Here is a 57,425-nt window from a genome sequence, read left to right on the forward strand (position 1 = left end):
TGCTGGCGCGCGAGAACTTCGGCTGCGGTTCCAGCCGCGAGCACGCGCCGTGGGCGCTGGACGACCAGGGCTTCCGCGTGGTGATCGCGCCCAGTTTCGCCGACATCTTCTTCAACAACTGCTACAAAAACGGCCTGCTGCCCATCGTGCTGGCGGCGGACTCGGTGGATCAGCTGTTCCGAGAATGCGCGGCCGCCGAAGGCTATCGGTTGACGGTGGATCTGGCGGCGCAAACGGTGACGACGCCGGCCGGGCAGGTGTTTGGCTTCGATATCACAGAGCATCGCAAGCACTGCCTGCTGGGCGGCCTGGACGAGATTGGCCTTACCCTGCAGCACGCGGATGAAATCAAGGCTTTCGAAGCCAAGCGCCGCAGCGAACAGCCGTGGCTGTTCGCCTGAGCAAAGGAGGCTGAGTGAACACGCCACAGCAGGGCGGCCACGGGCATAAACAGCATGTGGAGCAGCAGTTCGGCGGCCAGGCCGCCGCCTATTTGAGCAGCCAAGTGCATGCGGAGGGCGCGGAGTTCGCCGAGCTGCGCCAGGCCGTGGCGGAGCATGGCGCGGCGAGGGTATTGGACCTGGGCTGCGGCGCCGGCCATGTGGGTTTTCAGGTGGCGGAGGCGGCGCGGGAGGTCGTGGCTTACGATCTGTCGGCCGCCATGTTGGAAGTGGTGACGGCGGAAGCGGCCCGGCGCGGTCTGGACAATCTGAGCACGCGCCAGGGTTCGGCGGAGCGTCTGCCTTTCGCCGACGGCGACTTCGACTTGGTGTTCAGCCGTTATTCCGCCCATCACTGGGGCGATGTGGGCCTGGCGCTGCGCGAGGCGCGGAGGGTATTGAAGCCGGGCGGCCGATTAGCGCTGATAGATGTGATGTCGCCGGGCCTGCCCTTGCTGGATACGCACTTGCAGGCGGTGGAAGTGTTGCGGGACTCTAGCCATGTCCGTAATTATAGCGGCGGAGAATGGTTGACGATGCTGGCTGAGGCCGGCTTCGTGGTGGACAGCCTGCGCCGTCAGCGGCTGCGACTGGCCTTCGACGCCTGGACCGCGCGCATGCGCACGCCGCCGGAGATGGCCGCGGCCGTTCGCCTGCTGCAACAGCGCATGGGCAGCGAGGTGCGCGATTACTTCGCCATCGAGGCGGACGGCAGTTTCAGTTCCGACGTGATGGTGTTGTGGGCCAGAACATGAACGCCGTCCGCAGCGATGGCCGGCGCGGCGCGATGGCCTGGTTGCATCGCCACCCCTGCTGGGCCTTTGCGCTGCTGGGTTTGAGCTTTCTGGTGTTCGGCGCGGGCACGGTCAATCTGGCCCTGTTGTTGCAATTGAATTTCAAGCTGTGGCTGGACGCCGGTTGGCAGGCGGCGATGGACGGCGCGCTGCGCCAGTTGCTGGAACTGCTGGTGTCCGGCTATGCCGCGATGGCGGCTTATATCATATTCAAATGTTGCGAGCGGGCGCTGGTGGAGCGGCTGACCCGGCGCGGTCCTCAAGACTGAAAAGGAAAACAGTATGAAAATCGCCATTCTGCCGGGTGACGGCATCGGTCCGGAAATCATCGCTCAGGCTCAGCGCGTGCTGGAAGTCTTGCGCAAGGACGGCCTGCCGATCGAAACCGAGCAGGCCCCGCTGGGCGGCGCCGGCTACGACGCTTTTGGCCAGCCTTATCCCGAGTTCACCCAGAAGCTGTGTCGCGAATCCGACGCGGTGCTGCTGGGCGCGGTGGGCGGCCCGGCCTACGACAAGCTGGAGCGTCCGTTGCGGCCGGAGCGCGGCTTGCTGGCCATCCGCAAGGATTTGAACCTGTTCGCCAATCTGCGGCCGGCCATCCTGTACCCGGAGCTGGCCAACGCTTCCACGCTGAAGCCGGAAGTGGTGTCCGGTCTGGACATCATGATTGTGCGGGAACTGACCGGCGACATTTACTTCGGGCAGCCGCGCGGCATCGCCGTCAACGAACTGGGCGAGCGCGAGGCCTACAACACCATGCGCTACAGCGAGGGCGAAGTGCGCCGCATCGCCCACGTCGCCTTCGGCATCGCGATGAAGCGCAACAAGCGCTTGTGCTCGGTGGACAAGGCCAATGTGCTGGAAACCACCGAGTTCTGGAAAGAGGTGATGATAGACGTGGCCAAGGAGTATCCGCAGGTGGAGTTGTCCCACATGTATGTGGACAACGCGGCGATGCAGCTGGTGCGCAACCCCAAGCAGTTCGATGTGATGGTGACCGGCAATATCTTTGGCGACATCCTGTCGGACGAGGCCTCGATGCTGACGGGTTCCATCGGCATGCTGCCGTCGGCCTCGCTGGATGAAAACAATAAGGGTCTGTACGAGCCCTCGCATGGCTCCGCGCCGGATATCGCCGGCCAGAACCTTGCCAACCCGCTGGCCACCATCCTGTCCGCGGCGATGATGCTGCGCTACACCTTTGGTCTGGAAGACGCGGCGCAGCGGGTGGAGAACGCGGTGAAGGCCGTGTTGGCGCGCGGCCTGCGCACCGCGGACATTTACGAGGCCGGTTGCGAAAAAGTCAGCTGCTCGGCGATGGGAGATGCGGTGGTGTCGGCGCTCTGAGACCGGACGGTACGCCCGGTTTTCGCGGGGCGAACCGTCTGTTCTGATTTGAATACAATAAAAATGAAATACCCCATTGCTTGGTGCTTTATCGCGCTGCACAATGGGGTGACAACATTACAGCCGCCCGCCGCATAGGCGGGCGCGACGATTTGACAGACAGATACCAGGAGAAACCCCAGTGAGAGTAGGTTTTGTAGGTTGGCGCGGCATGGTGGGTTCCGTGCTGATGCAGCGCATGCGCGAAGAGAACGATTTTGCGGTGATTGCCGAGCCGGTGTTCTTCACCACCTCCAATGTGGGCGGCAAGGCCCCCGACATCGGCCGCGACACCCCGGCGCTGAAAGACGCGAAGGACATCGCCGAACTCAAATCCATGGATGTGATCGTCACCTGCCAGGGCGGCGATTACACCAATGAAGTCTATCCGCAGCTGCGCGCCGCCGGCTGGAACGGCTATTGGGTGGATGCGGCTTCCGCGCTGCGCATGGAAGACAACGCCATCATCATCCTGGATCCGGTCAATAAAGCGGTGATAGAGCAGGGCCTGGCGCGCGGCGTCAAGGACTACGTCGGCGGCAACTGTACCGTGTCGCTGATGCTGATGGCCTTGGGCGGCTTGTTCCAGAACGATTTGGTGGAGTGGGCCACTTCCATGACCTACCAGGCCGCCTCCGGCGCCGGCGCGCAGAATATGCGCGAACTGCTGTCCGGCATGGGGGCGATCAACGCCCAGGTGTCCGGCCTGCTGGCGGACCCGGCTTCCGCCATTCTCGATATTGACCGCAAAGTGTCGGACTTCCTGCGCGCGGACGATTTTCCCTGCCAGAATTTTGGCGTGCCGCTGGCCGGCAGCCTGATTCCGTGGATAGACAAGGATCTGGGCAACGGCCAGTCCAAGGAAGAATGGAAAGGCGGCGTGGAAACCAACAAGATACTGGGCCGCTCCGCCAATCCAGTGCCGGTGGACGGTTTGTGCGTGCGCGTGGGCGCGATGCGCTGCCACAGCCAGGCATTGACCATCAAGCTCAAGCGCGATGTGCCCTTGGACGAGATCGAAGCCATGCTGGCCGCGGCGAATCCGTGGGCCAAGGTGGTTCCCAACACCCGCGAGGCCTCGATGGCCGAGCTGACCCCGGCGGCGGTGACCGGCACGCTGGCCACGCCGGTGGGCCGCCTGCGCAAGATGGCGATGGGCGGCGAATACCTGTCCGCGTTCACCGTGGGCGATCAACTGCTGTGGGGCGCGGCGGAGCCGCTGCGCCGCATGTTGCGTATCCTGATCGAGCGTTGACAGGGTAGAATGGCGGCAGCCTGGGGGCCGCGTTGGCGGGCTCCTACTGCCGGGCCGCTCTTACGAGTCTGTTCATCGCCTGCTGCGCGTCGGCGATACGGCGTTAAAAACAAGCTCAAAATGCTCATGTACCACATGACCATTCCGCTTTTTCGCTTGTTTTCGCCTTGTCTCGCTCTTGCTCGCGAGACTTTGAACAAACTTTTAGAAGCGCGGCCGAGTTGAAAAGGGCACCTAGGTGCCCTTTTTTGCGTGCGGTATTCTGTTTGCAATGATTGATTGAGAAAGTAAAGCGATGTCGAACTCTATTCAGCTCGCCGTAGTCGGCGCCACCGGCCTGGTGGGCCAGGCGGTACTGGAACTGCTGGCCCAGCGCCAGTTGCCCGTGGGCCGGGTTTTTGCCGTGGACACGGCGGACAAGGAAGGCGAAACCGCCGCCTATGGCAACCTGGAACTGGATGTGCATCCGATCGACGGTTTTGCCTTCGAAAACGTGGCGCTGGCCATCTTCGCCGCCGGCAGCGAACTGGCGCGCGAGTACGCGCCGCTAGCGCGCGCGGCTGGCGCGGCGGTGGTGGATTTCAGCTCCGCCTTCCGCGAGGACGACAGTGTGCCGCTGGTGATTCCCGCCATCAACGGCGCCTTGCTGGCGGACGCCGGCGAAGCCGCGCTCGCCTCCGTGCCCAATTGCACGGTGACGCCGCTGGCGCTGGCGCTGGCGGCGCTGCGCCCGCTGGGCTTGCAGCGCGTGTCGGTGGCCACTTATCAATCGGTGTCCGGCAGCGGCCAGGCGGCAATGGAAGAGCTGGCGGATCAAACCACGGCGCTGTTCTCCCAGCGCGAGACGGAAAGCCGGGTTTACGACAAACGCATCGCTTTTAACGTGCTGCCGCAGATCGGCGCGCTGGACGCGGACGGCACCTCCGAAGAAGAGCGCTCGGTGGAGCGCGAACTGACGCGGCTGTTGGCGTTGCCGCAATTGCAAGTGGAAGCCACCTGCGTGCGGGTGCCGGTGTTCTTCGGCCACGCGTGGGCGGTGAATGCGGCATTCGAACATGAATTTGACATGGAGCAAGCGCGTAAGCGTCTGCTTGCGGCAGGCTTGCAAGTGGTGGCCGCTGACAAGTTGGGCGGCTATGTGACGCCAATGGAAGCTACCGGCAATGAAGCGGTGTGGGTCAGCCGTTTGCGCGGCAAGGGCCGGACGCTGAGCTTCTGGCTGGCCGCCGACAATGTGAAGGCGGGGGCGGCGCTCAATTGCGTGAATATCGCCGAAACGCTGTTGAAGCAGAATGGTTTGATCTGATTTAAGCGGTTTGGCCGAAGCCGCGCATGGCGCGGGCAGAGGGCGGCATTCGCGAGAGTGCCGCCCTGTTTCATGGCGGAGTCGAAAAACGCGCGCAAACGGCGTCATTATGAAATCTAGCTAAAAACTGCGGCAGGGCCTAAGATTGCAACAGTTACCGTCTGCGCCCGCTGGGCCAGCGCAAATAAAATCAAGATAAACCGTGCCGGAAGGTTGACAGTGACACATCAGGCAAAAATCAGAATCGGCGTTCTGGCGGTGGCTTTGGCCTGCTCCGCCAGCGCCTGGGCAGGGCTGGGGAAAATCAACGTCAGGTCCAATCTGGGCGAGCCGTTCCGCGCCGATATCGAATTGACCGGGGTAAGGGCGGCGGAGTTGGAGAGCGCCAGGATAGGGCTGGCCGGGGCGGATACGTTTCAGGACTTGAACGTTGATTACGCCACCGTGCTCAATATGCTGCGCTTCAGCGTGGCGCCCAGCTCGCGCGGCGCGATGATACGCATCAGTTCTTCCGGACCCATCAACGATCCCTATCTGCGTTTCGTGGTGGAAGCCAAGACTTCATCGGGACGCGCGGTGCGCGAATACACGGTGTTGTTGGATCCCAGCAACTACTCGATGGCTTCTCCGTCCGCCAACATCGTGCAGGACGTGCCCAGTTACGCCGACAGCAATCTGTCCAGCCGCTATCGCGGCAACGCCGCGCCCATCGCGCGGCCGCAGCCAGGCATTCTCAAAGTGAAGTCCGGTTCCACCCTGCGCGGCCTGGCCGGCAAGGTGCGGCCGCGCGGCGCCACGCTGGACCAGACCATGGCCGCTTTGGCACAGGCCAATCCAGACGCCTTCGTCGACGGCGACGTCAGCCGTCTCAAACTGGGCGCGGTGCTGAAAGTGCCCGCCAGCCGCAAGATCAAGTCCCTGAGCGCCGCTCAGGTGGCCAACATTCTAGGCAGTCAGCCAGCGGCTCCGGCTGCCGAAGACAAAGCCAAAGCAGGCTCGGATGTGCTGAAGCTGGTGCCCAGCGAGCCGGGCGGCGGCAAGCTGACCGAACTTGAGCAGCAGGTGGCTGCGCGCGAGCAAGCGCTGAAGAGCGCGGAGGCGCGCATCAGCGCGCTGGAAGAGCAATTGAAGGCCCTGCAGGCGGGCAAGCCCTTGCCGCCCATGACTAATTCCAGCCCCAGTTCCGCTCCGGCCGCGACGGCGGCGGAACCCGTCGCCGCCAGCGCTCCCGCGCACGCCGCCAGCGCGCCGGCTCCGGCTCCTGCGGCCAAGCCCGCTCCGGCGGAACACAAGCCCGCGGCCAAGCCGGCGGCTCCGCCTCCGCCGCCGGAGCCGTCGTTGCTGGATAAGGTGATCGATCATTTGCCGCTAGTGGGCGGCGGCGTGGCCGGCCTGGGCCTCTTGGGCGCGTTGGGCCTGTTGCTGGCGCGTCGGCGCAAGGGCGGCAAGCCCTTGTCGCTGTCCGCCAACAATACCAGCGCCGCCTTGAGCCGCGGCGCGTCTTCCGGCATGGAGCCGCCGTCGGTGGGCGGCGGCCACTCCTTCATGAGCAATTTCACCCAGGCGGCCGGCGCCATCGACGCGGCCGAGGTTGATCCTGTAGCGGAAGCCGAGGTGTATATCGCCTACGGCCGCGATGTGCAGGCAGAGGACATCCTCAAGGACGCGCTGGCCAAAGACCCGTCGCGCCAAGAGGTGAGGCTGAAGCTGATGGAGATCTACGCGGCGCGTCCTGACGTCGCCAGCTTTGAAAAACTGGCGCGGGAAATGCACGCCACCTTCGACGGCCATGGACCGATCTGGGCCAAGGCCGCGGCGATGGGCCGTTCCATAGACCCGACCAACTCGCTCTATCTGTCCGACGGCGAGGGCGAGGACATCGAAGCCGCGCCCGCGCCGGTGTCTAGTCCGGGCGGCATCGATCTGGATAAGGAGCTGTTCGGCGAGCCTGAGGCAACGCCGCCGGCTGCCGCCCCTGAACCCGTCGCCGCGCCGGAAGCAGCGGTTCCAGAGGATGATCCGCTGGCGGCGCTCTTCGCCGAGCCTCAGCCCGAAGAGGCGGAGAAGCCGGAAGAAGCCAATCTGCTCAATTTCGATCTGGACGCGGAGCTGACGGCGCCCGCGGAGCCCAAGCCGGAGGCGACTCCCGCGGCCGCGGCGCCGGCGGAAAACAATTTGTTGGACTTCGACTTCAATCTGGAGGGTATGGCGGCGGAAACGCCGGCCGCCGCCGAAGCGCCAGTTGCGTCAGCGGCCCCAGCGGCCGCGTCCGCGGGTTTCGAATCCCTGTACGAAGACATGCTGGCGGAGACGCCGGCCGCAGAGGCGGAAGCGCCGGCGGCGGCGCAGGCCGAAGGCATGTCGGTGCTGGACGATCCGCTGGCCACCAAGTTGGATCTGGCTAAGGTCTACCTGGACATGGGCGACCGCGACGGCGCCAAAGAAGTGTTGCAGGATTTGATCGCCGAGGCGCAAGGGCCGCTCAAGGCGGAGGCCGAGGCCTTGCTGGCAACGATTAGCGCTTGAGATAGAGGCGACGGCGATGCGCGGCGGGACGGGGCAACTCCTCCCGCCGTTTGACGATCCGGCTCCATCACGTGGTTTGAGGCGAATGGCATGAAAATGTGTGGCTTTTTTGGCCATTGCCTGGATGCAATGAGGCAAGGATGCCCGATTTATCCTCGCTAAGTGGCTGTTGTGTTGTTTCGTTGCAATAATTAAAACGTTATAAGAATCTGTTGGCGACCTGCTGCGCGGCGGCTTCGAAGAATGAGGGTGGGGAAATTCGTTCATGTCTTTCAAGACACGCATGAGTCAAATCGCGTTGCTGCTGGCCGGTCTGGGCCTGGCGGCGGCGGCTACGGCCGGTTTGGGGCCGATCCGGGTGTTGTCCGCCGATGGAGAGCCTTTCCTGGCGGAGATCCCAGTGGTGGACGAGGAACCCTCCGACAATGTGCTGGTGGGCCTGGCCGACCGCAACCGCTATCCGCTGTTGTCCACTTACAGCAGTTCCGCCGGCAATCTGCAGTTTTCCATCGTCCGCAAGCCGGATGGCAGTGTTCAAAAAATCCAAGTGAAGGGCGCCGCCAGTTATCCGGAGCCGCTGTTGCGTTTCGCCGTGGATCTGAGTTGGCCGGCTGGCAGGCTGGTGCGCGAGTTCGAGGTGGATTACCGCCGCGACGGACCGCGCAACAAACCCGCGCCGGCGCGGGAGGAGGGCAAGAAGCCGCTGGCCGGCGTCGATGTCTCGCCGCGCTTGGATTCGCTGGGCCTGAGCGACGCCCGGCTGCGTTCCCGCCTGGGCGAACCCTTGCTGCTGGAACTGACCTTGCAGGGCAGCGCCTTGGAGCAGGCGGAGCCGCCGCGGCTGGCGTTGTTCGCGGTGGCGGCTCAGGGCGAGCCCAGCGCTCAGCAAGTGCGCTTGGTGGCTTCCATCGTGCCCCATATCGAGAAAGTGGCCAAAGGCCGCTTTAATGTGCAACTGCGCACCGAGCAGCCGGTAAGCGAGCCAATGTTGGCCTTCCGGTTGGAAGTGGCCGCAGGCAAGCTCAAGGCGCAGAAAAACTACTCGGTATTGCTGGACCCTCATTCGGCGGCCAAGCCGGTCCCCGCCGTCAAAACGCAGGGCTTGAAAGTGTACCGAGTGCTTAAGGGCGACACGTTGTCCGGCATCGCCAGCCGCGTGCGCGGCGGCGGCGAGGCGGGCGGGGTGGCGCAGCAACTGCTGCGGGACAACCCAGAGGCTTTCATCGCAGGCGATGCCAATCGCTTGCGCGCTGGAGCGGCCCTGGAGTACCCGGCCGAGTGGCAGTTGCGTGGCCAGGGCGTTGCCCGTGGCGCGGAGCCTAAGCGGCCGGCGACGTTGACCGAGGCTCACGCGGTTCAGAAAAGCGCGGAGCCTGAAGGCAAGCTCCAAGAGCGCGCGCCGGAGCGCAAACCTTTGGAGCATAAGCCGGCGGAGTCCAAGCTGCAGGAACACAAAGCCCAGGAGCAGGTTCCCAGAGAGGCTGCGCCGAAGACTAAGCCCGTCATGCCGGCCCCGCCTGTTGCCAAGGAAGCGGCCAAGCCGGCCCCGGCCGCAGAGGCCGCGCGGCCTGCTGCCGCGCCGTCGCAGCAGGAGCGGAACTTGCAGCAGATGCTGCAGCGGCAGGATCAGGCGCTGCAGCAAGCCGAACAGCGCGCCAAGGCGCTGGAGCAGAAAATTCAGGATTACCAGCGCCAGCAGGCGGCGGTAAAGGCAGCTGTGCCGGCCCCGGCGGAAAGAGAGCCCGGCCCCGAGTCCGCGCCTGAACCCAAGCCGAAACCGGAACCCAAGATAGCAGCCGTCAGTTCGATGCCGGTCGCGGCGGCGTCCGCGCCGCAGGCGGCTAGGCCGGAACACGTAGGGAAGACCCAGGCGCCCGAACCCGCCGCGCCGCACGAGCCGCCCGCAGCCAAGCCCGCCGAAAGCCATGCTCCGTCAGCCACCGTGGCGGCCAATAGCTGGACGGATGAACTGGGCGCTCTCTTGTCCGATGAGTCTATGCGCTGGAAGCTGGGCGGCGCGGCGGCGGCTTTGGGTCTAGTCGCCTTGCTGCTGGCGCGACGCAAGCGCAGCGGCGATAAGGCCGAGCCCGCGGCGCCGGCCTTGAGCGGAACGGCGACGGGCGCTTCGATGCTGGGGCCGTTAACGACTTTGATGAGTTCTTTGAAGAAGGGCGATGGGATCGACCTGTCTTCGGTGGATCGGGTTGCCGAGGCAGACGTCTATCTGGCTTACGGTCGCGATGATCAGGCGCTGGAGATTTTGCGTGAAGGCCTGGCTCATGAGCCGATGCGACAAGATTTGCGCTACAAGCTATTGGAGGTGTTGTCCACCCAGCCGGACAAGCAGATGTTCATTGCCGAGGCCACCACGGCGAAGGGCGTGTTCGGTAAGGACAGCACCTTGTGGATGAGGGTGTGTGAGATTGGCCAGACCGTCGAGCCCGGCCATCCCTTGTTCGCGCAAACCACACTCGAGCCAAAGGCGGAAGCGCCGGCGCAGTCGCTTGCGGCCGCAGAGCCCGCCCCTGTTGCCGCACCCGCACCCGCACCCGCACCCGCGACGGCGACGGCCGTAGCGGCATCGCCTGCGCCGGCAGTTGCGGCGAGTCCTGATGAGGAGAAAATGGAACTAGCCAAGCTGTATCTGGAGATGGGCGACAAGGAAACTGCGGACGCTTTGATGAAGGAGGCCGGCCGCTGAGGCGTCCATCGCGCATTGCGAGTCACAGGGGCCGGCGCGCTTATCGCGAGCCGGCCCTTTCGTTTTACGTCGACGGCGTCTTATGCCGTGGTTGGCCGCTTTTCTCGCGTGTTCGCAGCAGACGTCATCGTTTGGTCGTGGCGCAAACCGGGCAGGATAAGGTAGAGTGAGTGCTTTATTGCTGAAACGACGCGGTGCGCCGCGTCGGTGTTTGAAGAAGGTGTGGGCATGAGGATAGCGCTCGGCATCGAGTATGACGGTCGGGCGTTTTCCGGCTGGCAGACTCAGCCGCATGGCAATACGGTTCAGGACAGATTGAATCAGGCGATCGCGCAGATCGCCGGCGTGGCCGACATCGGCACCTTGGCCGCGGGCAGGACCGACGCCGGGGTGCATGCGGCCATGCAAGTGGTGCATTTCGACTGCTTGACGCAGCGGCCGCTGAATGCTTGGGTGCGCGGCGTCAACGCCTTGCTGCCGCCGGAAGTGGCGGTGGTGTGGGCGCGAGAGGTGCCGGAGGCGTTTCATGCTCGTTTTTCGGCGTTTTCCCGCAGTTACAGCTATTTCCTGCTGACTAGTCCGGTGCGGCCTTGTTTGCTGGCTGGCAAGATGGGCTGGTTTCATCAGGCGTTGGACGTTGAGGCGATGCGGGAAGCGGCCGCCCACTTGTTGGGGCGGCATGATTTTTCCAGCTTTCGAGCGTCCGAATGCCAGGCAAAATCGCCGCTCAAGGATTTGCAGCGCTTGGACATCAGCGAGCAAGACGGCCTGATCCGCTTCGATCTGCTGGCGGACGCTTTTCTGCACCATATGGTGCGCAATATCGTCGGGGCGCTGGTCTATGTCGGCAAGGGCGCTTTGCGCGCGGAGGACATGGCGGGGCTGCTGGCGGCGCGCGACCGCACCTTCGCGCCGCCCACCTTCATGCCGGATGGTCTGTATCTGACCGGCGTGGGTTATCCGGAAATATACGATTTGCCGTCGCAGGCGGACGCCGCGCGGCTGGCCTTGTGGAGATGAGAGTGGGCGGCACAACCCGAATCAAAATTTGCGGCATTACTCGGCCGGAAGACGGCGCGGAAGCCGCGCGCTTGGGCGCCGACGCCATCGGTCTGGTGTTCTACGCCAAGAGCCCGCGTCATGTCGGCATCGAGCAGGCGCGCGCTGTAATCGCGGCGCTGCCGCCCTTCGTCAGCGTGGTGGCTCTGTTCGTCAACCCGGAACCGGATTATGTGCGCGCAGTGTTGGCGGAGTGCGCAATCGACATGCTGCAGTTCCACGGGGAGGAAGACGCCGTTTTCTGCCGCTCCTTTCAGCGGCCTTATTTGAAAGCGGTGCGGGTGAAGCCAGGCATGGACCTGGCCGAAATCGCCGCGCAATACCCGGACGCGCGCGCGGTGCTGACAGACTCCTTCGTTGAAGGCGCGCACGGCGGCACCGGGGCCACCTTTGACTGGAGCTTGCTGCCGGAGGCCTTGCCCCTGCCGTTGATCCTGTCCGGGGGGCTGGACGAACACAATGTGGCGGCGGCGGTGGCGCAGGTGCGTCCGGCCGCGGTCGACGTCTCCAGCGGTGTGGAGGCGTCCAAGGGAATCAAAGATGCCGCCAGAATGGCGGCGTTCATATCAGGAGTTAGACATGGATCGTTATGACTTGCCGGACGCCCAGGGCCATTTTGGCCCGCATGGCGGCGTCTATGTCGCCGAAACCTTGATGGCGGCGCTGGACGAGCTGAAAAACGAGTACGCTCGCGTCAAGGCCGACCCGTCGTTCTGGGAAGAATTCCGCCATGAGCTCAAGCATTACGTTGGCCGCCCCAGCCCGGTCTACCACGCCAAGCGCTGGTCCGAGCAATTGGGCGGCGCGCAGATCTATTTGAAGCGCGAAGACCTGAACCACACAGGCGCGCACAAGATCAACAACGCCATCGGCCAGGCCCTGCTGGCGCGTCGCATGGGCAAGAAACGGGTGATCGCGGAAACCGGCGCCGGCCAGCACGGCGTGGCTTCCGCCACCGTGGCGGCGCGTTACGGCATGGAGTGCGTGGTGTATATGGGCGCGGAGGACATCAAGCGTCAATCGCCCAATGTGTTCCGCATGAAGCTGCTGGGCGCCACTGTGGTGCCGGTGGAGTCCGGCTCCAAGACGTTGAAGGACGCGCTTAACGAGGCCATGCGCGATTGGGTGACCAATGTCGACAGCACTTTCTACATCTTGGGCACCGCGGCGGGCCCGCATCCCTATCCGATGCTGGTGCGCGATTTCGTGTCGGTGATCGGCGAGGAGGCCAAAGTGCAGATGCCGGAAGTCATCGGTCGCCAGCCGGATGTGGTGGTGGCGTGCGTGGGCGGCGGCTCCAACGCCATCGGCATGTTCTATCCGTATATCGGCGTTGACGGCGTGCGCATGGTCGGCGTTGAGGCCGGCGGCCTGGGCTTGGCCTCCGGCAAGCACGCGGCGCCGATTTCCGGCGGCGCGCCGCTGGGCGTATTGCACGGCGCCAAGAGCTATCTAATGCAGGACGAGAACGGCCAGGTGGTGGAAACCCATTCGGTGTCCGCCGGCCTGGACTATCCGGGCGTGGGGCCTGAGCACAGCTATCTGAAGGACATCGGCCGCGCCGACTACGTGGCGATCAACGACGACGAGGCCTTGCGCGCCTTCCACGATTGCTGTCGTTTCGAGGGCATCATCCCGGCGCTGGAGTCTAGCCACGCGCTGGCCTGGGCCGCCAAGGAAGCGCCGAAGATGGGCAAGGACCAGGTGATCTTGGTCAATCTGTCCGGCCGCGGCGACAAAGACATCAACACCGTGGCCGGCCTCGCCGGCATCACCCTGTAAGGAGGCGCTATGTCACGTATCGCCCAATGTTTTGAAGCGCTGGCCGGCGGCAAGGCGCTGATTCCCTTCATCACCGCCGGCGATCCGTCGCCGCAGTTGACCGTGCAGCTGATGCACGGCTTGGTGGAGGGCGGCGCCGACATCATCGAGCTGGGGGTGCCGTTTTCCGACCCGATGGCCGACGGCCCGGTGATCCAGCGCGCCTCGGAGCGCGCGCTGGTCCACAAGGTGGGTTTGCGCCAAGTGTTGCAGATGGTAGCGGAATTTCGCCGCGACAACGATCATACCCCGGTGGTGCTGATGGGATATCTGAATCCCGTGTTCGCCATGGGCTACCAGGACTTCGCCGCCGCGGCCAAGGCCGCCGGCGTAGACGGCGTGTTGACCGTGGACAGTCCGCCGGAAGAATCCGCCGATCTGTCTGCGGCACTGACCGCCAACGGCCTGGATCCGGTGTTCCTGATCGCGCCCACCACCCCGCCGCAACGTGTGGCGGAAATCGCCAAACTGGCGCGCGGATACGTCTATTATGTCTCTCTGAAGGGGGTGACCGGCGCCGGGCATCTGGACATTGACGACGTAGCGCGTAAAATTGCTGCCCTTAGAGAATATTTGACCGTACCGATCGGCGTCGGCTTTGGCATTCGCGACGGCGCGACCGCCAAGGCGATCTCCGCCGCCGCTGACGCGGTGGTGGTGGGCAGCCGCTTGGTGCAGGAAATTGAGGCGGCGACACCCGAAACCGCCAAAGAGCGGTTAACCCGTCTGGTGGCCGAACTGAAGGCCGCCATCCGATAGAACATTGCGGGGGCTTAGCCCCCGTTTTACTGTGCCCGCCGTTTGACGGCGGGTCCAAGAATCAAGGAGTCAGCATGAGCTGGTTGAATAAGCTCCTGCCGCCGAAGATCAAGCGCGACAACCGCGCCGATAAACCTTCCGCGGTACCGGAGGGGCTTTGGAGCAAGTGCCCGGAATGCGAGGCCGTGTTGTATTACACCGACCTGGAGAGCAATCTGCAGGTGTGTCCCAAGTGTAATCATCATCACCCGCTGACCGCGCGCGAACGTCTGAACCTGCTGCTGGACGAAGAGGGCCGGCGCGAGCTGGGTGAAGAGGTCAAGCCGGTGGATATCCTGAAGTTCAAGGATAGCAAGAAGTATCCGGACCGCTTGACCGCTGCCAAAAGCGACACTGGCGAGGACGACGCGCTGGTCGTCATGCAGGGCAGCATCGAATCGATGCCGGTGGTGGTGGCCGCGTTTGAATTCAAATTCATCGGCGGCTCCATGGGGTCGGTGGTGGGCGAGCGCTTCGTGCGCGGCGTGCGCGCCGCGGTGGAAGCCAAGGCGCCTTTCGTTTGCGTGGCCGCTTCCGGCGGAGCGCGGATGCAGGAAGGCCTGAATTCGCTGATGCAGATGGCCAAGACCAGCGCCGCCTTGCAGCTGCTGACCGACGCCAAATTGCCGTTCATCTCGGTGTTGACCGACCCGACCATGGGCGGCGTGTCCGCTTCTTTTGCTTTCCTGGGCGACGTGGTGTTGGCCGAGCCCAAGGCGCGCATCGGTTTTGCCGGCGCGCGCGTGATCGAGCAAACCGTGCGCGAAACGCTGCCGGAAGGCTTCCAGCGCGCAGAGTTCCTGCTGAGCAAGGGGGCGGTGGACATGGTGGTGGATCGTCGCGAACTGAAGCGCAAGCTGGCGGAGTTGAGCGCATTGCTGATGAAGGAGCCCGCTCCGGTCTAATCCGCAGCCAAGCCGCATTGAAAAGCCGCCATCATCTGGCGGCTTTTTATTTGGCGCGGCAGCCTTGCACCGCGCGATTGAATTGCGTCAGGAACTGCGGCGACTCGCGGGCGAGGAAGGCTTTGCCGAAGTAGACGCCGAAGGGTAGGCTTTGCGCCAGCTCGCTGCGCAGTTGTTCCTGCACGCCCATTTTGGCGATGAGCGCGTCCACCACGTAGGCATTGCCGAGAATGGCGTCAACACGGCGGCTCAGCAGCATTTTCACCAATTGCTCGCTGTTGGGCGGGGTGGAGGTGAGTTGATAGCCGTGTTCGCGCAGCCAGTCGTCCATATTGGAGCCGCTGAAGGCGGCGGTGCGGCCCTGGCGCTTGAAATCGCTGCTGGTCGGGGTCTGCGGGTTGTTCTTCAGCAGATACCAGCGTCGCTCATAAGGCAGGATGGGGGCGGACAGCACCGCGTAGCTGTCGCGTTCCGCCGACGGCGTGGCGGTGAAAAAGGCATCGGCTTGTTGGTGCTGCACCTGCCATTGCGCGCGGGGCCATGGCAGGAAGGAGATGGAGTAGGGACGTTGTAGCTGCTTGAGCGCGCACTGCACGATTTGCACCGCCAAGCCATCGGGGGCGCCGTCTTCTTTGCTGAAGGACAGCGGAACTTGCTGATGGGTGTTGAGCCGAATGGGGGGCTCGGCCGCGGCGGCGCCGGCGATCAGCAGGCCGGCGAGCAGAACGCGACGTATGGGCGACGGAAATGCGGCGCGGCGGGGAGGGGCGCGCGGGGTTTTGCTTAAAAAATAGGCGGCAGTCATTTGTTTTTTGCAATCATGGAGTTGCCGGTTTTATCCACATGCTGTCACCAGATTTGCTCATTGGCAAGGTGGGAAAGTTCCCTGATTTTGCCTTTTTTATGAGCGTAAGCGGCAAGTGGCTAATTGCAAAAGTTTTTTTGGCGACGGATCGGGGTTATCCACAAAGTTATCCGGCGATTGCTGTGGAAAACCCCGGCCGTTGCCGCCGTTATTCCGCCTGTTCCAGCGCCTCCAGCTCGGCCTGGGCTTCCAGCCAAGCCTCCTCCACTTCCGCCAGGCGGGTCGCCACTTCCCCTTGGCGACGCACAGCGTCGGCCAGCCGTTGCCGGTTGGCATCCTCATAGGCGTCGGCGGAGGCCATGAAGCCGTCCAGCTCCGCTTTCGCCGCGCTGAGTTGGTCCAGTTCCTTTTCCAGCTTGTTCAGCTTGTTCTGCAGCGGTTTGCGCAGTTGGGAGAGCCGTTGCCGCGCTTCCGCTTCTTGGCGCTTCTGTTCCTTGCGGTTCAGGCCCTGAGCGTCTCCGGAGGAGGGCTTGCCGGCGTCGGCCAGCAGGGTCAGCCGCCATTGGCGGTAATCCTCTAGGTCGCCGTCGAAGGGCTGCACCTTGCCGTGGCTGACCAGCCAGAAAATATCGGTAGTGGCTTCCAGCAAGCTGCGGTCATGGGACACCACGATCAGCGCTCCGCTGAAGTCCTGCAGCGCCATGGTCAGCGCGTGGCGCATTTCCAGGTCCAGGTGGTTGGTGGGTTCGTCCAACAGCAGCAAGTTGGGTTTTTGCCAGACTATCATCGCCAGCGCCAGCCGCGCCTTCTCGCCGCCCGACATCGGACCCACTGGATCGGTGGCGGCGTCGCCGCGGAAGTTGAAGCCGCCAAGGAAACTGCGCAGTTCCAGCTCGCGCGTGGTGGGCGCCAGCCTTTGCATGTGTTGCAGCGGCGTTTCGTCTTCGCGCAGGGTCTCCAGCGTGTGCTGGGCGAAGTAGCCAATCTTCAGGGTTTGGGCGTTGACGATCTCGCCGCGCAGCGGGGCGAGGTCGCCGGACAAGAGTTTGACCAGGGTGGATTTGCCGGCGCCGTTGACGCCGAGCAGGCCGATGCGCGCGCCGGCTTCCACCGATAGGTTCAGTCCGCTGAGTATGGTGGCGGAGCCGTAGCCGACATCGGCCTGTTCCAGCTTCAGCAATGGATTGGGCAGGTTGTCCGGGCTATCGAAGTGGAAGTCGAACGGCGAAGCCACGTGGGCGGGAGCGATGCGTTCCAGTTTTTCCAGCGCCTTGACCCGGCTCTGCGCCTGACGCGCCTTGGAGGCCTTGGCCTTGAAGCGGTTGACGAAGGACTCCAGGTGGGCGATCTGGCGCTGCTGTTTCTCGTACTCGCCTTGTTGGCGAGCCATTTTCTCCGCGCGCATCACTTCGAACTGGCTGTAGTTGCCGGTGTACAGCGTCAAGTCCTGGTTGGCGACTTCAACGATGTGGTCACAGACGCTGTCCAGAAAGTCGCGATCGTGGGAAATCATCAGCAGAGTGCCTGGATAGCCTTGCAGCCAATCCTCCAGCCACAGCACGGTTTCCAGATCCAGATGGTTGGTGGGTTCATCCAGTAGCAGCAGGTCGGAGCGGCACATCAGCGCCTGCGCCAGGTTCAGGCGCATGCGCCAGCCGCCGGAGAAGCTGGCCACGGACCGTTGCTGAGCGTTGACATCGAAGCCCAGGCCGGTCAGCAGTTTGCCGGCGCGCGCCGGCGCGGCGTAGGCGTCGATGCGCGCCAATTCTCCGTGCAGGTGGCCGATGGCGTTGCCGTCGTGGCGTTCTTCCGCGTCTTGCAGCTCCTGTTCCAGCTGGCGCAGCTCATGGTCGCCGTCCAGCACGTAGTCCAGCGCGGAGCGTTCCAGCGCGGGTGTTTCCTGCGCTACGTGAGCGATGGTCCAGTGAGGCGGCAGCAGCGCGTCTCCGCTGTCGGCGTGAAGTTCGCCCATCAGGAGCGCGAACAGGCTGGACTTGCCGGCGCCGTTGGCGCCGGTGAGGCCGGTCTTGTAGCCGGGGTTGAGGGTCAGGTTGGCGCCTAGCAGCAATTCTTTCAGGCCGCGGCGCAGGTTGAGGTTTTTGAGTTGAATCATAGGAGTCCGAAGCCGCGCCGGCGTTTGCGGTCGGCGCGGCGCATGGGGGTGGGTCAGGCCGGGGGCAGCGTGCTGAGGTCCCAGCGCGGCTTGATCGAGTAGCTGCCGGGCGGCTGCGCGTGTTGCAACCGCATCGCGCCGGCGAAGGCGATCATCGCGCCGTTGTCGGTGCACAGCGCCAGCGGCGGATAGAACACTTCGAAGCGGCGGCGGCGAGCGGCTTCGTCCAGCGCGGCGCGCAGCTGCTTGTTGGCGCCGACGCCGCCGGCCACCACCAGCCGTTTCATGTCGCACTGCTTGAGCGCGGCCAGCGATTTCTTGGTCAGCACTTCGACGATGGCTTCCTGGAAGGCGCGGCAGATGTCTTTGCGCGTCTGCTCGTCGATGTGGCCGTCGGCGTCCGCCACTTGTTTGCTCAGCGTCAGCACCGCGGTTTTCAGGCCGGAGAAGCTCATGTCTAGGTCGCCGGAGTTCAGCATCGGCCGCGGCAGGGTGAAGCGGGCCGGATCGCCTTCCTCCGCCAGCCGGGACAGCAGCGGGCCGCCGGGGTAGGGCAGCCCCAGCAACTTGGCGGTTTTGTCGAAGGCTTCGCCGGCGGCGTCGTCCAGGGTTTCGCCCAGGATTTGATAGTCGCCGACGCCGCGTACAGCCATCAGTTGGGTGTGGCCGCCGGAAACCAGCAAGGCCAGGAAGGGGAACGCCGGTTTGGGCTCGGCCAGCAGCGGCGACAGCAGGTGGCCCTCCAGGTGGTGGACGCCCAGCACCGGAATGTTCAGGCCGAAGGCCAGCGCGTTGGCCACGCTGGCTCCCACCAGCAGCGCGCCGCCCAGGCCGGGGCCTTGGGTATAGGCGATGGCGTCGAGGTCGGCCAGCGTTTTGCCGGCTTCGGCCAGGCAGGCTTCCGTCAGCGGAATGGCGCGGCGGATGTGGTCGCGGCTGGCCAATTCAGGCACCACGCCGCCGTATTCGGCGTGCATGGCCATCTGGGTGTGCAGTTGGTGGGCCAGCAGGCCGCCGTCTGTGTCGTACAACGCGACTCCGGTTTCGTCGCAGGAGGATTCAATACCAAGTACCAGCATGTTTGGGCGCAGCTCGGATATAGCGGGACAATCTTTCTATTTTACCGGTGAATCTTTGTTCGCCCAAATCCGGATGTTAGGCTAGGCCGTTTCGGGATTCCGACTACGAGGAGAAGCAAGGATGAAGGCCAGGCTGAAGTGGGTGGACGGCGTGTGTTTCCTGGGCGAGAGCGGCAGCGGCCATGCGGTGGTGATGGACGGCGCGCCGGAAGGCGGCGGAAGGAATTTGGGGCCGCGGCCCATGGAGTTGTTGCTATTGGGCACCGCGGGTTGCACCAGTTACGACGTGATCACTATTTTGAAGAAGGCGCGACAGCAAGTCAGTGATTGCTGGGTGGAGATCGATGCCGAACGCGCGGAGGAGGAGCCCAAGGTGTTCACCCGCATTCATTTCCACTTTGTGGTGACTGGGCGCGATCTGAAGGCGGAGACGGTGGAGCGGGCGATCAAGTTGTCGGCGGAGAAGTACTGTTCCGCCTCCATCATGCTGGGCAAGACCGCTGACATCAGCCACGATTTCGAATTGCGCGACGCCTGATGACGCTGCCGGCGGCCGGCGGGCCGGCCAGCAGGTCCGCCGCCAGGCTCAGCGCTGTCTCATGGTCCGGGCGGTGGCGCAGCGGGTAGCCCCAGAACTTTTCGAAGCGCGGCGCGAACTCGTCAAGATAGCGCTGTTGCTCGGCTTGCGGAGCAATCACGATCGTGCCGCGTATCAATTGGCGGATCTGCAGCCGGTTGTCCTTGACCCACAGCGCCGCCATTTTGCGGATGATGCGCGCGTGCAGGTCCAGTTCGGTTGGCGCCGGTTCTTTGGCGATGAATACGAAGGGGCGTTGCTGGAGCAGCAGCTGGTCCAGGGTGGCGAAGATGTCGGTGGGCTGCTGCCCATCCGGGCGGCTGCGGTCCAGCCAGACGATGGGGAAGTCTTGAGCGTGGAATTGCATAGCTTTTTTGAAAATGATAATCAATATCATTATATCGTCAGCCACCTGACTTGTCATCTAGGTGGCGGTTGCGGCGCGGTCTTGAGATTCGCGCCGGCGGCCCCCATCTTTCCCGAGTCCCGCCACGGGAGCAACGCTTGGGTTGCCGGGCGTAAGCCGATACAATAGGCGGTTTTGCGCGGCTGCCGCTCCGGGGCCGCCATCGACGAAAAAGGCGCAGGGATGACTACCATCGTGGCGGTAAGAAAGGGCGATCAGATCGCGATCGCCGCCGACAGCCAGACCACTTTTGGCGACGACCAGAAGCTGTTGGCGGGCTATGACTGTTTCCACAACAAGATTTTCCAGCATGGGGACAGCTATTTGGCCATCTCCGGCTCGGCCGCCCACGATCTGGTGTTGCAAGGCGCGCTGAAAGAGTTGAAGAAAAAAGACCTGAGCAGTCGCCAGGGAATTTTCGAGACCTTCCGCAAATTGCATCCCAAGCTGAAGGACGGTTTCTACCTGCGTCCCGAAGAGGACGAGGAAGATCCGTACGAATCCAGTCAGATGATGGTGGTAATCGCCAACCGTCATGGGATTTTCGGGGTGTATCCGATGCGCGAGATTTACGAGTTCTCGCGCATCTGGGCGATAGGCTCCGGCCGCAAGTTCGCGATGGGCGCGATGTACGCGGTGTATGACCAAGCGCTCAGCGCGCGCGAAATCGCCGAAATCGGCGTGCGCGCAGGTTGCGAATTCGACGTCAGTTCTTCAATGCCAATGACGGTCTATACCGTAGAACTGGCGGCGGACAAGGAAAAGAAAGACATAGCATGAGCACACAAGACAGATTGCAACGATTTTTGTTTGACGGCGCGCCGGTGCGCGGCGCGCTGGTGAGGTTGGACGGTGCCTGGCAGCAGGTGCTGGCTCGCCGCAGCTACCCTCCTGCCTTGAAGAAGATTGTCGGCGAAATGATGGCGGCGGCCGAACTGATGGCCGCCAACCTCAAGTTCGACGGCGCGCTCATTCTGCAGCTTCACGGCGCCGGCGCCCTGAAACTGGCGGTGGTGGAGTGCAACAACGACCGCACTATCCGCGCCACCGCAAAGTGGGACGAAGGCATTTCCGATGGCGCGTCCATCCAGTCTTTGCTGGGAGCTCACGGACGCTTCGTGGTGACCTTGGAGCCGCGCGTGGACAAGGCGCAAACCTGGCAGGGCATCGTGGCGCTGGAGGGCGACAGCATAGGCGAAATGCTGGAGAACTACATGCTTCGCTCCGAGCAGCTGGAAACCCGGCTGATCCTGGCCTCCAGCGACGAAACCGCGGCCGGCATGCTGTTGCAGAAGCTGCCGGAAGGTCATGGAGATCCGGAAGGCTGGGAGCGCATTCAGATGCTGGGCGCCACTTTGAGTGCGGACGAGTTGCTGAGCTTGCCGGCCGAGGATGTCCTGCATCGTCTGTTCCATGAGGAAACGGTGCGGGTTTTCGATCAGGAAACGGTGAGTTTCGCCTGTAATTGCAGCCGGGAGCGCGTCGGCGACATGTTGAAGATGCTGGGCGGCCAGGAAGTGGGCGAGGTGCTGCTGGAGCAAGGCAGCGTGGAAATCGTCTGTGATTATTGCAATCAGCATTACGTTTACGACGAAGACGATGCCAACAAGTTGTTCGACTACGATGTGGTCGCTGCCGCGCGCGAGGCCAGGCACTGACGCATTACCGTTAGTTTGGCAACAAACTCTATTCTAAGCCGCATATGCGGCTTTTTTTACGCCCTTTTTTCGACTAAAAACAGGGTAAAAATACCAATGTTGTAATTATGGTTTAAATTGAAGATTTTATTTTAAACTAAATTTTCATGACGTTTGCTATTCGATATGATTTGACGTTCGCATTTCATTATTGATGCGACATTATCAATGTCTTGGATAGCGTCATGATAAAAACAGCTTCGCTCAGCAGCGTGCGCGCACTGAGTCTTTCCGTGATGGCCGCCGCCTTATTGGCCGGTTGCGTCAGCGATTCCGAAAAAACGGCAGTCAGCCAGCCGGCGCCGCAGGCCAATCTGCCTCAGGCCGGCCACTCTTCGCATTCTCCGGCTTTGTCGGAGAAACCATCCTATCCGCACGGCTTGCCGCCCGGCGCGCCGGCCGACGGCGCCGGTCCCGGCGCCAAGCCGCAAGGGCCGATGCAGCAGACCGGCGCGCGTCGCGCCAAGGAGGCCGCGGCTGTGCCGCGGTATGCCGACTGCGACGAAGCCAAGCTGGGACAATTGTCCGGCGCGGCCTTGGCGCGCTATGTCGCCAGCGTAGAGGGCACTTGCATGAACCGCCTGTTCCAGGCGGACGCCTTCAGCTACCGGGTGGTGTCGCCGGCGAATATGCGCGAAGTGGCGGTCGAGGCCCGCGCCCGCGCGCAAAGCTGGGACGGCAAGAGCGTCAACGGCCTGTGGCCGCTGGCGGTGTTCCTGAAAGCCGGCTATTTCACCCAGTACAGCCACGCTGGGGAAGTGGGAGATTACGGTCGTCCGGTGGACGAGCCGGTGATGCAGGTCGTGAGCGCGCTGGCGGAAAACCCGGCGCTGTGGAGCGAGCCGGTGCGCGACGGCAGCGGCGATCGCGACGCCTGGTATCTGGCGACCGATCTACGCCAGTCCGTGGCGGAAACCATGATCCTGGCGGATTCGGTGCGCAAGCCGGAATACGCTTTGCCTTTGTTGCAGCGCTTCTTCGGCCGCTACAACGCCGCGGTGAAGAACAACTGGGCGCGCATCGCGCTGCATCCGATGCAGACCACGCTGTTCAATATGCATTACACCGAGGGCTTCGCCGCCAAGGCGGGCGCCGGGCAACTGGATGCGCTGGCGACCAGCCTGGCAGGGCTGACCCGCGCCGGCCAGTCGGCCTTCGCCGATGAACAGATGTATCTGAACACCGTGCGCGAGACCGGCCGTTTCATGCAATACCCGCGTACCGCCAAACTGGCGGAGGACGCGGTGGCCGGCCTGCTGGGCGGCGAGAAGTTCGGGGCCTCGTGGGCGGAAGCGGTGTACGCGCTGAAGAAACTGGGCAAGGTGCCTTGCGAGCGCTACGGTATTTGCCAGGCGGAGCAGGAACTGAAAACCCATTTGTTCCCGCATAGCTGGAGTTTCGACAACGGCAATCTGGTGTTCGAAACCCCGCTGGCGCTGGCCGAAGTGGAGCCGCTGTACTACGCGATGAAGCAGGTGCAGGCGCAACTGGGTCGGGTCAGCGGCATCAGCCAGCCAGTGAGCGGCGACACCAACGCCAAGCTGCGCATGGTGATTTACGGCAGCAAGACCGCCTACCAGCGTTTCCAAGGCCTGCTCAATGAATTGTCCACCGACAACGGCGGCATTTACATCGAAAAAGACGGCACCTTCTACACCTTCCAGCGCGAAGTGCCGCGCGAGAGTTATCTGAGCCTGGAAGAACTGGTGCGCCACGAGTACGTGCACTATCTGTCCGGCCGCTTCATCCAGCCGGGGATGTGGGGCAGCTCCGAGTTCTACCGCGACGACCGCCGCATGGCTTGGTACGACGAGGGCTTTGCCGAATTCATGGCCTGGAGCACATCGCGCGACGGCATTAAGGTGCGCGGCCACGTGGTGGACGTAGTGGCCAATGGTTGGCCGCAAAGCTATCTGGAGCCATCCCGCATCATGCGTTCCAGCTATAGCGACGGTTGGGACTTCTACAGTCATTCCGCCTTGTGGTTCTACTATCTGAACCAGCAACAGCCGGGCCGCATCGCCGAGATCCTGGCTGCGCTGCGCGCCGACGATGTCAAGCGCTTCGACGCCTTGGTGGCGGAAATGGGTCGTGACGCCAGCCTGGCACAGGGCTTCCAAGACTATGTGGGCCGTCAGGTGGAGGCGCAGCGCGCCGGCCAGTTGGGCAATACCTCAACCGAGCTGGGTGTGGACTGGCTGAAGCAGGCGCAATGGCAGGCCGGCGACGTTGCTGTGATTGAAGGCGCGATGCGCCGCTATCTGCCGGTGGCGTGCCGAGTGTGGGCCGACGGCGAGCGCAGCGCTCTGCGTCGCTTCGAATGCGACGGCGTGCTGCCGCTTCGTTCCGGCACCGCCACGCTGGCGCGTCAGGAGTTGGACAAGACCTTGGACTCCGCCTTGCAGAACCTGCTGCGCGGCAGCGGCGTCAACAATATGATGGCGCTCAACTGCGCGGCTACCGACTACGACTTCAAAGCCAAGCGCGCCGCGCTGCGTTGCGAAGGTCCGCTGGGGCCGGCCGCGTCGCAGCCGTCGCAACCCGGCGGCGGCGACGCTCAGCTGGGCCTGGCCAAACTCAGCTATTCCAGCCCTGTGCGTTGCTTGCGCGGCCAGTTGCAAGGCGTGGGCGAGCCGGACGGCTATAGTCTGGTGAGCGGTCCCAAGTTAGGCCGCGCCATCATGGCCGACCACGGCGCGTTCAACTACCGGCGCGATCAGGACCAGCCGGGCGTGGCCGACCAGATCACCGTGCGCGTGCGCAAGGGCGCGCAAACGCGGGACGTGGTAGTGCAGTTGCTGGCGACGCCGGTGAATATGCCGGAAGAGGAGTGCTGGGCTCGCGCCGGTTGAGGCGTGCTCAATGTCTGCTGCGCTTCGGCGGGCTAGTTAGACAGGCGCGTTGAAAACATCTTCAGAATGCTCATGTACTGTATGACCATTCCGCTTCTTCAGCTGTTTTCGCCTTGTCTCGCCTTTGCTCGCAAGACATTGGAAGGGTTCTGAGCTGTGAATGAAAAGAGCCGGAAGATTCCCGGCTCTTTTTGTTTTAGAGTGTTTGAACCTGGCCCAGGTCCGGCCGCTCCAACCACGCCATGAAGGCATCCCCCAAGCGTTGGCTCTCAGCGGTGGCTTGGCGCCAGAAACGCTGGCGTTGCTCGTCCCGGCCCAGGTAGCGGTGGAAGTCGTTGCGGTCCGGCAACTTGCCGCCGGGCAGCCGCGCCAGGTAATCGCGCGACGGCGAGATCAGCACGGTGTTGGCGTGGTGGGTCGGGTTGGGCCGGCGCCAGGGCAGGAATTTGTCGAACCAGCCGGGCACGATGCGCTCGGTGAAGTGAGGGTACAGCACGATGTCGTCGCCCTGGGCAAAGGGGAAGTCCAGGTGGTAGTCGGTCAGGCCGCCGTCTCGATAAGTGGCCGCCGGGGCGCCCGGCAGCTGCACGCCGCTGAGCACGCCGGGAATGGCGATGGTGCCCATCAGCGCGGCGTCCAGATTGTCCGCCTCCAAGGGCTGGCACAGCGTGGGAATGCCGTCCTCGGGCTTGAAGCGCAAGGCGCTGCGGGGGTCATGGCAGATCACTCGGCTGAAAGCGTGGCGCAGCAGGCCGCGCGACACGGTGTTGAGCGCGGCGCTCAGCGCCAGGCCGCCCAGCAGCGCGGCGCGCGCTTCGCTGGCGAGCAGGCCGTGGGAACGCACCAGCAACAGGCTAAGCTGATAGTGCGGGTGGTCTATCAGCGCGCTGCGCGCCGCCGGCGGCAGTATCTCATCCAGCATCAGGCGGGTCTGGCGGGTGATGTCGGTCACGCTGGAGTCTGCCGTGTAGCTTTCTTCGGTATAACGCGCGGCCAGGCGCGCCAGCGCTTGGCTCGGTTCGGCTTGCATCGCGCAGGCGAATCGCCAGCCGCCGATGGAGGCGCCGACCAGTTCGCGCCGCCGTGGGTTGCGGTTCAGCCATTCGAACACCGCCTGATCCAGGCCGGTGATGCCTATCGCCTTGGGCCCGCCGGCGGCGCCGGGCAGGGTGGCCACGCTGGCGGCGGGCAATCCTTGGCGCGCCAGCAGCTTGCGGGCGTGCGCGCCGGCCTTGATCACGAGGGGCGAGTAGGGGATATGGATGGCGGGCATGGGCTTGTATTCCGGACTGGGGTTGGCCAGCGCGGGGCGGTTTTTGGTATCCTGCTGGGTTTCGATATTCATTCGCATCGGGCGGCGCGGCCGCCTTCAGGAGCACTGTCATGATACCCGTAAGCCAACTGGCCGACTATCTGCGCGAGCAGAGCCTGGAACTCGATCGCACCGAGCTGCAGATCGCGGTGTTGACCCTGTCCGCGGTGTTGAACGCGGACAAGCCGGCGGCGCGGCAGGATCTGTATCGTTACCAGGTGCCCAAACTGAGCGAAGATGGCAGTTGTTCTTTGTTCGAAGAACTGGCCGACGAGCCTTATGATCTGGCGCCGCTGTTCGGCGGCGAAAGTCCGGAAGCCACGGCGGCCTTGCGCAATCTGCACGCGCTGGTGGAGTCGGTAAACCATAAGGTGGGCGCGGACTGGCTGGGCGTATATCGGAAGATCGGCAAAGGCCAGCAGGCCAAGCTGGTCAAGCTGGCCTACCAAGGCGTGCCCAGCCGCGCCGAGTTTCCTTTGACCGAGGCCTTCGCCGAGTACAGCAACAACAGCCGGGTGGGGCTGACCGGCTGGGCGGTGTTGATCGAAGACGTCAAAGCCTGGCGCGCCGAGGGCGGCGGCTATTACGAGTGCGATCCCAAGGTGATGAGCGAGGTGTGCCTGCCGGTGCTGGGGCCGGACGATAATGTGCTGGGCATTCTGGATGCCGAGGCGTCCAGCGCCGGCTTCTTCACGCCGGAGCGGCTGGTGTGGCTGGCAGCGCTCGCCATCGTGTTGGCCGAGCCCTTCGCCGCCTTGCCTTTAGCGCTTGAAAATCCGGAAGCCGACCACAGTTAATAAAGATTATTGCGCGCGGATTCAGGCGTGCTTATCAGGTTTAGCGGAGAAATAATGTCATTGCCTGCTGTCGAGCTCAGCGCGGATGAGCCGAGAATGGAATATGTCGCCAGTTGCAAGCTGCCCACCCCTTGGGGTGAGTTCACCATGCATGGTTTTGAGGAAGTGGGCGGCCGCGAGCACGTTGCGCTGACCCTGGGCACGATAGACGACGGCGAGCCGGTGTTGTCGCGCTTGCATTCGGAATGCCTGACCGGCGACGCCTTGTTTTCGCTGCGCTGCGATTGCGGTTTCCAACTGGAGGCGGCCTTGTCCGCCATCGCCGCCGAAGGCCGCGGCGCGCTGCTGTATCTGCGTCAGGAAGGCCGCGGCATCGGCCTGATCAACAAGATCCGCGCCTACCAGCTTCAGGACGGCGGCGCCGACACCGTGGAAGCCAACGAGCGGCTGGGCTTCCCCGCCGACATGCGCGATTTCCGCATCGCCCGGCACATGCTGGAGCAGTTGGGCGTGTCGCGGGTGCGGGTGATGACCAATAATCCGCGCAAGATCGAAACCCTGCGCACCGCCGGCATCGATGTGGTGGAGCGGGTGCCGCTGGAGGTGGGGCGCAATCCGCACAACGACCGTTATCTGGACACCAAGGCCAGCAAGCTGGGTCATATGTTGTTCAAGTGAACGGCAGCGTCTCAGCGGCGCAAACAGGATGTGAACGAACGGGAGCCGATGGCTCCCGTTTTTCATGCCAGCGCCGCGGTCAGTTCCGGCCAGCGGGCGGCCAGCTCGTCCGCCTCCAGCGCGGCGGGGAAGGCCAGGCGTCGGCGCGCGGCGGCGATCTCATAATCAATGCCGTGGCAATCGGCGCCCAGCAGTCGGACGCCGGCGGGAAGCTCGGTATTTTGTTCCAGCAACTCCGCTTCTTGCTCCGGCTCCAGCGCCGGGCCGTCAAGCCACTGCTCGGCCTCCAGCCAGCCCATGCGGCCGAAGCCTTCGATATAGCGCAGCCGTCGCGGCTCCAGCCGGTAGAAGGTGAAATCCAGTTGTAGCCAGTTTTCGGCCTCCGGCTGGTAGCGCAGGTGGCGGGCCAGCTCCAGCGGGGTGGGCTGGAAGGGCTCCATATCGCCCAGCAGGGTCAGGCGCGCGCCGCTCTGACTGGACTCCGCCGCCGGGTCCAGCAGCGCGATGCTGCAGCGCGGGTCGGCCCGCAGGTTTTTGCAGTGTTCGGCCAGCGCGCTGAGACAGAGCGTGGGCCGGTGGCGGGCGTCGGGCACGCAGGGTATCGGCGTGGCGTAGGGGTAGCCGTCCAGTTGAGTGCTGTGAGTGGCCAGGCTGGCTTGGGCGCAACGGTGAAGTAGATGGATGGCGGCTGAGGGCGGGATTTTCATGTTTGGTTTCCGGCGCGAAGTGGGCTCATCTTAGCCGGCGATGGGGCTAGGCGCAAAAAAGCCCCGGCGGACCGGGGCTCAAGGCGAGAGAGCGTTGCGCTTAAAACCCAGGGGTCCTGGCGATGAAGGCGTTCAGGTTGGCGATGTTCAAGCTGCCCCAGCCGGTGGTGTAGTCCCAGCCCTTGGCGGCGCTGTAGGCGCCGTTGCTGCCGCTGGTTACGTCGTGGTACAGCGAGGGGTTGGCCTTGAAGTATTTGTAAATCGACGGCGCCGGCGAGTGGATGTTGTTGCCGTTGGCCGATTCGATCCGCGCCCAGAAGCCGGTGAACAGCGGCGCCGCCAGGCTGGTGCCGCCGATCTGCGAGGTGCTGCCGTTGACCAGCACCAGCGCGCCGCTGTTGGGGTCGGCGTCGAAGGAGACGTCGGGCACGCCGCGCTTGGTTTTGGAAATGGTCAGCACGCCGGCGCTGGTCTGCCAGGCGGGAGCGCTCTCGGTATAGCTGGGGCCGCCGCCGCCGCCGTTCCAGGTGGTTTCAGACAGATAGCCGGTTTTACCGCTGGTGGACAGCGTGGTGCCGCCCACCGCGATCACGTAGGGCGATACCGCCGGGTAGCTCTGGCGCGCGGTGCGGCCGCCGCACTCGTAGGAGCCGGAGTCGCCGGTGGACACCGAGAAGGTTTGGCCTTGGGCCACCGCCGCCTGGAAGATCTGGTCGGCGCTGGCCGTCATGCCGTCGCTCTGGGCGCTGGTTTCGCATTCGCCCAGCGACACGTTGATCACCTTGGCCGTGCCGTCGCTGACCGCGGCGTTGAAGGCGGCGGTGATGTCGGCATTGGTCATCGACGGCGCAACGTAGAAGTTCATCTGTTGAACCGCGCCGCCGGCGGCGGCGAGGATGTCCTGGCTGTCCAGGTTCCATTCCTCGGTGCCGGAGGTGTCGCTGGTGGGCGTGCCGCTATTGATCACCGAGGTGGCCACCGTGCCGTAGCCGACGCTGCTGGCGAAGTCCTGCAGATCGCTCAGCGTCTGGGTCAGGTCGCCCTCGGCGATGATGCCGACCGTGGTGTTGCTGGCCGGGGGCAAGCTGTTCGCATTGTAGATGGACGGGAAGTCGGTGGGGGAGTGGCCGCTGACGCTGGCGGTCTTGAAGGCCTGCGGCGTGGGGTGGCGCAGCGCGGTGTGGAACTGGTGAACATTTTGCAGGCCGTGCACGGCCAGCACGATGTCGGCCAGCTGGTTGGGCACCTGAGCGTTGGCGACATTGGCGAAGGCTTGGCGACCGTTGATGTTGTAGCGGTGCAGCGAGGTCTGGAAGCCGGCCTTGACGGTGGCGGCGCTGCCGTCTGCGGTGATCAGCAGGCGGTTGGGCGCCACTTTGATGTTGCGGAAGCCGTTGGCCTGCAAATGCTTGACCACGGTCTGTGCCTGCGCCTCAGTGGGCGAGAAACGGTCCAGGAACTCGGTCTTGCTTAAGTAGTGCTTGCTGCCGCCTTGCAGGATGCTCTGTGTGAGCGTGTCCAGTTGCGCTTTGTTGCGCACTTTCAAAGCCACCGCGATGTGCACGCTCTGGCCGGCGGCGACTTCGCCGCTGTCCTGTGCTTGCGGGATCAGCGATTGGACCGGATGGGCCAGGGTGTTGGTGGATTGCCAGTTGAGGGTTGTTGCTTGCGCCGCGATGCTGAAGAAGGCGGCGGACACCAGTGCGGCAGTGTATTGCTTGGCAAACATTCACTTCTCCTCTGAAGAAGTACCGCGCGGGCCTGCTGTTTGGCATGGCCCTTGGACCAGGCTTGTAGTCGCTCGATGGCGCGCCTTTGGTCCAGGTTGGTTGCCCTTGGTGCGGAAGGGCTGCTCCCGATGGGGAACGCTGAATGTGTAATCCTTGATGTCGGTCAATGACAAATAAATTTGCGCAAGTGGGGAAAACTGTAGGGAAAACGCAAATTTATGACGTTTGCAATGCTGTTTGCTGGTGTCAGCAATGAGTGGAGCGAATGAATGGGCTTGGCTTGAGCTGCTCAGAGCCTTAGCGCGGCCATCAGCGCGTTCTCCAGCGCCAGCACCGTCTTATCGTCGTTGAGGCCGGGGCCGGAGATCAGGAAGGAGTCTTCGGCGCGGCTGCCCAGGGTCATGATCTTGGCGGATTGCACATTCATCCGGTAGTCGGACAGCACTTTGGCGATGCGCGCCAGCAGGCCGGGGCGGTCCCCGGCGACGATGGATAGCACGTAGAAACTGGCTTTGTCATCCGGGCGAATCAAGATTTGCGGCGTGATTGGGAAGTGTTTGAGGTGGCGGCTGATCCGGCCGGAGGCGGGCAGGCTCAGTTCGCCCTCCTGGCGCAGGCACTCGGCCAGTTCGAACTCGATGAAATTGATCATGTCGCGATAATCGCCGTCATGATGCTCGGGCACGAAGACGTGGAAAGTGTCCAGCGCGTAGCCGTGGCGGGTGGTGTAAACCTTGGCGTCGGCGATGCTGTAGTGGGTGCGGCCGAAAAAAGCGCAGGCGCGGGCGAACAGTTCCGGGCGATCCCGGGTGTAGATCAGCACCTGGATGCCTTCGTGGTCGTCGGACAGCCGGGCGCGCACCAGCGGCCCGTCGGCATGGACGAAGCGGTTGAGCAGCCGCGCGTGCCAGGCGATCTCCTTGGCTTCGTGGCGCAGGAAGTAGACAGTGTCCAGCTCCTGCCACAGCGCGGCCTCCACGCCGCTTGGCACCGCGTGCAAGCGCAACAGCGCCTGGGCCTGGTGTTTGCGCTCCTCTAGCTCAGAGGCGACGTCTAGCTGGCCGCCGCGCACCAGCTGGCGCATCGCCGCGTGGTAAAGGTCTTCCAGCAGCTTGGCTTTCCACGCGTTCCAGACTTTGGGGCTGGTGCCTCGGATATCGGCCACGGTCAGCAGGTAGAGCGCGGTCAGCCGGCGCGGCGTGCCGGCCAGTTCGGCGAAGCGGCGCACGGTTTCCGGGTCGTAAATGTCTTGCTTCTGCGCCACGCTGGACATGGTCAGGTGCTGGCCCACCAACCAGACCACTAGTTCGCCATCCTCGGCCGGCAAGCCGTGCTGGCGGCAAAAGTCCGCCGCGTCCGCCATGCCCAGCGTCGAGTGATCGCCGCCGCGGCCCTTGGCGATGTCGTGGAACAGGCCGGCAAGGTACAGCGTTTCCGGCCGCTCGAAGTCGTTGATCAGCCGGGACATCAGCGGATATTCGTGGGTAAAGGCGCTGCTGGCGAAGCGGCGCAGATTGCGCACCACCATCAGGATGTGCTCGTCCACGGTGTAGACGTGGAACAGGTCGTGCTGCATTTGGCCGACGATGTGGCCGAAATTGGGCAGGTAGCGGCCCAGCACCCCGTATAGATTCATCCGCCGCAGGCAGCGCGTCAGTCCGTTGGGCTCTCGGAATAACTGCAAGAACAGCTCGCGGTTGCGCGGGTTGTTGCGAAAGCGTTCGTTGATGTGGCTGCGCGCGTGCCACAGCGCGCGCAGCATGCGCGGGGCGAAACCGCTCAGTTCCGGGTTGCGCTGCAGCATCAGAAAGGCTTCCAGGATGGCGGACGGGTATTTCTCGAACACATCCGGCTGACGGATGCCCAGCATGCCGTTGACCGAGTAGAAGCGCTCGTTAAGGTTCTGAGTGACGCGCGGCACTTGGGAGTAGATCCTGCCGCGCAGATTGGGCAGCAGGATGCCGTTGAGCTGGTTAACGGTCTTGGCGGCGCGGTAATACAGCTGCATCGCTTGTTCGCTGGCGCGCTTGGCCGGTGTGTCCTGCAGGCCCAGCGCTCGGCCCAGTTGCTGTTGCAAATCGAATATCAGCCGGTCTTCGCGCCGGCGCGCCAGCAGGTGCAGTTCGATGCGCAGGCCCAGCAACTGGCGTTCGCTGTGTTTGATCAGCCGCGCCTCGGCCAAGGTCAGGATGCCGCGGCGTACCAGCGCGTCCCAATTGTCGCCCAGGCCGATGGCTTTGCTGATCCACAGAATGGTGTGCAGGTCGCGCAGGCCGCCCGGGCTTTCCTTGATATTGGGCTCCAGATTGTTGCCGACGCCGAAGTGGCGAGTGTGGCGCTGCTGCTGTTCCTGGGTCTTGCCTTCGAAAAAGGCCAGCGGGTCGCGCTGGCGGTCCAGCAGCGCGCTCATGCGCCGCCAGGGCGCGGCATCGCCGGCGATGAGTCGGTTTTCCAGCAGATTGGTTTCAATGGTGATGTCGCCGCGCGCCTCGGACAGGCATTCTTCGACAGTGCGCACGCTGTGGCCTATCTCCAGGCCCACGTCCCACAGCTGGCTGATGAAGGCGCCGACGCGTTCGCCCAGCTCCGGCGACGGTGGCTGGTCCAGCAGCACCAGCAGGTCGATGTCGGAGTGGGGGAAAAGCTGGCCGCGGCCGTAACCGCCCACGGCGATCAGGCTGGCGGCGCCGTCCAGACCGGATTGCGCCCACAGCGCCTGCAAGGCGGCGTCCACCGTCTGGCTGTGCCGCTTCAGATATTCCTGAGGATTGCGCTGCTGACGGTATTGCTCGGTCAAAGCCTGACGTTTGCCGGCCAGTTCCTGGCGCATTTGGGCGAGGGAGTCCGCGGCCGGCGAGTTCATGTCAGCGCCTTTCCTGTCTGGCGATAATGGCGACGCCGGCCACCAGGAACAGCAAAGTGGGCAGCGTGGCGGACAAGATGGGGTTCCAGTCGTACAGCAGGCCCAGATGACCGAACAGGCGGTTCACGAAGTGAAAGGCGATGCCCAGGCAGATGCCGCCGAACAAACGGATGCCCAGTTGACCGTGGCGGCGTTGCTGCGGGGTGAAGGCCAGCGCCACCAGGGCCATCGAGATACAGGCCAGCGGATAGAAGAGCTTGCTCCACAGCGCGATCTCATAGCGTTGGGTCTGTTGCTTGTTGCTGCGCAAGTGCTCCAGATAGGTTAGCAGCGCGCTGGCCGACATCTGTTCCGGCACGACCAGCAGCACCGACAGGATTTCAGGCTCGACGATGGATTTCCAAGACAGCTCCGGATAATGGCGGCTGACCGACTGATCCGCGCCCAGCGTGGTTTCGCGCACATTGATCAGGCGCCATTGCTGCTCATCCTTGGAGAATGAGCCGCGTTCGGCGTAACGGGTGCGCACCAGGCGGAAATCGTTGTCGTAGGTGTAGATGCGCACGCCCAGCAGCGAGGTGTCCGGCAGCATCTCATGAACATTGATGAAGTTCTGATTGTCCTTGACCCAAATACCGGAGCGGAATTCCTGCGCCACCATCGAGTGGGTGGCGGACAGCTTCAGACTTTGCGCTTGCTGGCCGGTGCGCGGCGCCAGCACCTCGCCCAGCAGCACGGTGAGCAGGGCGAAGCCGAGGCCGAACTTCAGCAGCGTGGCGGCGATTTGCGGCAGCGTCACCCCGCTGGTGCGTATCACTGTGTATTCGCTGCTGGTGGCCAGCTGGGTCATCGCCACCATGCCGCCGATCAAGACCGCCAGCGGCATCAACTCATAAGCGTGGCCGGGCATCAGCAGCGCGACATAGCCCAGCATCTTGCCCAGGGTGTAGCTGCCCTTGCCCAGGTTGGGCACTTCGGCCAGCAGGTCGAAGAAGCCATACAGGCCCAGCAGGGCCAGCAGGGTGAACAAGGTCGCCTGGCTCAGAGTGGCGACGATGTAGCGATGAATCAGTTTCATGACGGGATCAGGATTTCCGGAACAGCAGGGACAAGGCCTGGCCGATGGGACGAGCCGGCCGGTTGCGGTAGCTCAACAGCGCAAGCGCCAACGCCAGCATGGCCAGGTGCACCAACAGCACCAGCCAGACGCCGGCCTTGCCCTGGGCCACCCAGTTGCGGGCCACGGTCAGTCCGTTCTGATAAACAAAGAAAACCAGCAAAGACAGCAGTAGATTGTAGGTCTGGCCGCTGCGCGGGTTGAAATAGGACATCGGAATCGCCAGCAGCGCCAGAATCACGCAACTGATCGGCATCGACAGCCGCCAGGCCAGTTCGGCGCGGTAGTCGGCGGAGTCCTGGCTCAGCAATTGGGCGGTGGGAATGGCCTGGCGGTTGCCGGAGGGGCCCGGCATCTGCTGGCTTTCGCCGATGCCGGCGGTGTAGCGCTGAAATTCCGCCACCTCGTAATTGGCGCTGCCCGGCTCGCCTACATAGCGCTGCCCATGTTCCAGCACCACCACGCGCTCCCCGTCCGGCTTAGTGGTAATAAAACCGGATTTGGCGAAAATGGTGGCCACTTTGCCGTCGGTGATTTCCTGCATGAAAATATTAGTGGCCGCGCCGTGCTCGCCAGAGTAGTTCTCAATAAAATATACCTTGTTGGACGAGGCGGATTCTTTGAACACGCCGGGGGAGATTGCGGAAACCTCCTCGCGGCGTTTGATCTGTTCGGCATAGTCTTGGCTGCGTTGGTCCGCCCACGGCCCGATGAACAGGGTGACGCCGGCGATCAGCATCGCCAGCGGCAGGGTGAAGCGCATCACCGGCCACACCCAATTGCTCAAAGACAGGCCGGAACTGAGCCAGACCACCATCTCGTGATCGCGCCAAATACGGGTCAATACCACCAAAATGGTGGCGAAAACCGTCAAAATCATCAATACCGGGAAAAAGCCCAGCGTGGTGAAGCCAAGCACCGCGGCAACGGCCTCGTTGGCCATTTGTCCTTCGGCCGCGCGGCCCAGAAGATTGACTGCCTGAGTGGAAACGATAATCGCCAGGAGCACGATGAAAACGCCTAATGCGCTCAAAGTCAGCTCGCGAGTCAGGCTTTTTTGAAAAACCATTTATTCAGTGCCTTTTTGACTTTTCATGAAAAGCATTGTGATAATTCCGGGGACCATCCAGAAACGTCAAAAACGGACGATTTCGGAATCAACAACAAAATCCGTCTTCACCGGAAGGCCGGGCCGTCAGGATTCTACCTGCGCATCGACGGCCGGTTAAGAGGTGTAGCTACAGACACTCGCTCTACACGGGAGTTCTCAATGGAATTTAACATAAAAAGCGGCAGTCCGGAAAAGCAACGGGTAGCTTGCGTTATCGTCGGCGTATACGAATCCCGCAAGCTGACTTTCGCGGCGGATCTGCTGGATCGCATCTCCAACGGCTTCATCAGCGACGTGCTGCGTCACGGCGACATGGAAGGGAAGCTGGGCAGCACGCTGGTGCTGCACTCGGTGCCGCACACCCTATGCGACCGGGTGATGTTGGTGGGCTTGGGCAAGGAGCGGGAGTTCCGCGCCAAGGAATACCGCGAGGCGGTGCGGGCCTCGATCAAGGCCTTGACCCAGACTTCCGCGGTGGAAGCGGTCAGCTACCTGAGCGAACTGACAGTCAAGAAGCACGATGTAGAGTGGATGATAGAGCAGGCGGCGGTGGTGACGCTGGACGCCTTGTACCGTTTCGACCGCTTCAAGAGCAAGGTGGACGAATCCGTGCGAGAGCCGCGCAAGCTGACGCTGGCGGTACCGCGCCGCAGCGATCTCGCCGACGGCGAAAAGGGCTTGCAGCGCGGCCTGGCCATTGGCAGCGGCATGAGGCTGGCCAAGGATCTGGGCAACCTGCCGGGCAATGTTTGCACTCCCAGCTATCTGGGCGAAGAAGCGCGCCAGATGGCCGCCGCTTTCGGAGCGGACGCCGAAATCCTGGGCCCCAAGCAAATCGCCGAACTGGGCATGGGTTCTTTCCTGTCCGTGGCCAAGGGCAGCACTGAAGAAGCGCGGCTGATCGTGCTGCGCCATCATGGCGCCAAAGACAAAGGCGACAAGCCCATCGTGCTGGTGGGCAAGGGCATCACCTTCGACTCCGGCGGCATTTCGTTGAAGCCGGGCGAGGGCATGGACGAGATGAAGTACGATATGTGCGGCGCGGCCACCGTGCTGGGCGCTTTCCGCGCCGCGGTGGAAATGAACCTGCCGCTGAACCTGGTTGCCATCGTGCCCACTTGCGAAAACATGCCCAACGGCAACGCGTTGAAGCCGGGCGACATTGTCACCTCGATGTCCGGCCAGACCATCGAGATTCTGAACACCGACGCCGAAGGCCGACTGATTCTGTGCGACGCGCTGACCTACGCCGAGCGTTTCGACCCGGCCACCGTGATCGACGTGGCCACGCTGACCGGCGCCTGCGTGGTCGCGCTGGGCCATATCGCCACAGCGCTGTACAGCAACCAGGACAGCCTGGCGCGCGAGCTGCTGGCCGCCGGCGAGGAAGTGGCCGACCGCGCTTGGCATATGCCGCTGTGGGACGAGTACCAGGACATGTTGAAGAGCCCGTTCGCCGATATGGCGAATATCGGCGGACGTCCGGGCGGCAGCATCACTGCGGCCTGCTTCCTGTCGCGCTACGCCAAGGCTTACGATTGGGCGCATTTGGATATCGCCGGCACCGCCTGGAAGGGCGGCAAGGACAAGGGCGCCACCGCGCGTCCGGTGCCTTTGCTGGTGCAGTTCCTGCAAGACCGCGCGGACATCGCGTTGGGCAATGTGGTGCGACGCGGCCGTCCGCGCCGTGAAACCCCTGAAACGGTGGACGATGAGCAGGATTGATTTTTACACCAAAGTGGCCGATCCGCAGGGCTTCGCCTGCCTGCTGGCGGCCACGGTGATGCGCAAGGGGGAGCGGCTGCTGGTCTGGTTCGACAGCGAGCAGCAGCTCGATACCTTCAGCCGACAGCTGTGGAGTTTTGGCGATACCCGCTTCGTGCCGCACTGCCGGCTGGGCGCAGACGAGGCGGCGGACACGCCGATCTGGCTGACCGCCCGCCTGCCGGATGCGTTGGAGCACCCGGTTTTGTTGAATCTGGGATCGAATTTGCCGGAGCGGATGGAGCGCTTTGATCGTATTCTGGAAATAGTCGGACGCGACGAAGCGTCGCTGGAGACGGCGCGCCTGCGGTTCAAGGCGTATCGCGAGCGCGGTTATGCAATCGAACATCACGACATGAGCAACAAGTGACCATGAGCGAGCCGTCAAAGCCCAAAGAGCCTGACTGGTCCGGCCTCAACCTGCCGGTGTTGACCGAGGTGGTGGATGAGTCGCAAGTGCCTACCTTGGGCGACGAAGTCATCGACATTCCCGATTTTGATTTCTCCAGCGAACTGGACGCGCTGGCCGACCAGTTGGGCGAACCGCCGCAGGATTTGCCCGCCGAGTTGGAAATTCCCGAACTGAGCCTGGAAGAACTGATCGCCGCCCCTGTTGCCGGCGAAGAACCGTTGCTGGACCTGGCTTCGCTGCCGTCGCTGGATCTGGACGACATACCTGCCTCCGAGCTTGGCATCGAGCAAGTGCTGCCAGGTTGGAGTCCCGCCGCGGCCTCGCCGGAAGCGGCGCAGCCGCCGGCGGCGGAGACCGGTGATTTCGAATTCTTGTTGCAGCCGGCCGGCGAGGAGCAAGCAGCGGAGGCCGTGGCTGACGAACCCGCGTCTATCGCGGAAGAAGCGCCGGCGGCGGTTCCTGCTTCGGCGCCCGTTGCCGAGCCGCTAATGGCCGAAGCTGAGCCGGCAAGGGGCGCCGCGCTTGCGGCCGCTGAGCCGGAACCCGTTGGTATAGAGATTCCGGACGCGGTGGCGCCAACCGCCGAGCCATCCGCGCCGACGCCTTTCACTTCCATTTCCTTGGATAGCTTGCCCACCGGCGTGCTGGGCGGCGGAGTCGGACCGGAAACCCAGGTGGACAGCTTGCTGCCGAGTTGGCCGGAGAGCGCGGCGCAAGAACCCGTGCCCGTCTGGCCGGAATCCGCCGAGGCCCCATCCGTCGGCGCGCCGGAAGCGGCGGCGGAAGGCCCAGAGCCATTTGCGCCGCCTAAGGGCGATAACGCCGCCGACCCCTTCCTGGCGCCGCCCGAGGCGGATGAACTGGCCGCGTTGGCGCTGGAACCCGCGCCGGCGTTTGATGATGCGCCGGCCGTAGCGCCCGAGGCGGTGTTTGAATCGGCGATGGCGTTTCCCGATGGGATGATTTCGCCGGAGTCCTCCGCCGTCCCTGAGCTTGACGTGCCGGGAGAGGAGCCCTTGCTGGCCGAGATCGACCAGGCACTGGCGGGGTTGCAGACGGAGCCCGTCATGGCGATGCCGGAAGCCGTTGAGGCGGATGCGCCGATGATGGATTCCGCGTTTTCCGCACCGGTGGCCGAGCCTGTGCTGGACGAGGCGCTGGAGCTACAAGCCGCAGACCTGGACGTTCCACAGCTGGATGCAGTGTTTGCCGAGCCGGCGAAAGCCGAAGCGGTGCCTGAGCCTGTGTTGAACGAGGCGTTGGAACCACAAGTTGCTGAACTGGACGTTCCGCAACTGGATGCCGCATTTGCGGAACCAGCGAAAGAAGCGGCGCCTGAGCCTGTGCTGGACGAGCCGCTGGGGCCGCAAGCTGCAGATCTGGAGGTTCCGCATCTGGACGCTGCGTTTGCAGAGCCGACGGAGGCCGAAGCGGCAGCAGAGTCTGTGCCGGAAGAAGTGCTGGAGCCGAAAGTCGTCGAATCAGAGGTTCCGCAGCTGGACGATGCGTTTGCGGAACCGGCGGAAGCCGATGCGGTGGCCGAGTCTGTGCTGAACGAGGCGTTGGAACCACAAGTTACTGAACTGGACGTTCCGCAGCTGGACAATGCGTTTGCCGAGCAGACGGAGGCCGAAGCTGCGGCAGAGTCTGTGCCGGAAGAAGTGCTGGAGCCGAAAGTCGTCGAATCAGAGGTTCCGCAGCTGGACGATGCGTTTGCCGAGCAGACGGAGGCCGCAGCGGCGGCAGAGTCTGTGCCGGAAGAAGTGCTGGAGCCGAAAGTCGTCGAATCAGAGGTTCCGCATCTGGACGCTGCGTTTGCGGAACCGGCGGAAGCCGAAGTGGCGGCAGAGTCTGTGCGGGACGAGGCGTTGGAGCCACAAGTTGCTGAACTGGATGTTCCGCAGCTGGGCGCTGTGTTTGCCGAGCCGCCGGTAGCCGAAGCGGCTGCCGAGCCTTTGCTGGAGGACGTGCTGGGGCAGCAAACCACCGAAACGGCGGCCATGCCGGAGCCGGTAGCGGCCGAGCCGGAAATGTTCTTGGAGGATGTCGAGCCCGAGTCGCTGGCTCCGGCTATGGCCGAGGGCGAGATACCCGAACTGACGGTGTTTGAGTCCGAGTCCGAGATGGGTGGAATGGGGGGCGCGGAGTTGGCGGCGGGAGCCGGGGCGCTGGCAGCCGCAGGCTTGGCGCTTGCCGTCGGCGCGGAGTCGTCGGCGGGCGAGGCGGAACAGGGGCCGGTCTCCGAGGCGGCGACGGCGCGCGGCGTGGAGGTCTTGAAGGTGTCCGAGGTGGCTTCGGCCGCCGCGGCCGCCGCGATGATGGCGCCTCAGGCGGTGAATGCGCCGCCGGGCACGGTGGCGGTGATAGACGAACAGGCCTTGCTGCAGTCCATGTACGAAAAAATGCTGCCGCGGATGAAGGTGGAACTGTCGCTGTGGTTGCAGGACGCTTTGGAGCTGCAGGCCAAGCAGATGCTGTCGGGCGTAATGCATCAGCTCAAGGAAGATTACGAGATGCTGTTTGGCGAAGCCTTGAAGGAGAGTCTGCGTCAGACAATCAACTCTTTGGGCAAGATTGAAAAGGATGGGAAACGCGATGAGTGATCGATTGTCGCATATCGTCACCAGGACCGGCGACGACGGCAGCACGGGTCTGGGGGACGGCAGCCGGGTGGGTAAGGACAGCTTGCGCATCCGCGCGTTGGGCGAGGTGGACGAATTGAACTCGGTGCTGGGAGTGTTGCTGGCGGAAACGCTGCCGGACGAGGCCAGAGCCTGGCTGTCCGAGACCCTGCACGATTTGTTCGATCTGGGCTCGGAGCTGGCGGTGCCCGGCTACAGCGCTTTGGGCGCCGAGCACGTGCAGGCGCTGGAGGCTGTAGTGGCCTTCCTCAACGAGGATTTGCCGCCGCTGCAAGAGTTCATCCTGCCCGGAGGCTGCAGGGCGGCCGCACTGTCGCACCAAGCCCGATCGGTGTGTCGCCGCGCCGAGCGCGCAGTGGTGGCGTTGGCGCAGCAGGAGACAGTGTCAGACGCGGCGCGCCGCTATCTGAACCGCCTGTCCGACCTGCTGTTTGTGCTGTCGCGTTATCTGAACCGGCAGGCCGGGGAACCGGACGTGTTGTGGCGGCCGGGGCGCAAAACCGGCGAAGTCTAAAAACCTGTTCACGATCTGCCGCGCGTTGCGGAGCGTTACACGCTGAGTACGCGTTCGGCAAAAAAAAACGGCAATCCTTTGGGATTGCCGTTTTTTGTGAGGGTGGCGTCAGGCCACTTCCGAGACCCGCGGCCGGTAAGGGCTGTTCTGCAGCAGGGACTGGGTGGTCTGGTACTGAGTGACCGCTAATTGGCCGCTGGCGTTCTGTTGCTGGGAACGGGCCACCGCATTGTTGTTGGTCTGGTTGGTCTGCTGTTCCGCTTGATTGTTGGCGGCTTGCTGCTCATTGGCCGCCGGCACCGTGGTCGGGCGCGGAGGCGTCGCCGGCGGCGCGCTGGCGGCGCGATTGGCGCTTGCCGTTTCCGCGGCGCGCTGTTGAGCCCGCGGGGTGTCGTTGGCCGCGGCGGCCGGAGCGGCTGAGCTGGCCAGGGCGGCGGTTTGGGCCTGTTCCTGGCTAACCCGTTGCTGGTCGCCGTTGCGGGTTTGCGCGGCATTGGCCTGCGCGGTGTTCAACTGACGTTGCAGTTGCTGCTCGACGCGGGCTGTGTCGGGGTTTTGCCGGACCGCGGCCTGGCTGACGTTTTGCTGTGAAACCGCAGGAGTGGCGGACCGCGGTTCTTCCAGCGTCTTTTGCTCAGGCCGCGTGTTCTGCAGCGATTGCAATTGCTGCAGAGAGTTGAGGCTGCCTATGCTGCCGGTGCTTGCCATATCGCTCTCTCCAAACCGTGGTTGCCGTTGCCGTCGCCCAGGACGGTATAGAGCCCAGTTGCCCTATATCGCTGATTCTAGAATCTTTTTCGGTGGATTGCCGAATTTTTTCTGGTCCAATGGTCAGGTTTGTGGCAGTAATACCAAATCCAACATGCGTTCGGCCAGCTGATCCACGCTCAGCGGGCCTTCGGAGCGGTACCACTGCACCGACCAATGCAGGCTGCCCAGCAAGGTGCGGCGCAGCAGCGCGGTGTCGGGTTTGACCAGTCCGGCGGCGGCGGCCTCGTCCAGCGCTTGTTGCCAAAGCGCTTCGTAGCGGTCACGCAGCACGATCAGGCCGGGCCTGGCGGCAGCGGACACGCTGCGCCATTCGTACAGCATCACTTCCAGCGCCGCCTGATTGTCCCCCAGCAGAGAATTGAGATGGACGCGGAACAGCGCGGCCAGCTTGGCTCGCGGCGATCCGGCTTCGTCCAGGGCGCGCTTTAATTGCTCGGTGGTGCTGGTGATGCCCAGGGCCATCACCGCGACCAGGATTTCTTCCTTGGTGCGGAAGTGGTAGAACAGGCTGCCGGATTGCATGCCGACCGCGTTGCCCAGGTCGCGCACTGTGGTGCGTTCGTAGCCCTGGTCGCGGAACAGTATCGCCGCGGCGCGGACCAGTTCCATGCGGCGGCTGTTTTCTTCGACGGGTGCGGTGTTGTCTGTGCTCATTATTGTGTTTTTTCTTGGGAGTGGACGGGCAGCAGCGGAAGCGCGGCTTGCCAGACCCGATCCGGCTCCATTTTTTCCAGGCAATCGGTATGACCGTAAGGACAGGTCCGCTCGAAACAGGGGCTGCAGTCCAGGTTGAGGGAGACGATGGCGGCCCGCGTCGACAACGGCGGCGTGAAATCGGGGCTGGAGGAGCCGTACAGCGCCACCAGCGGTTTGTCCAGCGCCGCAGCAACATGCATCAGGCCGGAATCGTTGCAGACGGCGAGCCGGGTCAGGCCGATCAGGTCTATCGCTTCTTCCAGGCCGGTGGCGCCGCAGAGGTTGACGGCCAGCCCGCCGGAAAGGCGGCTGATGTCGTCGCCCACTTCGCGGTCCTTGCCGGAGCCGAACAACCATACCGCGTAGCCGGCGGCGTCGAAGCGGCGCGCCAGCTGGGCGAAGTGTCGGGCCGGCCAGCGTTTGGCCGGGCCGTATTCGGCGCCGGGGCAGAAGGCGACCGCAGGGCGGCTGGCGTCGAGCTTCAGTTTGTCCAGCGCCGCTTGCTGGCTGGCATTGGTCAGCGCCAGCCGAGGATGGCTGAGCGGCCGCGGCAGCGGCGCGCCCTTGTCTTCGGCCAGCGCGCAAAAGCGTTCCACCATCATCGGCAGCGCCTGTTCGTCCAGTTCGCGCGCGTCGTTGAGAATCCAGTAGCGCGATTCGCCTAGGAAGCCGGTGCGCAAGGGGATGCCGGCGAACAGAGGGATCAAGGCGGATTTCAGCGAGTTGGGCAGCACGATGGCTTGGTCGAAGCGTTCGGCCGCCAGCTGGCGGGCCACCTTCCAGCGTTCGCCCAGGCGCAGGGCGCCGTGGCCGAAGGGGTTGAGGTGGGCCTTGGCCACTTCCGGCATCCGCGCCAGCAGCGGCAGGGTCCAGGCCGGCGCGAATACGTGCAACTCTAGATTGGGGTGGCGTTGGTGCAGCCTTTGGTACAGCGGTTGCGCCATGACGCTGTCGCCGACCCAAGAGGGGCCGATGACGAGGATTTTCTTCTTCATTGCAGATGTTCCGATTGCAAACCGAAACCGGGTCGCGGCGGCCCGGCTTGGGTTTGCAGACGGAGGCTGCCGGGCAAGCAAAAAAGGTGCGGCTCGCGCCACACCTTAGCTGCGTTGCCGGCGCGGGGCCAGGCTCAGTGGTGGCCGCCTGCCGGACCGTTCAGTTTGTAGCGGGTGCCGCAATAGGGGCACAGCGCTTCGCCGGTCTTGTGCACGGGCAGGAACACGCGCGGGTGGGAGTTCCAGGACACCATGTCCGGCATCGGGCAATGCAGCGGCAGGTCGTGCTGGGTGACTTCGATCACGCGTTGAGTGTTTTCTTTCTGTTCAGCCATTCTGTATTCCTTGCGGAGCCGCCGCGCGGGCGGCTCGTCTTGCTTAGTTGACGTAGGTCAGCCAGTGCTGGTGTTCGGCATCCAGTCCTTTGACGATGTCGAAGTAGCGCTTCTGGATTTCGGCGGTGATGGTACCACGATTGCCGTCGCCGATCGCGCGTCTGTCGAGCTCGCGGATCGGGGTGACTTCGGCGGCGGTGCCGGTGAAGAAGGCTTCGTCCGCGCTGTAGACTTCATCGCGGGTGATGCGCTTTTCTATCAGTTCCAGTCCCATTTCCTTGGAGATGTGCACCACGGTGTCGCGGGTGATGCCTTCCAACGCGCTGGTCAGGTCAGGAGTGTACAGTTTGCCCTTGCGGATGATGAAGATGTTTTCGCCGGAACCTTCCGCCACGAAACCGTCCACATCCAGCAACAAGGCCTCGTCGTAGCCGTCGGCGGTGGCTTCGTTGTTGGCCAGGATGGAGTTCATGTAGTTGCCGTTGGCCTTGGCCTTGCACATGGTGATGTTGACGTGGTGGCGGGTGAAGGAGGAGGTCTTCACGCGGATGCCTTTTTCCAGGCCTTCGTCGCCCAGGTAGGCGCCCCAGGGCCAGGCGGCCACGATTACGCGGACATCGTTCTTCAGCGGCGCCACGCCCAGTTTTCCGGAACCGTAGAAGGCCATGGGGCGGAAATAGCAGGACTTGAGGCCGTTGGCTTTGACCACGTCCAGGTGGGCCTGGCTGATCTGTTCCGGCGTGAACGGCAGCGTCATGCCCAGGATCTTGGCGGAGCGGAACAGTCGCGCGGAGTGGTCTTCCAAACGGAAGATGGCCGGACCTCTGGGGGTTTCGTAAGCGCGCACGCCTTCGAACACGCCCATGCCGTAATGCAGGGTGTGGGTCAGAACGTGGGTGGTGGCGTCGCGCCAGTCCACCAGTTCGCCGTCATACCAGATTTTTCCGTCACGATCAGCCATCGACATCTTGGTGTTCTCCAATATTGTGTTTTCGCTTTGCGGATAGGGTCGGATCTTGTCCGACCGTATCCAATGAGTTTATCTCGCCCTTATGACGCTGTGAACCGTTTGTCAGGAAAAATTGAGCGCTTGCTCGAATACGAGCCGCCACAGCGATCGGCATAGGCTGTAGTCCTGCTGCAAAGCCGCGTCCGGCGTGACCGTCTGTTTTTCGTTGAGCCGGGCGGCGTGCTGGAGCCGGCGATAGTGACGATAGGCGTTGCGCGCCGCTTCGGCGTCGGCGGCGGGGATCAGTCCGGCCTCGGCTGCTGTGGCCAGCAAGGCGATATTGCCGGCGTTGGCGGTCAGCGCCGGGAGCGCGTGGGCATGGGCCAGGATCAGGTATTGGACGATGAATTCGATGTCTATGATGCCGCCGCGCGCGTTTTTCGGGTCTTCGTCGCGGGCGGGGTGGCTGTCCAGCATGCGTTGGCGCATCGCCAGCACTTCGTCGCGCAGCACGCTAAGCTCGCGCCGGCGGGTGAGGATGGCGTGGCGTTCCTGTTCGAATTGGGCGCCGACGTCTGCGTCGCCTGCCACGTAGCGGGCGCGGGTCAGCGCCTGGTGTTCCCAGACCCATGCCTGCTGTTCCTGGTATTGGCGGAAGGCATTGACCGAGCTGACCAGCAGGCCGCTGGCGCCGTTGGGGCGCAGCCGCAGGTCGATGTCGTAGAGCACGCCGGCGGCGGTGGCGCTGGTCAGCCAGGTGGACATTTTGCGCGCCAGCCGCGAGTACAGTTCGGCGGCGTCCGGGTGCTCGTCGTCGTAGAGGAAGATCAGGTCCAGGTCCGAAGCGTAGCCCAGCTCTTTGCCGCCCAGCTTGCCGTAGCCGATGATGGTGAAACGCGGCGTGTCGCAGTGGCGGCTGGGGATGTCCAGCCAGGCGTGGCGCAGCGTGGCGGCCAGCACGATGTCGGCCAGCAGCGAAAGCTGGTCGGACAGCGCCTCCACCGTCCACATGCCGGCCAAATCCTGCGCCACCAGGCGGAAGGATTGCGCGTGCTGGAAGTGGCGCAGCGCGTCCATCTTGGCTTCCACGTCGCCGTCGGCCTGGCGCAGCTGTTGTTCCAACTGTTCCGCCAGTTGTGGCCAGTCCGGCGTGGCGTAGAGCACGCGCGCGTCCAGCAGTTCGTCCAGCAGGATGGGATGGCGGGTCAGGTAGCCGGAGACCCAGGCGCTGGACGAATAAAGCGAGGCGAGCCGTTGCAGGGTTTGCGGGTATTCTGTCAGCAGCGCCAGGTAGGATGCGCGGCGGCTGATCGCCTCCATCAAGGCGATGATGCGCGTCAGCGTGGCATCGGCGTTGTCGAAGCGGGAGGCGACCTCGATCAAGGCGGGCATCAGTTGGTCGAACTGCTTGCGGCCGTTTAACGGCATCTGCTGGTAGCGCTGTCCTTGGGCCAGGCTTTGCAACTGGCGCGCCACTTGTTCCGGCTCGGCGAAGCTCATCCGCCGCAGCCGCTCCACCGGCAACTCGTCTGCGATGTCGCGCCACAGATCGGCCAGGGGGTGGTCGGTAGCGCCCTCGGTGGGCAGGATGAACACTTGCTCGAAGTGGCGGGTGACTTTGCGGCGCTGCTGGTTAAGCCGGTTCATGAACTGGTCCCAGTCGGCGCAGCCCATGCTGGCGGCGATGCGGGCGCGGTTGTCGGCGCCGGCGGGCAGGGTTTGGGTTTGCTGGTCGTCCAGGTATTGCAGCCGATGTTCCAGATTGCGCAGGAAGGCGTAAGCCTGCAGGAGTTCGTCGACGGCGGCGGGCTCCAACAGCCGCAGCTCGCCCAGCCGGCGCAAGGTTTCGCGGGTGCCGCGCAGTTGTAGGCTGCGGTCGCGGCCGCCGCGTATCAACTGGAATACTTGTGCGATGAATTCGACTTCGCGGATGCCGCCCGGTCCCAGTTTGATGTTTTCAGCCCTATCGCGGCGGGCCACTTCGCGGCGGATTTGCGCGTGCAGGTCGCGCATCGCGCCGTAGGCGCTGTAATCCAGGTATTTGCGGTAAACGAAGGGGCGCGCCGTGTCGGCCAGCGCCGCCGCGTCGCCGCTGAGCGGCCTGGCCTTGATCCAGGCGTAGCGTTCCCATTCCCGGCCCTGGCTCAGCAGGTAGTTTTCCAGGGCGGCGAAGCTCATCGCCAGCGGGCCGGAATCGCCGTAGGGCCGCAGCCGCATGTCGACGCGGAATACCTGGCCATCGGCGGTGACGTCGTTGAGCAGGGCGATCAGCCGCTTGCCCACCTGGGTGAAGTATTCGTGGTTGCTGATGGAGCGGCCGCCGCGGGAGGCGCCGTCGGTGTCGCCGCTTTCCGGGTAGATGAAGATCAGATCGATGTCGGAACTGACGTTGAGCTCGCCTCCGCCCAGTTTGCCCATGCCGATGACGATCAGTTGCTGAACCTCGCCGCTGTCCTCGCCTATTGGCTCCCCGTAGTGGGCGAGGCCGGCGCGCGCGGAGGCCAGGGCCCGTTGGACGGCGAAATCGGCCAGCGCGCTAATGGTGGATACCACCTCGTCCAGATCCGCCAGGCCGTTGAGGTCGCGGCAGATCAGCCGCGCCACCACGGCCTGCCGCAGCCGCCGCAGCGCCGGGGCCAGTCTTTCGGCATCGGTCAGCGCTTCCCAATCGGCGAAGGCGTTCATCTCCGCGGCGTCGAAGCGGTGGCTCAGCCGGCTTTCCAGCCTGGCCAGCTCGGCGGGCTGGGCGGTCAGCAAACGTTGCAGATAGTGAGAGAACTCGCGGCTGCGGGCAATGGCAGCGGCCGTGTTTGCTGGCATAATAGGCCCCTACGGCATGTCAATTCTTGATGGCCACATTGTAACGGTTTGCCGCATTTGGAAAAGCTATTCTCCGTTCTGTCCCATATCCATGTGGTCAAGGTCCTGAAACGGACCTGTGCGCTGTTGGGAATGGCCGTCGCCACCGCCTTGACGCTGCTGCTGGTGGCTTTTTGCGCGTTCACTTTTTGGTTATTGCCCAATCTGAACCAGTTTCGCCAGCCGCTGGAGCGTTATCTGAGTCAGTCGCTGGGACGGCCGGTGCAGGTGGCGGCCCTGTCCGGCGAGTGGCTGACCGTCGGTCCGCGCTTTGAACTGGGCGGTGTCACCATCGCCAATCCGCAGGACGGCAAGGCGCTGACCTTGCGCCAGGTATCGCTGGAACCGTCGTGGCGTTCGCTGCTGGCGCTGGAGCCGCGCTTGTCCAGCGTGGTGGTCAAGGGGCCGGCGGTAGAACTGCTGCGTTCGCGCCAGGGCGTGATCTATCTCAACGGCTTCGACCTGAGTTCCGGCCCCGCGGGCAGCGGTCTTGGCAACTGGCTGCTGCGCCAGTCCAGCCTGGAGATCATCGATGCGCGGCTGAGCTGGCAGGATGAACTGCTGGGGCTGCCGAGGCTGGACCTGAGTCAGGGCCAGCTCAAACTGAGCGCGGGTCTGTTCGGCCACGGACTGAAGCTTTCCGGCCAGCCGGCGGCGTCACTGGGCAAGGGTTTCGATTTGACCGCTTCCTGGCGCGGCGACGACATCGCCGCCTGGCAGCAGTGGTCGGGCTCGATCAAAGTGGCGCTGGACGGCGCCCGGGCGGGTTCGTGGACGCGCTATTTGCAGCAGCTGGGCATGTTGCGCAGCGGAGAGGGCAGCGGCACGGTGGAAATGTCCTTCTCCGACGGCGCCATCGACGCCTTGAAAGCCAGCGTCAACGTCCACGACGCCGCCTACACGCCCCCGGATTCGCACGAACTGGTGTTGCCGCGTCTGCAAGGCGAGTTGCAACTGACGCGTCAGCTCAGCGGCAGCTATAAGGTCAAGGCCAGCCGGCTGAGCCTGGCCAGCGCCAGCGGGCTGGCTTTCGACAACTCCAATATCGACGGCGAGTGGCGCTACGGTGAGCAGGGCTTCGGTCAACTGACGCTGGACAACGTCGACCTCAGCCATCTAACGCCCTTCATCCACGCGCTGGGCGCCGATCGCAACCCGCTGTTCGCGCGCTTTTCGCCCAGCGGCGCCTTGCACGACCTGACCGTCAGCTGGAAAGGCGCGCTGGAAGCGCCCAGGGCCTTCAAACTCAAGTCCCGTTTTGAAAAGCTGGCTTGGCAGCCGTTTGATGAACTGCCTGGCGTGGCCGGGGTCAGCGGCGCGATCAGCTTTGATGAAAAGGGCGGCCGCTTGCAGTTGGATACCGGGAAGTCCCAGGTTAGCTATCCGTCGGTGTTCGTCTCGCCGCTGGCTTTCGACAAGCTGACCGCCGATGTGGGCTGGCAGCGGCAGGGGCAGGCGGTGGCTTTGGACTTCCGTCAGGTCGCCTTCTCCAACGCGGATCTATCCGGCAGCCTGCAAGGCAGCTATCGGCATCAGGGCGGAGGCGCAGGCATCGCGGATCTGCGCGCCAGCATCGCCGGGGTGCCGGCGGCCAGGGTGGCGGAATACCTGCCGCATGAAGTGGGCGAGCACACTTTGCGCTGGCTGCGCCAGGCCTTGCAAGGCGGGCAGCTGCGTCAGGCTACGATGAAGCTGCGCGGCGATCTGGACCAGTTCCCTTTTGCGGGCGGCAAGGGCGGCGAGTTTCTGGTGGAGGCCGAGGTGGAACGGGCGCGCCTCAGTTACCAGCCCGGCTGGCCTCGCATCGACGACATCGACGCCCAACTGCTGTTCCGCAACGAGCGGATGGAAGTGAACGCGCGCCGCGCCACGACGGTGGGCGTGCCGCTGAGCGGCGTCAAGGCGGTGATAAACAATCTGGGCGCCGACGTGCCGATGCTGGCGGTGGAGGGCCGCGCGGCCGACCGCCTGCAGCGCATGCTGGCCTTCACCACGCAAAGCCCGGTAGACGGCTGGCTGGACGGTTTTACCGGGCAGATCGAAGCCGGCGGGAATGCCAGCCTGGACCTGAAGCTGGCGATACCGCTGGCGGGCGAGCAGGGCGTGGGGGTGCGCGGCGATCTTCATTTTGCCGACAACGCCCTGCAATTCAAATCCTTGCCGATTCCTCCGCTGAGCAAGGCCCGCGGCCGGTTGACCTTCACCGAGCGCGGCGTGGACAGCCCCGGCCTGCAGTTCAGCGGCTTCGGCGGCGCGTTCCAGTTGAAGGCCAGCACCGGAGCCGACAAGCGCATGCGTTTCGAACTGGCAGGCCAGGCTGATTCTCGCCAAGTATTGAAGCAATATCTGCCAGCCCTGGCGGAGCAAGCGGCGGGCAAGTCCGGCTATCGCGCGCAGTTCGTCGTCAAGCAAGGTCTTGAGAGCCTGACGGTGGCCTCGGACCTGCAGGGCACCGCCTTCGACTTGCCGCCGCCCTTGGCCAAGGCCGCGGCGACGGCTTTGCCGCTGCAACTACAGTTGCGGCCGCAGCAGATGCGCGGCGCGCAGACCCTGCGGCTGGATTTCAGCCTGGACGGCATGCTAGGCGGACGCTTGCGTTTGAACGAGCACGGCGACTTGCAGGCCGGCGCCTTGGGCGTGGGACGCGCGCCGGGCGAGCCGGCGGCGTCCGGACTGACGGTGCGGGTGGCGCAGCCCCGGGTGGTGTTGGATGATTGGTTGAAACTGGCCGACGGCGCAGCGCAATCCAGCGGAGGCGGCGGGCCGGGAGCCTTGTCGGCTTTGCCTGCCTTGCAGCTGGAGTTGGAAACGCCGGAGTTGGCATTGCCGGGCCTGAGCCTGCACAAGGTCAATGCCCGGCTGGGCAACCGTGAATTGTCCAAGGCTTGGACCATACAGCTACGCTCCAACGAGATGAGCGGCGACGCCAGCTATCGGCCGGAAGGCAACGGTTTGTTGCAAGCCAATCTGAGCCGACTGGCCTTGACGTTGCCGGCGGACAAGAAGGAGGGCGCGACCGAGGCCAAGTCCGGCGGCGAGACCTCAATGCTGAACCGCAAGCTGCCAGAGATGAAGGTGCGCGTTGGCGAATTGGTGTTGCAGGGGCGCTCGGTGGGGCGGCTGGAACTGGAAGCGCGTCGCGACGGCAGCGTCTGGCAGATGGCGCCGTTGCGGCTGACGACCAACGACGGCACGCTGAAAGCCACGGTGCGTTCGGATGCGCGCGGCGCCGGCAATGTCGACGCCCGTTTTGAATTGAATGTCAGCGACGCCGGCAAGCTGCTGGCGCGGCTGGGCCAGGGCGAGATTTTCCGGAACGGCCAAGGCTCGCTCAGCGGCCGCTTGAATTGGCCCGGGGGCTTGGGCGATCTGGATTTGGCCAAGGTGTCCGGCGAATTGGCGCTAGACTTCAAGGATGGGCGCTTCGCCAAAGTGGATCCGGGCGTGGTCAAGCTGTTGGGCGCGCTCAGTTTGCAATCGCTGCCGCGTCGCATCCGTTTGGACTTCACCGATGTGTTCAGCGACGGTTTCGCCTTTGATAGCCTGAAAGGCGAGGCGCAGGCGCGGAACGGCCTGTTCACGTCTCCCAAGGTGGAAATGAAGGGGCCGGGCGCCGACGTGGCGATTTCCGGAGAGCTGGATCTGGGCAAGGAAACCCAGACGCTGAAAGTTCATGTGATGCCGCGCTTGGCGGAAAGCGTGGCGTTGGCGGCGGGCGCGGCCTTGCTCAATCCGGTGGTGGGCATCGCCACGCTGGCGGCGCAGAAAGTGCTGCGCGATCCGGTGGGACGCATCTTGTCGGTGGATTACGAAGTGAGCGGTTCGCTGCGGGATCCTAAAGTGGTGCGCACGGCGATCGGTCCGATACATCAGAACAAAGGGGGAAAACCATGAAGCAAAAATTCCTGGCGGCGGCGGTGCAGATGGTGTCCGGCTCCGACGTGACGGCCAATTTGCAGCGCGCCGCGCATTGGGTGGCGGAAGCCGCCGCCAAAGGCGCGCGGCTGGTGGTCTTGCCCGAGTACTTTTGCCTGATGGGAAAACAGGAAACCGACAAGGTGGCTGTGTGCGAGGCCTACGGCGACGGCCCCATCCAGCGGGCGCTGGCGCGGATGGCGAGCGAGAACGGCGTGTGGCTGGCGGCCGGCACCGTGCCCTTGCGCAGCCCGGAGCCGCAGAGGGTGCTGAACACCACCTTGCTGTTCGACCCGAATGGCGAGGTACGGGCCCGCTACGACAAGATCCACCTGTTCGGCTTTTCCGGCCTGGGAGAGACGTATTGCGAATCCAATACCATCCGGCCGGGCGAGCAGCCGGTGAAGGCGGACCTCGGCTTTGCCGAGATGGCCTTCGGTATCTGCTACGATCTGCGTTTCCCCGAGCTGTTCCGCCAGCTGTCGCCCTATGATCTGATGATTCTGCCGGCAGCCTTCACCGCCACCACCGGCGAGGCGCATTGGGAGCCGCTGCTGCGCGCGCGCGCGATCGAGAACCAGAGCTATGTGCTGGCCTCCGCGCAGGGCGGAGAACACGACAACGGCCGCAAGACCCACGGCCATTCGATGATTATCGATCCGTGGGGGCGCGTGCTGGCGGAAATAGACAAGGGCGAGGGCGTGATCCTCGCCGAAATAGACCCGACATTGATCCAGTCGGTGCGCACCCGCCTGCCGGCGCTGGCGCACCGCGTACTCGCGTGAAAGAACCCGACATTATGCAAGATGCTTTCTCCGCGGCAGACAGCCTGCTGCTCAAGCCTTACGGCCTGGACGAGGCGGCTTTGGAGGCCACGCTGGCGCGCATGCGCCACCACGCCATCGATTACGCCGACCTCTATTTTCAATACACCCGCAGCGAGGCCTGGAGCCTGGAAGAGGGTATCGTCAAGTCCGGCAGTTTCAGCATTGATCAAGGCGTGGGCGTGCGCGCCGTGGCTGGCGACAAGACCGCCTTCGCGTATTCCGACGCCATCAGCCTGGAAGCGCTGAGCCGTTCCGCCGACGCGGTGCGCGCCATCGGCCAGGCGGGCGGCGACGGTTCCGCCGGACGGCAAACGCCGCGAGCGCCTAAACCGCTGTATCCGGCGCTGGACCCTTGTCACAGTCTGGAGGCGGCGGCCAAGGTGGCCTTGCTGGAAAAGGTGGAACGGATGGCCCGGGCGCTGGACCCGCGGGTGATCCAGGTGATGGCCGGCATGGCCAGCGAATACGATGTGGTTTACGTGGCGCGCCACGACGGCGTGCGCGCGGCTGATGTGAGGCCGCTGGTGCGGGTGTCGGTGATGGTGATCGCCGAGCAAAACGGCCGCCGCGAGCAGGGCTCCAGCGGCGGCGGCGGTCGCTTCGACCTGGCCTACTTCGACGACGAGGTGTTGGAGCGCTATGCGCGCCAGGCGGTGCATCAGGCCTTGACCAACCTGGACTCGCGTCCGGCGCCGGCGGGGCAGATGACCGTGGTGTTGGGCCCGGGCTGGCCCGGCGTGCTGTTGCACGAGGCGATAGGCCATGGTTTGGAAGGCGACTTCAACCGCAAGGGCACTTCCGCTTTCTCCGGCAAGATCGGCCAGCGTGTGGCGGCGCCGGGCGTCACGGTGGTGGATGACGGGGTCATGGAGGAGCGCCGCGGCTCGCTGGCGATAGACGACGAGGGCAACCCCACCCAGCGCACCGTGCTGATAGAGGACGGCGTGCTTAAGGGCTATATGCAGGACGCGATGAATTCGCGGCTGATGCAGGTGGGCGCCACCGGCAATGGCCGCCGCGAGTCCTACGCCCATATTCCGATGCCGCGGATGACCAACACCTATATGTTGGCCGGCCAGCACGATCCGCAGGAAATCATCGCCTCGGTCAAGGATGGCCTGTACGCGGTCAACTTTGGCGGCGGTCAGGTGGACATCACCAGCGGCAAGTTCGTGTTCTCGGCGTCGGAAGCCTGGCGCATCGAAAACGGCAAGCTTAGCTACCCGGTCAAGGGCGCTACCCTGATAGGCAACGGTCCCGACGTGCTCAACTACGTCAGCATGATAGGCAGCGATCTGCAGCTGGATCAGGGCGTGGGCGTTTGCGGCAAGGAAGGGCAGAGCGTGCCGGTGGGCGTGGGCCAGCCCACGCTGCGCATAGACGGCGGGCTGACCGTGGGCGGCACCGGCGGCTAAGAACCTGCGTAAACAGCTTCTTTGAGAAAGGCGAAGCGCTGGAGCTTCGCCTTTTTTTACGCCTATTTTCAAATTGAACAAGCAGATCATACAAATATAGAGCCAATTATCAAATCCCATGGCCGGCGACACAATGTGCTGGTCCGGTGTCGCTGTGTTGGCGACGCCGCAATCGGGAGACGATGATGAAAGCTTTGACCTTGGCGCTGGGCTTCGGCCTGGCCTTGTCCGCGGCCTTCGCCGGCGCGGCGGAAAACCTGCCGCAGCCCGCGAGAGTGTGGGCTGACCGCCCGGCCGGCAGCGCGGCGGCGATGAAACTGGCCGCGCTGCGCTACGCGGCGTTCTGGAACAGCGGCGATCCGCGCTACGCCGAGCTGGCGTTGGACCCCGACTTTGTCGACCACACCTTGCCCGCCGGCCGCCAGCAGGGCGTGGCCGGCCCCTTGCAGGCTTCGCGCCAGTTCCGCGCCGCGGTGCCGGATTTGAAGGTGGACGTCACCGATATGGTGCTGGCCGGCGACCGCGTCGCGTTGCGCCTGCATTTCCAGGGCCATTTCAGCGGCCGCTTCGGCGACGTGCAAGGCCAGGGCCAGCCGGTGGAATTCCAGGCTTTCGACCTCTACCGGGTCAAGAACGGCCGCATCGCCGAGAACTGGCACCTGGAAGACAATCTGACCCTGATGCAGCAATTGGGCGTGGTGAAGCCATGAACGCGGCGGCCTTTTCTTTCCACGGCCAGACCGTGGCGGTACTGGGCGGCGGCTCCGGCATCGGCCGGGCGGTGGCGGACGCGGCCGTGGCGGCCGGCGCTCGGGTCTATGTGCTGGGGCGTACCGTCCAATCCGAGGAGGACCGCGAGGGGATTCAGGCGGACATGACCGACAGTCTGACATTGGCCCGGGCCTTCGCAGATATCGGCCGCATCGATCACTTGGTGCTGACCGCCGGCGCGCGGGTTGGCGCGCCGGCGCTGGGCGAGCTGAGCGAGGAAGCGTTGCGGCAGACTTTCGACGTCAAGCTGTTCGGCAGCCTGCTGGCGGTGCGGGAAGCCTTGCCTTATCTGACGGAGCGGGCGTCGGTGACCTTCACCTCCGGCTTGTTGGCGCGCAAGTATTCCAGCGGCGGTTTGCTGAAGAGCACGGTCAACGCCGCGCTGGAGGCGGCGGCCAAGAATCTGGCCAAGGAACTGGCGCCGCGCCGCGTCAACGTGGTCAGCCCCGGCGTGGTGGACACCGAGTTGTGGGGCGAAGCCGGCTCCGCCGCGCGCCAGGCGACGCTGGCGCGCATCGGGCAGGGCCTGCCCGTCGGCCGCGTCGGCCAGCCGCCGGAACTGGCGCAAGCCTATCTGTTGGCGATGGCCAATGGTTTCATCTCCGGCTCGGTGCTGGACGTGGAGGGCGGGGCCTTGTTGTAGGCCGCGCCGAAGAGAACAAGAGGACTTGAGATGTCCGATACCCTACCCATCAATCGTCGCCAGTTCCTGGCCGGCGCGGCCGCGGGCGGCACCGCGCTGATGCTGGCGCACGGCGCGGCGCTGGCGGCGACTGGAGCAAGCAAGATGACGGCAAATACAGCAAGCGGCGGCGCCTTCTGGCCGAACGGCGCGCGCCTGGCGATTTCGATTTCCATGCAGTTCGAGGCCGGCGCTCAGCCGGAGCGCGGCGCCAGCGGGCCGTTTCCACCGCTGGACCCCAAGTACGCGGACTTGCCGATGCAAAGTTGGTACGACTACGGCGTCAAGGAGGGCATTCCGCGGTTGTTGGACCTGTGGGATCGCACTGGCGTGAAGGTGACTTCGCACATGGTGGGGCAGGCGGTGGATCGCAGCCCGCAGCTGGCGCGCGAGATCGTGGCGCGCGGCCATGAAGCGGCGGCGCACGGCCAGACCTGGGAACCGCAGTACTCGATGACGCCGGAGCAGGAAGAGGCGGCCTATCGCGCCAATATCGCCAGCATAGAGCGCGCCACCGGCGCGCGTCCGGTGGGCTTCAACGCCTTCTGGCTGCGCGGCACGCCCAATACCCTGGGCATTCTGCAGCAACTGGGCTTTCTCTATCACATCGACAACGTCAGCCGAGACGAGCCGTTCACGGTGCCGGTCAAGGGCAAGCCCTTCGTGGTGGTGCCTTATACCTTGCGCAACAACGACATCGTGCGTTTTGATTCGCCGGCTTTGAGCAACGAGGCTTACCTGTCCGATTTGAAGGCTGAGTTTGACGTGCTGTATGCAGAGGCCGGTTCGCGGCGGCGGATGATGTCGATCAGCACCCACGACCGCATTTCCGGCTCGCCGACGCGGGTCAAGGCCTTGGAGCAATTCATCCGCTACGCGCAGAGCCATGCAGGCGTCGCCTTCATGCGCAAGGACGAGATCGCGCGCTTCGCGCTGCAGGTGGACAAGGTGCCGGCGGACTGAACCGCCGAGCCATGAGACGCACCCTAAAACCGCGGAACGGCCATTGGCCGCGCCGCGGTTTTTTTACAATTGGGAGCCGGCCTCCGGCAGCAGGGTGGTAGCCGGCAGCGCCGACAGCCGCTCGCGCAGGAAGTCGATCAGCCGGCGGATGCGCAGCGGTTGGCCGCGCTGGACGGGGTAAAGCAGGTGTAGCGGCGCGCTGTCGGTGAAGTACTCGTCCAGCACCGTGAGCAGGCGGCCTTGGCGCAGATCGTCGGCGATGTCCAGCAGCGATTTGTAGGCGAAGCCCTGGCCTTGCAGCGCCCAGCGGCGGATCACCTCGCCGTCGTTGCTCTGCTGCGCGCGTTCCAGCCGCAGCGCGCGGCGCTGTCCGTGCTCGCGGTAAGGCCATTCATGCATCGGCCCGTCGCCGGTGACCAGAGTCAGCGTCGGCAGTTCGGCCAGCTGCCGCGGATGGCGGGGCGTGCCGGTGCGCGCGAGCAGCGCCGGCGCGGCGCAGACCACGCGGCGGCTGGCGGCCAGTTCGCGCGCGATCAGGCTGCTGTCCGCCGGCTGGCCGTAGCGGATGGCGATGTCGATGTCTTCGCCGATCAAATCGGCCGGGGTGTCGTCCAGTTGCAGGGCGAAATGCACCGCCGGATGCAGGCGACGGAATTCGTCCAGGCAGTCCAGCAAGGCGTGTCGGCCCAGATCCGACGGCGCTGACAGCCGGATCAGGCCGCTGAGTTCGCTTTGTTCCCGCTGCAGCCGGTCCTGGCCTTGCTGCAGGGTGTCCAGCGCGCGCTGGCAGTGGTCGCGGAAGATTTCTCCTGCCTCGGTCAGCCGCAGTTGGCGAGTGGTGCGTTGGAACAAGCGGCTGCCCAGCGCCGCTTCCAGCCGCTGGATGCAGGCGCTGGCGGCGGCGGGGGATAGGCCCTGCTTGCGGCCGGCGGCGGAGAAACTGCCCAGTTGGGCGGCGTCAAGGAAGAGGCGTAGGTCGTTGAGTCGATCAAGCATGTGAATGGCCCAGGCGCGGGAGCGCCCGGGCAGCGAGGGGTCTAGATGGTTTCAGTATTGGCCAGCAGCCATTCGCGCGCCGCGCCGTCCACCAGCGGCAGCAAGCGCGCGCGCACCTCGGCATGGTACTGGTTCAGCCAGTCCACCTCGGCGCGGGATAGCAGGTTGAAGTCCAGGCAGCGGGTGTCGATAGGGCATAGGGTCAGGGTTTCGAAGCGCAGGAAGTCGCCGAATTCATTTTGCGACGAGGCCACGTTCAGCACCAGGTTCTCTATGCGCACGCCCCAGCGGCCGGGCCGGTAGACGCCGGGTTCGATCGAGGTGACCATGCCTTCCTGCATCGCCATATTGGCGTCCGGCACCGCGCGGGAAATGCTCTGCGGGCCTTCGTGAACATTGAGGAAGTAGCCGACGCCGTGGCCGGTGCCGTGGCCGAAGTCGATGTCGTGCTGCCACAGCGGCGCGCGCGCCAGAGCGTCCAGCATCGGCGACAGTGTGCCGCGCGGGAAATGCGCCATGGACAGGCCTATGGTGCCTTTCAGAACCAGGGTGAAGTCGCGCTTTTGCTCGGCGGACGGCGTGCCGACCGCCAGCACCCGGGTGATGTCGGTGGTGCCGCCCAGGTATTGACCGCCTGAGTCGATCAGCAGCAGGCCGTCGCCCTTGATTTCGCTGTGGGCGGCCTCGGTGGCGTGATAGTGCGGCAGCGCGCCGTTGGCGTTGAAGCCGGCGATGGTGCCGAAACTAGGCGACACGAAGCCGGGGCGACGCGCGCGCGCGGCGGTGATTTCCGCGTCTATGGTCAGCTCGGTGACGCGGCTGCGGTTAACCTCGCTTTCGAACCAGGCGAAGAACTCGCACAGCGCCGCGCCGTCCTGCTCCATCGCACCGCGGATATGAGCGGCTTCTTCCGGCGTTTTGCAGGATTTGAACAAGGTGCTGGGATTGATCGCCTCGATCACGCGGGCTACCGGATTAACCGCCTGGCGCAAGCCCAGGGTGACGCGGCGCGGGTCCAGCAGCAGGCTGGCGCCGGCCGGCAGCGCGCCGAGCGCCGGCTTGGCCTGGGCGTAGGGCTGGACTT

The 57,425-nt window shown here is 64.2% G+C and carries 47 protein-coding genes (2 of these 47 running past the window's edge); 29 read left to right on the forward strand and 18 right to left on the reverse strand.

Annotation, left to right across the window (positions count from 1 at the left end):
• From leuD to accD, 13 genes are all read left to right on the forward strand, one after another.
• On the forward strand, positions 1–401 hold the 3' portion of the coding sequence (gene leuD / locus DXT74_RS12660) for a 3-isopropylmalate dehydratase small subunit (RefSeq protein WP_194426133.1). 238 nt of this gene lie to the left of the window's left edge; 401 of the gene's 639 nt are visible here — the last part of the coding sequence; its start codon lies off the left edge, out of view; its stop codon occupies positions 399–401.
• 14 nt (positions 402–415) lie between these two features.
• Positions 416–1,195: a class I SAM-dependent methyltransferase gene (locus DXT74_RS12665; RefSeq protein ID WP_043641506.1), complete on the forward strand. Its 780-nt coding sequence runs from the start codon at positions 416–418 to the stop codon at positions 1,193–1,195.
• The gene (locus DXT74_RS12670) at positions 1,192–1,503 is read left to right on the forward strand and encodes a hypothetical protein (RefSeq protein WP_194426134.1); all 312 of its coding nucleotides are present in this window, start codon (positions 1,192–1,194) and stop codon (positions 1,501–1,503) included. Before DXT74_RS12665 ends, DXT74_RS12670 begins: the two co-directional genes overlap by 4 nt.
• Positions 1,504–1,516: 13 nt before the next feature.
• Positions 1,517–2,581, forward strand: a complete 1,065-nt coding sequence (gene leuB, locus DXT74_RS12675) for a 3-isopropylmalate dehydrogenase (RefSeq protein WP_043641509.1) — start codon at positions 1,517–1,519, stop codon at positions 2,579–2,581.
• 181 nt (positions 2,582–2,762) lie between these two features.
• Positions 2,763–3,875, forward strand: coding sequence for an aspartate-semialdehyde dehydrogenase (asd, locus tag DXT74_RS12680; protein WP_039755586.1), 1,113 nt, complete (start codon positions 2,763–2,765; stop codon positions 3,873–3,875).
• 295 nt (positions 3,876–4,170) lie between these two features.
• Positions 4,171–5,181, forward strand: coding sequence for an aspartate-semialdehyde dehydrogenase (locus tag DXT74_RS12685; protein ID WP_043641511.1), 1,011 nt, complete (start codon positions 4,171–4,173; stop codon positions 5,179–5,181).
• Between the two features lie 219 nt (positions 5,182–5,400).
• On the forward strand, positions 5,401–7,707 hold the full coding sequence (locus DXT74_RS12690; protein ID WP_231138174.1) for a FimV/HubP family polar landmark protein: 2,307 nt from the start codon (positions 5,401–5,403) through the stop codon (positions 7,705–7,707).
• 283 nt (positions 7,708–7,990) lie between these two features.
• Entirely contained in the window at positions 7,991–10,408 is a 2,418-nt protein-coding gene (locus tag DXT74_RS12695; protein ID WP_194426135.1) for a FimV family protein, read from the forward strand.
• A gap of 228 nt (positions 10,409–10,636) precedes the next feature.
• Positions 10,637–11,428: a tRNA pseudouridine(38-40) synthase TruA gene (gene truA, locus DXT74_RS12700; protein ID WP_043641515.1), complete on the forward strand. Its 792-nt coding sequence runs from the start codon at positions 10,637–10,639 to the stop codon at positions 11,426–11,428.
• 2 nt (positions 11,429–11,430) lie between these two features.
• Positions 11,431–12,060, forward strand: coding sequence for a phosphoribosylanthranilate isomerase (locus DXT74_RS12705; RefSeq protein ID WP_231138175.1), 630 nt, complete (start codon positions 11,431–11,433; stop codon positions 12,058–12,060).
• Positions 12,047–13,249: a tryptophan synthase subunit beta gene (trpB, locus tag DXT74_RS12710; protein WP_019102616.1), complete on the forward strand. Its 1,203-nt coding sequence runs from the start codon at positions 12,047–12,049 to the stop codon at positions 13,247–13,249. Before DXT74_RS12705 ends, trpB begins: the two co-directional genes overlap by 14 nt.
• Positions 13,250–13,258: 9 nt before the next feature.
• The gene (gene trpA, locus DXT74_RS12715; RefSeq protein WP_043592104.1) at positions 13,259–14,047 is read left to right on the forward strand and encodes a tryptophan synthase subunit alpha; all 789 of its coding nucleotides are present in this window, start codon (positions 13,259–13,261) and stop codon (positions 14,045–14,047) included.
• A 74-nt stretch (positions 14,048–14,121) separates the two neighbouring features.
• The gene (gene accD / locus DXT74_RS12720; RefSeq protein WP_019102618.1) at positions 14,122–14,991 is read left to right on the forward strand and encodes an acetyl-CoA carboxylase, carboxyltransferase subunit beta; all 870 of its coding nucleotides are present in this window, start codon (positions 14,122–14,124) and stop codon (positions 14,989–14,991) included.
• 46 nt (positions 14,992–15,037) lie between these two features.
• Here accD and DXT74_RS12725 read toward each other — a convergent pair whose 3' ends face one another.
• The 3 genes from DXT74_RS12725 to tsaD all read right to left on the reverse strand — a co-directional run bounded on the left by DXT74_RS12725 (position 15,038) and on the right by tsaD (position 18,988).
• Positions 15,038–15,796: an ABC transporter substrate-binding protein gene (locus tag DXT74_RS12725; protein WP_194426137.1), complete on the reverse strand. Its 759-nt coding sequence runs from the start codon at positions 15,794–15,796 to the stop codon at positions 15,038–15,040.
• A 208-nt stretch (positions 15,797–16,004) separates the two neighbouring features.
• Positions 16,005–17,909 (reverse strand): ATP-binding cassette domain-containing protein, encoded by a 1,905-nt coding sequence (locus DXT74_RS12730; RefSeq protein ID WP_114154827.1) that lies wholly within the window; start codon positions 17,907–17,909, stop codon positions 16,005–16,007.
• A gap of 53 nt (positions 17,910–17,962) precedes the next feature.
• Positions 17,963–18,988, reverse strand: coding sequence for a tRNA (adenosine(37)-N6)-threonylcarbamoyltransferase complex transferase subunit TsaD (gene tsaD / locus DXT74_RS12735; protein WP_114154829.1), 1,026 nt, complete (start codon positions 18,986–18,988; stop codon positions 17,963–17,965).
• Positions 18,989–19,109: 121 nt separating this feature from the next.
• On the opposite strand from tsaD, the gene DXT74_RS12740 reads away from it, so the two are divergent.
• The gene (locus DXT74_RS12740) at positions 19,110–19,526 is read left to right on the forward strand and encodes an OsmC family protein (RefSeq protein ID WP_114154831.1); all 417 of its coding nucleotides are present in this window, start codon (positions 19,110–19,112) and stop codon (positions 19,524–19,526) included.
• On the opposite strand, the gene DXT74_RS12745 is transcribed toward DXT74_RS12740, so the two are convergent.
• Positions 19,495–19,932 (reverse strand): hypothetical protein, encoded by a 438-nt coding sequence (locus DXT74_RS12745; RefSeq protein WP_162788105.1) that lies wholly within the window; start codon positions 19,930–19,932, stop codon positions 19,495–19,497. The two genes, DXT74_RS12740 and DXT74_RS12745, sit on opposite strands and share 32 nt — an antisense overlap.
• Positions 19,933–20,154: 222 nt before the next feature.
• Between DXT74_RS12745 and DXT74_RS12750 the strand changes: the two genes are divergently transcribed.
• From DXT74_RS12750 to DXT74_RS12760, 3 genes are all read left to right on the forward strand, one after another.
• Positions 20,155–20,751, forward strand: coding sequence for an MFS transporter (locus DXT74_RS12750; protein WP_019102624.1), 597 nt, complete (start codon positions 20,155–20,157; stop codon positions 20,749–20,751).
• Complete coding sequence (hslO, locus tag DXT74_RS12755) at positions 20,748–21,629, forward strand: Hsp33 family molecular chaperone HslO (RefSeq protein WP_114154833.1); 882 nt, start codon at positions 20,748–20,750, stop codon at positions 21,627–21,629. Before DXT74_RS12750 ends, hslO begins: the two co-directional genes overlap by 4 nt.
• A 224-nt stretch (positions 21,630–21,853) precedes the next feature.
• A complete protein-coding gene (locus DXT74_RS12760) occupies positions 21,854–24,520 on the forward strand; it encodes a collagenase (protein ID WP_194426138.1) in 2,667 nt (888 codons plus the stop codon).
• Positions 24,521–24,716: 196 nt separating this feature from the next.
• Here the strand turns inward: DXT74_RS12760 and DXT74_RS12765 are convergent, their stop codons facing one another.
• The gene (locus tag DXT74_RS12765) at positions 24,717–25,871 is read right to left on the reverse strand and encodes a hypothetical protein (protein WP_231138176.1); all 1,155 of its coding nucleotides are present in this window, start codon (positions 25,869–25,871) and stop codon (positions 24,717–24,719) included.
• A gap of 32 nt (positions 25,872–25,903) precedes the next feature.
• Between DXT74_RS12765 and DXT74_RS12770 the strand changes: the two genes are divergently transcribed.
• Together DXT74_RS12770 and ribA are read left to right on the forward strand one after the other, a co-directional pair.
• On the forward strand, positions 25,904–26,629 hold the full coding sequence (locus tag DXT74_RS12770) for a GAF domain-containing protein (RefSeq protein WP_043641525.1): 726 nt from the start codon (positions 25,904–25,906) through the stop codon (positions 26,627–26,629).
• Between the two features lie 96 nt (positions 26,630–26,725).
• Entirely contained in the window at positions 26,726–27,307 is a 582-nt protein-coding gene (ribA, locus tag DXT74_RS12775) for a GTP cyclohydrolase II (protein WP_019104318.1), read from the forward strand.
• 62 nt (positions 27,308–27,369) lie between these two features.
• Here ribA and DXT74_RS12780 read toward each other — a convergent pair whose 3' ends face one another.
• From DXT74_RS12780 to lptF, 5 genes are all read right to left on the reverse strand, one after another.
• Complete coding sequence (locus tag DXT74_RS12780) at positions 27,370–28,014, reverse strand: HugZ family protein (RefSeq protein ID WP_043592114.1); 645 nt, start codon at positions 28,012–28,014, stop codon at positions 27,370–27,372.
• A gap of 100 nt (positions 28,015–28,114) precedes the next feature.
• A complete protein-coding gene (locus tag DXT74_RS12785; RefSeq protein WP_194426139.1) occupies positions 28,115–29,743 on the reverse strand; it encodes a protease pro-enzyme activation domain-containing protein in 1,629 nt (542 codons plus the stop codon).
• Positions 29,744–30,033: 290 nt separating this feature from the next.
• The gene (locus tag DXT74_RS12790) at positions 30,034–32,607 is read right to left on the reverse strand and encodes a [protein-PII] uridylyltransferase (protein WP_194426140.1); all 2,574 of its coding nucleotides are present in this window, start codon (positions 32,605–32,607) and stop codon (positions 30,034–30,036) included.
• A 1-nt stretch (position 32,608) separates the two neighbouring features.
• A complete protein-coding gene (gene lptG, locus DXT74_RS12795; protein ID WP_043592119.1) occupies positions 32,609–33,685 on the reverse strand; it encodes an LPS export ABC transporter permease LptG in 1,077 nt (358 codons plus the stop codon).
• Positions 33,686–33,692: 7 nt separating this feature from the next.
• Positions 33,693–34,793 carry an LPS export ABC transporter permease LptF gene (gene lptF / locus DXT74_RS12800; protein WP_043592120.1) on the reverse strand — a complete coding sequence of 367 codons (1,101 nt, stop codon included), beginning with the start codon at positions 34,791–34,793 and terminating at the stop codon, positions 33,693–33,695.
• Between the two features lie 201 nt (positions 34,794–34,994).
• Between lptF and DXT74_RS12805 the strand changes: the two genes are divergently transcribed.
• The 4 genes from DXT74_RS12805 to DXT74_RS12820 are packed head-to-tail and all read left to right on the forward strand — an operon-like array spanning position 34,995 to position 40,167.
• Positions 34,995–36,560, forward strand: a complete 1,566-nt coding sequence (locus tag DXT74_RS12805; RefSeq protein ID WP_114154845.1) for a leucyl aminopeptidase — start codon at positions 34,995–34,997, stop codon at positions 36,558–36,560.
• On the forward strand, positions 36,547–36,969 hold the full coding sequence (locus DXT74_RS12810; protein WP_039756731.1) for a DNA polymerase III subunit chi: 423 nt from the start codon (positions 36,547–36,549) through the stop codon (positions 36,967–36,969). The genes DXT74_RS12805 and DXT74_RS12810 overlap by 14 nt, the downstream gene beginning before the upstream one ends.
• Positions 36,970–36,971: 2 nt before the next feature.
• Positions 36,972–39,614: a hypothetical protein gene (locus DXT74_RS12815; RefSeq protein WP_194426141.1), complete on the forward strand. Its 2,643-nt coding sequence runs from the start codon at positions 36,972–36,974 to the stop codon at positions 39,612–39,614.
• Positions 39,607–40,167 carry a cob(I)yrinic acid a,c-diamide adenosyltransferase gene (locus DXT74_RS12820; RefSeq protein ID WP_194426142.1) on the forward strand — a complete coding sequence of 187 codons (561 nt, stop codon included), beginning with the start codon at positions 39,607–39,609 and terminating at the stop codon, positions 40,165–40,167. The genes DXT74_RS12815 and DXT74_RS12820 overlap by 8 nt, the downstream gene beginning before the upstream one ends.
• A gap of 108 nt (positions 40,168–40,275) precedes the next feature.
• Here the strand turns inward: DXT74_RS12820 and DXT74_RS12825 are convergent, their stop codons facing one another.
• The 6 genes from DXT74_RS12825 to glnE form a co-directional block, all read right to left on the reverse strand.
• Complete coding sequence (locus tag DXT74_RS12825; RefSeq protein WP_194426143.1) at positions 40,276–40,875, reverse strand: hypothetical protein; 600 nt, start codon at positions 40,873–40,875, stop codon at positions 40,276–40,278.
• A gap of 123 nt (positions 40,876–40,998) precedes the next feature.
• The gene (locus DXT74_RS12830) at positions 40,999–41,592 is read right to left on the reverse strand and encodes a TetR/AcrR family transcriptional regulator (RefSeq protein ID WP_194426144.1); all 594 of its coding nucleotides are present in this window, start codon (positions 41,590–41,592) and stop codon (positions 40,999–41,001) included.
• Positions 41,592–42,629, reverse strand: coding sequence for a lipopolysaccharide heptosyltransferase II (waaF, locus tag DXT74_RS12835; protein ID WP_043641535.1), 1,038 nt, complete (start codon positions 42,627–42,629; stop codon positions 41,592–41,594). Before waaF ends, DXT74_RS12830 begins: the two co-directional genes overlap by 1 nt.
• Before the next feature lie 134 nt (positions 42,630–42,763).
• Positions 42,764–42,964: a zinc-finger domain-containing protein gene (locus DXT74_RS12840; RefSeq protein ID WP_019104039.1), complete on the reverse strand. Its 201-nt coding sequence runs from the start codon at positions 42,962–42,964 to the stop codon at positions 42,764–42,766.
• Between the two features lie 43 nt (positions 42,965–43,007).
• Positions 43,008–43,931: a branched-chain amino acid transaminase gene (locus DXT74_RS12845; RefSeq protein WP_194426145.1), complete on the reverse strand. Its 924-nt coding sequence runs from the start codon at positions 43,929–43,931 to the stop codon at positions 43,008–43,010.
• Between the two features lie 105 nt (positions 43,932–44,036).
• Positions 44,037–46,733: a bifunctional [glutamate--ammonia ligase]-adenylyl-L-tyrosine phosphorylase/[glutamate--ammonia-ligase] adenylyltransferase gene (glnE, locus tag DXT74_RS12850; RefSeq protein ID WP_194426146.1), complete on the reverse strand. Its 2,697-nt coding sequence runs from the start codon at positions 46,731–46,733 to the stop codon at positions 44,037–44,039.
• A gap of 57 nt (positions 46,734–46,790) precedes the next feature.
• Between glnE and DXT74_RS12855 the strand changes: the two genes are divergently transcribed.
• From DXT74_RS12855 to DXT74_RS12880, 6 genes are all read left to right on the forward strand, one after another.
• Complete coding sequence (locus DXT74_RS12855; RefSeq protein WP_194426147.1) at positions 46,791–50,666, forward strand: YhdP family protein; 3,876 nt, start codon at positions 46,791–46,793, stop codon at positions 50,664–50,666.
• Positions 50,663–51,472 carry a carbon-nitrogen hydrolase family protein gene (locus DXT74_RS12860; RefSeq protein WP_081573986.1) on the forward strand — a complete coding sequence of 270 codons (810 nt, stop codon included), beginning with the start codon at positions 50,663–50,665 and terminating at the stop codon, positions 51,470–51,472. The genes DXT74_RS12855 and DXT74_RS12860 overlap by 4 nt, the downstream gene beginning before the upstream one ends.
• A 14-nt stretch (positions 51,473–51,486) precedes the next feature.
• Positions 51,487–52,929, forward strand: coding sequence for a metalloprotease TldD (gene tldD / locus DXT74_RS12865; protein ID WP_194426148.1), 1,443 nt, complete (start codon positions 51,487–51,489; stop codon positions 52,927–52,929).
• Positions 52,930–53,114: 185 nt separating this feature from the next.
• A complete protein-coding gene (locus DXT74_RS12870) occupies positions 53,115–53,639 on the forward strand; it encodes an ester cyclase (RefSeq protein ID WP_231138177.1) in 525 nt (174 codons plus the stop codon).
• A complete protein-coding gene (locus tag DXT74_RS12875) occupies positions 53,636–54,343 on the forward strand; it encodes an SDR family oxidoreductase (RefSeq protein WP_194426150.1) in 708 nt (235 codons plus the stop codon). Before DXT74_RS12870 ends, DXT74_RS12875 begins: the two co-directional genes overlap by 4 nt.
• Before the next feature lie 30 nt (positions 54,344–54,373).
• A complete protein-coding gene (locus DXT74_RS12880) occupies positions 54,374–55,345 on the forward strand; it encodes a polysaccharide deacetylase family protein (RefSeq protein ID WP_194426151.1) in 972 nt (323 codons plus the stop codon).
• A 63-nt stretch (positions 55,346–55,408) separates the two neighbouring features.
• Here the strand turns inward: DXT74_RS12880 and DXT74_RS12885 are convergent, their stop codons facing one another.
• Both DXT74_RS12885 and DXT74_RS12890 read right to left on the reverse strand, forming a co-directional pair.
• Positions 55,409–56,341, reverse strand: a complete 933-nt coding sequence (locus tag DXT74_RS12885; RefSeq protein WP_194426152.1) for a LysR family transcriptional regulator — start codon at positions 56,339–56,341, stop codon at positions 55,409–55,411.
• Positions 56,342–56,382: 41 nt separating this feature from the next.
• On the reverse strand, positions 56,383–57,425 hold the 3' portion of the coding sequence (locus DXT74_RS12890) for an aminopeptidase P family protein (RefSeq protein WP_196783903.1). 745 nt of this gene lie beyond the right edge of the window; 1,043 of the gene's 1,788 nt are visible here — the last part of the coding sequence; its start codon lies beyond the right edge, outside the window — the gene reads right to left on this strand; the stop codon is at positions 56,383–56,385.

The sequence above is a fragment of the Chromobacterium sp. Rain0013 genome (assembly GCF_015291765.1).
Taxonomy (GTDB): Bacteria; Pseudomonadota; Gammaproteobacteria; order Burkholderiales; family Chromobacteriaceae; genus Chromobacterium; species Chromobacterium haemolyticum.

Excerpts from the sequence above, each read along its gene's own strand:
- DXT74_RS12810 (WP_039756731.1), top strand. The coding sequence starts at position 36,547 with ATGAGCAGGATTGATTTTTACACCAAAGTGGCCGATCCGCAGGGCTTC.
- DXT74_RS12780 (WP_043592114.1), bottom strand. The coding sequence starts at position 28,014 with ATGAAAATCCCGCCCTCAGCCGCCATCCATCTACTTCACCGTTGCGCC.
- DXT74_RS12860 (WP_081573986.1), top strand. The coding sequence starts at position 50,663 with ATGAAGCAAAAATTCCTGGCGGCGGCGGTGCAGATGGTGTCCGGCTCC.
- DXT74_RS12875 (WP_194426150.1), top strand. The coding sequence starts at position 53,636 with ATGAACGCGGCGGCCTTTTCTTTCCACGGCCAGACCGTGGCGGTACTG.
- DXT74_RS12820 (WP_194426142.1), top strand. The coding sequence starts at position 39,607 with ATGAGTGATCGATTGTCGCATATCGTCACCAGGACCGGCGACGACGGC.
- DXT74_RS12730 (WP_114154827.1), bottom strand. The coding sequence starts at position 17,909 with ATGATTCAACTCAAAAACCTCAACCTGCGCCGCGGCCTGAAAGAATTG.
- lptF (WP_043592120.1), bottom strand. The coding sequence starts at position 34,793 with ATGGTTTTTCAAAAAAGCCTGACTCGCGAGCTGACTTTGAGCGCATTA.
- DXT74_RS12770 (WP_043641525.1), top strand. The coding sequence starts at position 25,904 with ATGATACCCGTAAGCCAACTGGCCGACTATCTGCGCGAGCAGAGCCTG.
- accD (WP_019102618.1), top strand. The coding sequence starts at position 14,122 with ATGAGCTGGTTGAATAAGCTCCTGCCGCCGAAGATCAAGCGCGACAAC.
- DXT74_RS12740 (WP_114154831.1), top strand. The coding sequence starts at position 19,110 with ATGAAGGCCAGGCTGAAGTGGGTGGACGGCGTGTGTTTCCTGGGCGAG.
- DXT74_RS12880 (WP_194426151.1), top strand. The coding sequence starts at position 54,374 with ATGTCCGATACCCTACCCATCAATCGTCGCCAGTTCCTGGCCGGCGCG.
- DXT74_RS12670 (WP_194426134.1), top strand. The coding sequence starts at position 1,192 with ATGAACGCCGTCCGCAGCGATGGCCGGCGCGGCGCGATGGCCTGGTTG.
- trpB (WP_019102616.1), top strand. The coding sequence starts at position 12,047 with ATGGATCGTTATGACTTGCCGGACGCCCAGGGCCATTTTGGCCCGCAT.
- DXT74_RS12760 (WP_194426138.1), top strand. The coding sequence starts at position 21,854 with ATGATAAAAACAGCTTCGCTCAGCAGCGTGCGCGCACTGAGTCTTTCC.
- DXT74_RS12830 (WP_194426144.1), bottom strand. The coding sequence starts at position 41,592 with ATGAGCACAGACAACACCGCACCCGTCGAAGAAAACAGCCGCCGCATG.
- DXT74_RS12695 (WP_194426135.1), top strand. The coding sequence starts at position 7,991 with ATGAGTCAAATCGCGTTGCTGCTGGCCGGTCTGGGCCTGGCGGCGGCG.
- leuB (WP_043641509.1), top strand. The coding sequence starts at position 1,517 with ATGAAAATCGCCATTCTGCCGGGTGACGGCATCGGTCCGGAAATCATC.
- trpA (WP_043592104.1), top strand. The coding sequence starts at position 13,259 with ATGTCACGTATCGCCCAATGTTTTGAAGCGCTGGCCGGCGGCAAGGCG.
- DXT74_RS12825 (WP_194426143.1), bottom strand. The coding sequence starts at position 40,875 with ATGGCAAGCACCGGCAGCATAGGCAGCCTCAACTCTCTGCAGCAATTG.
- glnE (WP_194426146.1), bottom strand. The coding sequence starts at position 46,733 with ATGCCAGCAAACACGGCCGCTGCCATTGCCCGCAGCCGCGAGTTCTCT.
- DXT74_RS12785 (WP_194426139.1), bottom strand. The coding sequence starts at position 29,743 with ATGTTTGCCAAGCAATACACTGCCGCACTGGTGTCCGCCGCCTTCTTC.
- DXT74_RS12805 (WP_114154845.1), top strand. The coding sequence starts at position 34,995 with ATGGAATTTAACATAAAAAGCGGCAGTCCGGAAAAGCAACGGGTAGCT.
- tsaD (WP_114154829.1), bottom strand. The coding sequence starts at position 18,988 with ATGCTGGTACTTGGTATTGAATCCTCCTGCGACGAAACCGGAGTCGCG.
- DXT74_RS12790 (WP_194426140.1), bottom strand. The coding sequence starts at position 32,607 with ATGAACTCGCCGGCCGCGGACTCCCTCGCCCAAATGCGCCAGGAACTG.
- waaF (WP_043641535.1), bottom strand. The coding sequence starts at position 42,629 with ATGAAGAAGAAAATCCTCGTCATCGGCCCCTCTTGGGTCGGCGACAGC.
- tldD (WP_194426148.1), top strand. The coding sequence starts at position 51,487 with ATGCAAGATGCTTTCTCCGCGGCAGACAGCCTGCTGCTCAAGCCTTAC.
- lptG (WP_043592119.1), bottom strand. The coding sequence starts at position 33,685 with ATGAAACTGATTCATCGCTACATCGTCGCCACTCTGAGCCAGGCGACC.
- DXT74_RS12815 (WP_194426141.1), top strand. The coding sequence starts at position 36,972 with ATGAGCGAGCCGTCAAAGCCCAAAGAGCCTGACTGGTCCGGCCTCAAC.
- DXT74_RS12870 (WP_231138177.1), top strand. The coding sequence starts at position 53,115 with ATGAAAGCTTTGACCTTGGCGCTGGGCTTCGGCCTGGCCTTGTCCGCG.
- ribA (WP_019104318.1), top strand. The coding sequence starts at position 26,726 with ATGGAATATGTCGCCAGTTGCAAGCTGCCCACCCCTTGGGGTGAGTTC.
- hslO (WP_114154833.1), top strand. The coding sequence starts at position 20,748 with ATGAGCACACAAGACAGATTGCAACGATTTTTGTTTGACGGCGCGCCG.
- truA (WP_043641515.1), top strand. The coding sequence starts at position 10,637 with ATGAGGATAGCGCTCGGCATCGAGTATGACGGTCGGGCGTTTTCCGGC.
- DXT74_RS12845 (WP_194426145.1), bottom strand. The coding sequence starts at position 43,931 with ATGTCGATGGCTGATCGTGACGGAAAAATCTGGTATGACGGCGAACTG.
- DXT74_RS12685 (WP_043641511.1), top strand. The coding sequence starts at position 4,171 with ATGTCGAACTCTATTCAGCTCGCCGTAGTCGGCGCCACCGGCCTGGTG.
- DXT74_RS12885 (WP_194426152.1), bottom strand. The coding sequence starts at position 56,341 with ATGCTTGATCGACTCAACGACCTACGCCTCTTCCTTGACGCCGCCCAA.
- DXT74_RS12745 (WP_162788105.1), bottom strand. The coding sequence starts at position 19,932 with ATGCAATTCCACGCTCAAGACTTCCCCATCGTCTGGCTGGACCGCAGC.
- DXT74_RS12750 (WP_019102624.1), top strand. The coding sequence starts at position 20,155 with ATGACTACCATCGTGGCGGTAAGAAAGGGCGATCAGATCGCGATCGCC.
- DXT74_RS12840 (WP_019104039.1), bottom strand. The coding sequence starts at position 42,964 with ATGGCTGAACAGAAAGAAAACACTCAACGCGTGATCGAAGTCACCCAG.
- DXT74_RS12765 (WP_231138176.1), bottom strand. The coding sequence starts at position 25,871 with ATGCGAATGAATATCGAAACCCAGCAGGATACCAAAAACCGCCCCGCG.
- DXT74_RS12725 (WP_194426137.1), bottom strand. The coding sequence starts at position 15,796 with ATGACTGCCGCCTATTTTTTAAGCAAAACCCCGCGCGCCCCTCCCCGC.